At 58.2% G+C, this 44466-nt stretch carries 35 protein-coding genes and 1 pseudogene; 21 read left to right on the top strand and 15 right to left on the bottom strand.

Annotated features, from left to right (window positions below; genetic code table 11):
* Window positions 1–40 precede the first annotated feature (40 nt).
* The 4 genes from GC177_08190 to GC177_08175 are packed head-to-tail and all read left to right on the top strand — an operon-like array spanning window position 41 to window position 5470.
* On the top strand, window positions 41–898 hold the full coding sequence (locus GC177_08190) for a hypothetical protein (GenBank protein MBI1275936.1): 858 nt from the start codon (window positions 41–43) through the stop codon (window positions 896–898).
* Window positions 899–912: 14 nt separating this feature from the next.
* Window positions 913–2406 carry a UbiD family decarboxylase gene (locus GC177_08185; GenBank protein ID MBI1275935.1) on the top strand — a complete coding sequence of 498 codons (1494 nt, stop codon included), beginning with the start codon at window positions 913–915 and terminating at the stop codon, window positions 2404–2406.
* The gene (locus GC177_08180; GenBank protein ID MBI1275934.1) at window positions 2382–4382 is read left to right on the top strand and encodes a hypothetical protein; all 2001 of its coding nucleotides are present in this window, start codon (window positions 2382–2384) and stop codon (window positions 4380–4382) included. Before GC177_08185 ends, GC177_08180 begins: the two co-directional genes overlap by 25 nt.
* Window positions 4383–4384: 2 nt before the next feature.
* The gene (locus tag GC177_08175; GenBank protein MBI1275933.1) at window positions 4385–5470 is read left to right on the top strand and encodes a hypothetical protein; all 1086 of its coding nucleotides are present in this window, start codon (window positions 4385–4387) and stop codon (window positions 5468–5470) included.
* Here GC177_08175 and GC177_08170 read toward each other — a convergent pair.
* From GC177_08170 to GC177_08145, 6 genes are read right to left on the bottom strand one after another with little or no spacing between them, the layout of a single operon-like run.
* Window positions 5467–6372, bottom strand: coding sequence for a lauroyl acyltransferase (locus GC177_08170; protein MBI1275932.1), 906 nt, complete (start codon window positions 6370–6372; stop codon window positions 5467–5469). The two genes, GC177_08175 and GC177_08170, sit on opposite strands and share 4 nt — an antisense overlap.
* Window positions 6373–6419: 47 nt before the next feature.
* Entirely contained in the window at window positions 6420–7418 is a 999-nt protein-coding gene (gene lpxK, locus GC177_08165) for a tetraacyldisaccharide 4'-kinase (GenBank protein ID MBI1275931.1), read from the bottom strand.
* A gap of 10 nt (window positions 7419–7428) precedes the next feature.
* Entirely contained in the window at window positions 7429–8715 is a 1287-nt protein-coding gene (locus GC177_08160) for a 3-deoxy-D-manno-octulosonic acid transferase (protein ID MBI1275930.1), read from the bottom strand.
* Window positions 8712–9458 carry a DUF374 domain-containing protein gene (locus tag GC177_08155; GenBank protein ID MBI1275929.1) on the bottom strand — a complete coding sequence of 249 codons (747 nt, stop codon included), beginning with the start codon at window positions 9456–9458 and terminating at the stop codon, window positions 8712–8714. The genes GC177_08160 and GC177_08155 overlap by 4 nt, the downstream gene beginning before the upstream one ends.
* Window positions 9455–11203, bottom strand: a complete 1749-nt coding sequence (locus GC177_08150) for an ATP-binding cassette domain-containing protein (GenBank protein ID MBI1275928.1) — start codon at window positions 11201–11203, stop codon at window positions 9455–9457. Before GC177_08150 ends, GC177_08155 begins: the two co-directional genes overlap by 4 nt.
* Window positions 11200–12543, bottom strand: a complete 1344-nt coding sequence (locus GC177_08145; protein MBI1275927.1) for a TldD/PmbA family protein — start codon at window positions 12541–12543, stop codon at window positions 11200–11202. The genes GC177_08150 and GC177_08145 overlap by 4 nt, the downstream gene beginning before the upstream one ends.
* Window positions 12544–12748: 205 nt before the next feature.
* Here GC177_08145 and rpsD point away from each other — a divergent pair, with 205 nt between their 5' ends.
* Complete coding sequence (rpsD, locus tag GC177_08140) at window positions 12749–13363, top strand: 30S ribosomal protein S4 (GenBank protein ID MBI1275926.1); 615 nt, start codon at window positions 12749–12751, stop codon at window positions 13361–13363.
* A 163-nt stretch (window positions 13364–13526) separates the two neighbouring features.
* Here the strand turns inward: rpsD and GC177_08135 are convergent, their stop codons facing one another.
* The gene (locus GC177_08135; GenBank protein ID MBI1275925.1) at window positions 13527–13949 is read right to left on the bottom strand and encodes a hypothetical protein; all 423 of its coding nucleotides are present in this window, start codon (window positions 13947–13949) and stop codon (window positions 13527–13529) included.
* On the bottom strand, window positions 13946–17485 hold the full coding sequence (dnaE, locus tag GC177_08130; protein ID MBI1275924.1) for a DNA polymerase III subunit alpha: 3540 nt from the start codon (window positions 17483–17485) through the stop codon (window positions 13946–13948). Before dnaE ends, GC177_08135 begins: the two co-directional genes overlap by 4 nt.
* Window positions 17486–17521: 36 nt before the next feature.
* Between dnaE and GC177_08125 the strand changes: the two genes are divergently transcribed.
* The 3 genes from GC177_08125 (at window position 17522) to GC177_08115 (ending at window position 19627) form a co-directional block, all read left to right on the top strand.
* Entirely contained in the window at window positions 17522–17824 is a 303-nt protein-coding gene (locus GC177_08125) for a hypothetical protein (GenBank protein ID MBI1275923.1), read from the top strand.
* A 66-nt stretch (window positions 17825–17890) separates the two neighbouring features.
* Window positions 17891–18706: a hypothetical protein gene (locus GC177_08120; protein ID MBI1275922.1), complete on the top strand. Its 816-nt coding sequence runs from the start codon at window positions 17891–17893 to the stop codon at window positions 18704–18706.
* 6 nt (window positions 18707–18712) lie between these two features.
* A complete protein-coding gene (locus GC177_08115) occupies window positions 18713–19627 on the top strand; it encodes a hypothetical protein (protein ID MBI1275921.1) in 915 nt (304 codons plus the stop codon).
* Window positions 19628–19631: 4 nt separating this feature from the next.
* Here GC177_08115 and GC177_08110 read toward each other — a convergent pair whose 3' ends face one another.
* Window positions 19632–21773: a HAMP domain-containing protein gene (locus GC177_08110; GenBank protein ID MBI1275920.1), complete on the bottom strand. Its 2142-nt coding sequence runs from the start codon at window positions 21771–21773 to the stop codon at window positions 19632–19634.
* A 159-nt stretch (window positions 21774–21932) separates the two neighbouring features.
* Between GC177_08110 and GC177_08105 the strand changes: the two genes are divergently transcribed.
* Window positions 21933–23057: a hypothetical protein gene (locus tag GC177_08105; protein ID MBI1275919.1), complete on the top strand. Its 1125-nt coding sequence runs from the start codon at window positions 21933–21935 to the stop codon at window positions 23055–23057.
* 70 nt (window positions 23058–23127) lie between these two features.
* Window positions 23128–28065 (top strand): hypothetical protein, encoded by a 4938-nt coding sequence (locus GC177_08100; protein ID MBI1275918.1) that lies wholly within the window; start codon window positions 23128–23130, stop codon window positions 28063–28065.
* Between the two features lies 1 nt (window position 28066).
* On the opposite strand, the gene GC177_08095 is transcribed toward GC177_08100, so the two are convergent.
* A complete protein-coding gene (locus GC177_08095) occupies window positions 28067–28501 on the bottom strand; it encodes a DUF2170 family protein (GenBank protein MBI1275917.1) in 435 nt (144 codons plus the stop codon).
* 116 nt (window positions 28502–28617) lie between these two features.
* Between GC177_08095 and GC177_08090 the strand changes: the two genes are divergently transcribed.
* A complete protein-coding gene (locus GC177_08090) occupies window positions 28618–29022 on the top strand; it encodes a hypothetical protein (protein MBI1275916.1) in 405 nt (134 codons plus the stop codon).
* Here the strand turns inward: GC177_08090 and GC177_08085 are convergent, their stop codons facing one another.
* Entirely contained in the window at window positions 29023–29508 is a 486-nt protein-coding gene (locus GC177_08085) for a tRNA-specific adenosine deaminase (protein ID MBI1275915.1), read from the bottom strand.
* 61 nt (window positions 29509–29569) lie between these two features.
* On the opposite strand from GC177_08085, the gene GC177_08080 reads away from it, so the two are divergent.
* The 3 genes and pseudogenes from GC177_08080 (at window position 29570) to GC177_08070 (ending at window position 32457) form a co-directional block, all read left to right on the top strand.
* Window positions 29570–30262, top strand: a complete 693-nt coding sequence (locus GC177_08080) for a hypothetical protein (protein MBI1275914.1) — start codon at window positions 29570–29572, stop codon at window positions 30260–30262.
* 78 nt (window positions 30263–30340) lie between these two features.
* Window positions 30341–30589: pseudogene (locus GC177_08075) on the top strand (DUF2610 domain-containing protein).
* A gap of 467 nt (window positions 30590–31056) precedes the next feature.
* Window positions 31057–32457, top strand: coding sequence for a GNAT family N-acetyltransferase (locus GC177_08070; protein MBI1275913.1), 1401 nt, complete (start codon window positions 31057–31059; stop codon window positions 32455–32457).
* Here the strand turns inward: GC177_08070 and GC177_08065 are convergent.
* Both GC177_08065 and GC177_08060 read right to left on the bottom strand, forming a co-directional pair.
* Complete coding sequence (locus GC177_08065; protein ID MBI1275912.1) at window positions 32454–33575, bottom strand: hypothetical protein; 1122 nt, start codon at window positions 33573–33575, stop codon at window positions 32454–32456. The genes GC177_08070 and GC177_08065 overlap by 4 nt on opposite strands.
* Before the next feature lie 38 nt (window positions 33576–33613).
* Complete coding sequence (locus GC177_08060; protein ID MBI1275911.1) at window positions 33614–34270, bottom strand: hypothetical protein; 657 nt, start codon at window positions 34268–34270, stop codon at window positions 33614–33616.
* Window positions 34271–34421: 151 nt separating this feature from the next.
* Here GC177_08060 and GC177_08055 point away from each other — a divergent pair, with 151 nt between their 5' ends.
* Window positions 34422–34835: a hypothetical protein gene (locus GC177_08055; protein ID MBI1275910.1), complete on the top strand. Its 414-nt coding sequence runs from the start codon at window positions 34422–34424 to the stop codon at window positions 34833–34835.
* On the opposite strand, the gene rnd is transcribed toward GC177_08055, so the two are convergent.
* Window positions 34836–36083 carry a ribonuclease D gene (rnd, locus tag GC177_08050; protein MBI1275909.1) on the bottom strand — a complete coding sequence of 416 codons (1248 nt, stop codon included), beginning with the start codon at window positions 36081–36083 and terminating at the stop codon, window positions 34836–34838.
* Between the two features lie 207 nt (window positions 36084–36290).
* On the opposite strand from rnd, the gene aspS reads away from it, so the two are divergent.
* The 5 genes from aspS to GC177_08025 all read left to right on the top strand — a co-directional run bounded on the left by aspS (window position 36291) and on the right by GC177_08025 (window position 43220).
* A complete protein-coding gene (gene aspS, locus GC177_08045) occupies window positions 36291–38105 on the top strand; it encodes an aspartate--tRNA ligase (GenBank protein ID MBI1275908.1) in 1815 nt (604 codons plus the stop codon).
* Between the two features lie 81 nt (window positions 38106–38186).
* On the top strand, window positions 38187–38966 hold the full coding sequence (gene cmoA, locus GC177_08040) for a carboxy-S-adenosyl-L-methionine synthase CmoA (protein MBI1275907.1): 780 nt from the start codon (window positions 38187–38189) through the stop codon (window positions 38964–38966).
* A gap of 11 nt (window positions 38967–38977) precedes the next feature.
* Window positions 38978–39724 (top strand): phospholipid methyltransferase, encoded by a 747-nt coding sequence (locus tag GC177_08035; GenBank protein ID MBI1275906.1) that lies wholly within the window; start codon window positions 38978–38980, stop codon window positions 39722–39724.
* 66 nt (window positions 39725–39790) lie between these two features.
* Window positions 39791–41311 carry a hypothetical protein gene (locus GC177_08030; protein ID MBI1275905.1) on the top strand — a complete coding sequence of 507 codons (1521 nt, stop codon included), beginning with the start codon at window positions 39791–39793 and terminating at the stop codon, window positions 41309–41311.
* Window positions 41312–41369: 58 nt separating this feature from the next.
* Window positions 41370–43220 (top strand): hypothetical protein, encoded by a 1851-nt coding sequence (locus tag GC177_08025; protein MBI1275904.1) that lies wholly within the window; start codon window positions 41370–41372, stop codon window positions 43218–43220.
* Here GC177_08025 and GC177_08020 read toward each other — a convergent pair.
* The gene (locus GC177_08020) at window positions 43217–43981 is read right to left on the bottom strand and encodes a hypothetical protein (GenBank protein ID MBI1275903.1); all 765 of its coding nucleotides are present in this window, start codon (window positions 43979–43981) and stop codon (window positions 43217–43219) included. The two genes, GC177_08025 and GC177_08020, sit on opposite strands and share 4 nt — an antisense overlap.
* 173 nt (window positions 43982–44154) lie before the next feature.
* Between GC177_08020 and GC177_08015 the strand changes: the two genes are divergently transcribed.
* A complete protein-coding gene (locus tag GC177_08015) occupies window positions 44155–44409 on the top strand; it encodes a hypothetical protein (protein ID MBI1275902.1) in 255 nt (84 codons plus the stop codon).
* The last annotated feature ends 57 nt before the right edge of the window (window positions 44410–44466 follow it).

Here is a 44466-nt window from a genome sequence, read left to right as displayed (position 1 = left end):
CGATAACGGCATCAAGACCGTTCATGGCAGGCAGGAACGCATGACAGGGTTTAAAAGCGGCACGCGTATTTTCATTATTCGCCATGCGGAGTCGGAGGGAAATCTCGACTTGGGCATGTATACACGGCATTCCGACCCCAAAGTGCCGCTCAGCAAACTCGGCCATCAGCAGGCGCTGGCCGCAGGTGACTGGCTGGCGCAGTATTACAAGCAGGCGGGCGAGCCACGCCATGTGCGCATGTATGTGAGCCCCTTTTTGCGCACCGAGCAAACCGCCGCCGAAGTGGCCAAACTCATGGGCATGCGCGATGCGGGCGGCATTCTGGAAAGCATTCAGCAGCATCCATTGCTGAAGGAGCAGGCCTTCGGGCTGTTTGAAGGGCTCAGCGACCTTGAGCAGCAAGCGCGTTACCCCGATGCGTATGAGCGTATCGGAAATTATTACGCGAATGGCGCGAAATTCTATGCGCCGTTTGAGATTGTGGGCGGTGAGAGCCCTTTCAAGGTCTATGAACGCGCCAAACATTTCCTGGGCACGCTCATACGCGACCAGGAACATAACGGGCAGATGGATTTTGTTATCGTCACGCATGGGGTGACGGCCCGCGCGCTGGCCATGGCGCTTGATCGCGACAAGGATGACGACTGGTTTGCCAAGGAGCCAAACCCCGGTAATGCGGACATACGCCTGTTCGTACGCGAGAACGGCCATATGACCGATAAGGGCTATGTGTTTCGCGGCCAGGAGACGGGCAGGAAACCCGCCCAGCCGGAGAGCCCCGATAAACTGCTGCTGGCGGCTTATCAGAAAGTGAAGCCTGTGGCGGCGGATGTTCAGCTGGCGCTGCTGCCAAAAACGGAAGAAGAAACGCGAGCCTTGCCAGCGGCGGCGGCTTAGGCTTTAAGGATGGCATGAGTAAAAGCCATGCCTACGAATCCCTGCGCGATTTCATGGAGCTTCTTGAAAAAGAAGGTGAGCTGAAGCGTGTTTCCACGCCGGTGGATACCCAGCTTGAAATGACGGAAATCCATAAGCGGTTGCTGGAAAGCGGCGGGCCTGCCGTGCTGTTTGAGCATGCCACCCATTTCGGCCAGCCCGCTTCCATGCCGGTGCTGACGAATCTGTTCGGCACCGTGCGGCGGGTGGCGATGGGCATGGGGCGCGAGCCGCATGAGTTGCGCGCTTTAGGAGAAACGCTCGCCTTTCTTCGCCAGCCGGAACCGCCCGGCGGATGGCGCGAAGCCATGGAGATGCTGCCGCTGGCCAAGAGCATTCTGGCGATGAAGCCTAAAGTGGTGAAGAAGGCCGCCTGTCAGGAAGTGGTGCTGACGGGCGATGATATCGACCTCAACAAACTGCCCATCCAAGGCTGCTGGCCGGGTGAGCCCGCGCCGCTCATCACCTGGCCGCTGGTGGTGACCAAGGGGCCGGGCAAGGGCAGCACGGATGGCTATAACCTCGGCATTTACCGCATGCAGCTGGTGGATAAGAAAACCACGCTGATGCGCTGGCTGAAGCATCGCGGCGGGGCGCAGCACCATGCGCGCTGGGGTGAGCAGAAGCGCGAGCCCTTCCCCGCCGCCGTGGTGCTGGGAGCAGACCCCGGGACGATTCTGGCGGCTGTTACGCCGGTGCCGGATACGCTGAGCGAATATCAGTTTGCCGGGCTTTTGCGCGGCAAAAAGGTAGAGCTGGTGCCTTGTAAAACGGTGCCACTGGAAGTGCCCGCAACGGCGGAGATCATCCTGGAAGGCTATGTGAGCCTGGACGATTACCGCGAGGAAGGGCCTTATGGCGACCATACCGGCTATTACAACCAGGTGGAGCTATTCCCGACCTTCACGGTGACGGCGATTACCATGCGCGAAAAGCCGATTTACCTGACGACCTTCACGGGCCGCCCGCCGGATGAACCGAGCGTGCTGGGTGAGGCGCTAAATGAATTGTTCGTGCCGCTCATTACCCAGCAGTTTCCGGAGATTGTGGATTTCTGGCTGCCGCCGGAAGGATGCAGCTACCGGATTGCGGTGGTGAGCATGAAGAAGGCCTATCCCGGCCATGCGCGGCGGGTGATGATGGGCGTGTGGGGGTTTTTGCGGCAGTTCATGTATACGAAATTCGTCATCGTGGTGGATGACGACATCAATGTACGCGACTGGAAGGACGTGATGTGGGCGATCTCCACCCGCGTGGACCCGGCGCGGGACATGATGGTGATGGAGCATACGCCGATCGATTACCTGGATTTCGCCTCACCCGAGCCGAGCCTCGGCTCCAAACTGGGGCTGGATGCTACCAATAAGCTCTACCCCGAGACCAAACGCGAGTGGGGCGCCAAGCTGGCCATGAGCGAGGATGTGGTGAGCCGGGTGGATGCGATGTGGCAAAGCCTTGGGTTGGAATAGAATCGGCCCAGTTCAATCGCTTCCGAGCTGTAACATTTCTGTCATATGGCCCGCTTAATTGTATCGACAACGATATAAAGATAAACAGGGTGATTATGATGGATAATATTGACCAGCAGATTATTGAAATCTTCAGTCGGCATCCGCAAGCGGTTAGCCCGCATTATATTCATGCATCGGATGCCTATTCCAATGCACCCGGTCAAATTGGATCATTTGCCATTATCTGGCTTAAAGAGATGAGTGAGCCCGATAAATCGACCTTGTTGGATTTACTGGAACGCTATCAGCAACAACATGCTGATGAATTTCGTGATACCCATCGCGGAATCCGGAAGGATATTGATGTTTTGGGTCTCTGGTTACGTGCAGATAGAGGGCTGGGACGACAACTTTTATTGATGTCTCACACGCCTGAATTTACTACTGCTGAAAGCATTGAAAAAGACTGGGCAGGTTTTACCGCTAAGCTCACTCCTTATATGAGCCTCATTCCATCCGTTACATCCCATGACGATGGTATGCAGGATGTAAGGCCCATTCCGCATCATGCGAATGTTTCCATCAACATAAGCCACTGGCTGGGCGATGAACATGATATGCCAGATAATATCCTGGCATTTTTTGACTTTCTCAAAACACATCCCGGCACGCTTACCAAACCTGAAGAATTCTTCATGCAGCGGACGGAGGGGCACACACCGGTTCTCACTTATGCGGATGTATTCGGCATTGTACTGGACGGCACATCGCCGTTAGGGGCGGAACTGGTGCAGCGGCTGGATGAGCGCGACCAAGCCGCCCAACTCGCTTTGGCGGAAAGACCGGAATGGAAACTGGAAACACTGTGGGATAGCGGCTTTGATCAAGTGGAAGCACGCTTCGTACAAAAAAACCCGGAAACGGCACCGCTCATAGATGCTATTTTTGCCGGACGCAACAGCAGCTATTATCAGCACCTTGCCAATAATAGCGGGCGCGATTTGCCGCGCGAAAAAATTGAAGGATTTGGCGGCGGCCCTGATGGCTGGCAGGATATTCATGCGGAATTAGGCACCACCCTTGGCAAGACTGCCGCCGACCGGCTGATTCGTGAAGCCGAAACGCCTGCCGCGAAACTGGCCGATATTGTTGGATGGCAGATTACCGGCGGCACAGCGCTTGCCTTGCCTGCGGATGTCATTCAGCAGCATTTCGATGAAACGGAATTGCGGCAGCTGACGCATGCGCGCGTGGTGTACCCGATCATCATGCAGGACGGGCAACCGGGTTATGCCGTTAACGGCTACGGCCCTCAATATGCCGAAGCCCCTGAGGCGATTCAATTATTCGAGCGGCTTCATCCTTATTGTGAGGCGGTTTATAAGCGTGTCAGCCAGCAGCTGCATGATGATATTGACCTGGTGCGAAACATCCCCGAAATCATGGTCACGCGTGAAGCGCAGGAATGGACGGAAGGGTTGCCCACCGGCATGCCTTATGTGAGCCATGCGTTTGTTTCCCAGCTGGATGCCGCCTCTCAAGAAGCGTTCGAGCGGCTTCATGGCGTTCGGGCCGTCTTCTGGGAAGAAGAATTACCGGCGTTGAAGGATGCGCCTTTCGGGGTTACGCCCGAGCAGCTGTTCATCGCCAACCGCACTCACGGAATATTCTGCCACGGCTTGCCTAGCCAGGAGCAATGGGATGAACATCGGAGCGACCTTGGCTGGAGCGCACGTGATCTGGTCAAAAAATACATGGATGCCCCCGATACGCTCCATGTCAGCAGGGAAGCGCATATCGAGCACCTGCGGGAGCACATGCCCTGCCATGTGCTGGCGACCCTCGCCTTGCGGCGTATGGTATCGGAAGATATTGCCGCCATGGATACATTATTACCTGATCTTGCGGGCGCCTATAATGTTGAGATGCTGTTGAACTACCTCAGGGACAACCCTCCACCCGCTGAACCTTCGTTACCGGTTGTGGGGGGCTAGGCATGGCGACGCAGCCCTTACCGCTTGAGCAGGATGATGGGGCGCAGGGGCCGATTGTAACTGAAGATACGGCTTTATACGAACGCCTGAACGACTTGTGGAAGGGGTTTGTCGAATCCCTGTGGGTGTTGCGTGTTTATGGAATGCCGACGTTTTATCTTACGCTGCTGCTGACGGTGTTTATCATCACCGCTAAGCTCGGCGCAGGGGCGCTGGAAGGTTTCACGGATGATTTGATACATGACAGCACGGTGATTTTGGCGCAACAGGCCGAACGAAACCCTCGCCTTGCCCCTATGGCTTCGGACATGAGCGCACGGCAGGTCGTTGCCCTGGTGCAGGAGGCCATGCTGCGCGGGTATGATTTCAACAGCATGCCGTTCAACCATGATTATGACTTCAAGGTGGCGCGGCTTGGCACGCAATTGCGCAGCGACTGGTTCTTGAGCGCGGACCACCAGTTCGTTCGCGATGCATCCATGATGCCGGATCTGGACAATATCATGACAGGCGTGGAGCCTGGCGCGGGCTCATTCCGCAATCAGCAGGTGGAAATGGCCATCGACTATGATGGCGCAATGCAGAGCATACTGAATGACGTGGATTTCGCGGCGGCTCATCCAGACCTTCATGAGGAAGCGTTGCAGCTTGCACCCGGATGGAATGCGTTCATGGCGCGGGGCGAATTGACGGGCTGGGTGATGGTGGCGCGCGCCACGGCCAGATGGTTTGACTTGACGGGCAATTCTCAGGATGCCGAGCTTGCCGGCGCGCTTTCCCTTTCTGCCGATGTGATGGCCGATGCGATGCTGCAGGACGCCGCCGGCACCTGCATGGATGAGGCGTCGCGTTTTCAGCAGCTGCTTCTGACGGCGCTGCAGCGGGACGGGGCGGCCTCCATTCCCGGCAGCCGGGCCGGAGAGTTTGTGATGGGCGTTCCGCCGGAACTGATGCTGTTCACCAATATCGAACGCTATGCGGAAGCCATGGATACGCAAACAAACGCCGCCCGTGAACGGGCCAGTCACATTGTTGATCTGGCACAGGCATGGTGCGAGGGGGTGTATCGGGTCTATAAGCCCGCTTAAGCGGTTTTCCAGCGCTTGTGCAGCCAAAGCCACTGGCCGGGATGTTCGCGTATCCAGCCTTCCATGATGGAATGCAATTGCCCCATCGCATCGGCGGGTGAGGTGCCTTCGGGGAAGAAGATCGGATCGTGGAGTTCGGTGGTGAAATGTACGCCCTTATGCCGTACAGCGCGGAAGGGCACTACCGGCACGTTGTAACGCATGGCCAGCTCCACGGCGGTGGTGGCCGTCATGGCGGGGTGCCCCATGAAGGGGAGCTCCAGGCCGTCGTTAAATTTCTGATCGATCAGCATGCCGACAGACTGTCCGGCCTCCAGCGCCTGCACGATGCCGAGCAGAGCGCGACGGCCCTTTTTGAAGTATTTGTTGGCCGCGCCTTCGGGCGTGCCCGGCATGGGGGTGACTTTCATGTTGGCGCGGCAGGACTGGATGAGGTCATCGGCGGCCTTGTTGTTGGCCGCGCGGTAAATGAGGTTGAGCGCGATGCCATGCAGGTTGGCCACCCAGGTGGCGACTTCCCAGTTGCCGTAATGCCCGGCCACGAAGATGGCGGGCTTGCCGCTTTCACGGACATGATGCAGCACCTCGGGGTTTCTGACCGTGATGCGTTTTGCCAGAACATGACTACCGAGAAAAGGCATTTCCGCGCTCACGCGGCCCAGGTTATCCCATACTTGGGACAGGATGCGGCGGCGCTCTGCCCCGCTGAGCTCGGGCATGACCGTTTTCAGGTTGCGGTTCCCGTTTTTCTGCGCGCCGGTCATCGGCCCCAGCAGGCGCGCCAGAAAACCCATCAGCCAGGAGGCGGCATCCAGCGGAAGCAGGCGAAAGCCGTTCAGCATCAGGCGCAAAAGCCCTGCTTCAAGGACATGTTTTTTGGGGGCGTGTTTGCGTGGTTTCATCTGTTCGGTATCCCGTCCCCTTCTATCGCATGGAATGGGCCGATTGGCTATCTCGGCTTTTTCTGCGGCTGGACAAGCAAGGGAAGAATCAGTTTCTGCACGGCGGCTTCATCCTCGAATTTCAGGCGAATGGGAAGCGTCTGGATATGGCCGTGGAAGCGGGTGGGTATGTTCACCCAGTCCTTTTGCGTGGTGACCAGGTAGGCCGGGACGCTACGGGCGTGGTCGATCAGCTCCTGAATATCCTCGGACTGGTAGAGGTGATGGTCGGGGAAGGCGATGGTCTCGATCACATCGGCCCCGATGGTGCGCATGGTGTCGAAGAATTTTTCCGGGCGGGCAAGGCCGCAGAAGGCGATGACCTTGCAGCCGGTGAGCAGACGCGCGGCGTTGGCGTCCGGCTCGATATGGGCGCGCAGGACGGGGATGTAGGAAGGGACTTTCGCGGCCAGCCCGTGTTTGTCCTCGCCGATCAGGATGGCGGCATCCACCCGTTGCACGGCCTTTTTCAGGGGTTCACGCAGGGGGCCTGCGGGCATGACGTAGCCGTTGCCGAGGCCATAGACGCCGTCCAGCACCAGAAAGCTGAAATTAGGAGAAAGCGTGCTGTTTTGCAGCCCATCATCCATCAGCACCACCCGCGCGCCCGCTTTGGCGGCGGCTTTCACCCCCTGGTAGCGGTTGCGGCTGACGATGGTGGGGGCCACGCCCGCATGCATAAGCGGTTCATCGCCGACATCGGCGGGGCCGTGGGCGGCGATATCCACCCGTACGGGGCCCTTCAAGCGCCCGCCATAGCCGCGCGCCACGACGAAGGGGGAGACGCCCCAGTCCTGCAACAGGCGAAGGATGGCCTGGGTGGTAGGGGTTTTACCCGCGCCGCCCGCCACCACATTGCCGATGCAGATCACCGGAACGGCGCCGATGCGGCGGTGCGAGAGAGCCATGCGCAATTTGCCGATGCCGATATACAGCGCGGCCAGCGGCTGCATGAGCTGCGCCAGCCAGTTATTGGTCTGCCAGAAACGGGGTGTGTGCAAAGGCATAAGGCGCAACCTACGGAAGCGCGACCGGGCTGGCAAGCCATTGCTGCACGTGGCGCATGGTGCGCGCAATGGCGCCGGACTGGCTGCCGGCGCTTTCCAGCGCGGCCTTGCGGCGGGCGACTAGATAGGTTTTGTTCTGGAAGTGGTGAAGCACGGATTCGGCCACGGCGGCGGGCGTTGGCGTGCGTTCCAGCGCACCGCTTTGTTCCAGCGCCAGGGTGATGGAGGCGAAATTATGCATGTCCCACCCGGCGATGACGGGGCAGCCGAGGCGGGCGGGTTCCAGCGGGTTCTGCCCGCCATGCACCACGAGAGAGCCGCCGACAAACGCGAGCTGCGCCAGGCGGTACCACAGGCCGAGTTCGCCCATGGTGTCGGCCAGATAGATTTCCGTTTTGGCAGTGATGGGCTCGCTCTGGCTGCGCTGGGCGAGGTTGAAGCCTGCCTCGCGTAGATCGGCAACCAGCTGATTACCGCGATGGGGATGACGGGGGGCGAGGATCAGCAGGGCGTTTTTAACATGCTGACGGATGAGCGCGTGGGCCTCGGCCAGCTGGGACTCTTCCCCGGCATGGGTGCTGGCGGCCACCCAGACCGAGCGCCTGCCGATCGCGGCGCGGAGGCGCTCCAGCTCGCTTTCGCTGGCGGGCAAGGGCGGCGTGTCCCACTTGATGTTGCCGGTGACGTGAACATCCTCCGCACCCAGAGCGCGGAAGCGATCGCCATCCGGGCCGTCCTGCGCCAGTACCAGGGAGACGTAACGCATCATCGGTTTTGCCAGCGCATGCAGCCTGCCCCACATGGCGTAGGATTTCTCGGACATGCGGCCATTGACGACGGCAACGGGAACGTGCCGCCTGCCCAGCGCCCATAGCCATACCGGCCATAGTTCGGATTCCACCAGCAGGAGCCGCGACGGCTGCCAGTGATTGAGGAAACGGGTGACGGAAGGAAACGTGTCCAGCGGGGCCATGCGGTGCAGCACGCCTTCGGGCAGTTTGCCGGAGACGAACTGGGCGGAGGTTTTGGTGCCCGTGGTGAGCAGGATGGGCAGGCCCGGATGGGTGGCGCGGAGTTCTTTCAACAGGGGCAGCACGGCCTGCGATTCACCCACGCTGGCGGCATGGGCCCAGAGCAGATCGCCCGCCGGACGCGCCAGCCCGCGCGCGTGGCCGAGGCGCTCGGGCAGACGAGTACGGTCCTCCTTGCCGCGGGCCGTGCGCTGGCGAAGCCAGAGCGCCGCGAACGGGTGCAGCAGCGTGGATACCAGGCCATAGGCTGCAAGGGGCAGGCTCATGGGATGTAGTTCCTGCCGGTGGCCTCGTCAGCCATGCGGGTGGCCTCGTTCAAGGCGAGACGAAGTTTTTCGCTGGCGGCCTTATTGTCATCCTCACGCGAGAAACGAAGCGGGGCCGCGCAGGCGAAAACGCCGCGGCTAAAGGGAAAAGGTAATAAAAAGCGGTCCCAGCTCTTCAGCTGGATGCCACGCGAGGTCCCAAACGCAAAGGGCAGCACAGGCTTGCCGGTCAGGCGTGCCAGCACCATCGCGCCATCGGCCACGCTGCCGCGAGGGCCGCGGGGGCCGTCTGGCGTGATGGCCATGCTGTCGCCTTCGGCCAGCAGGCCGATGAGGCTGCGCACAGCCTTTGCGCCACCTTTGCTGGTGGAGCCTTCCACCACGTTCATGCCCAGCTTGTTGGTGACGTTGGCAATGAAAAGGCCATCGCGATGACCGGAAATCAGCACATGCATGGTGTCGTTGTTTCGCCGCCAAGCACAAAACATCATCAGCAACCGCCCGTGCCAGAAAGCACTGATGACGGATTCACCCGGTTTTTGCAGCAGGCGGATGGATTCGGCATCACCGATCCATTCCCAGCGGGAGGTGATGAACACCAAACGGACATAGAGCGCGGCGACCCATTCCAGCAACCACTTTACCGTGCTCCGCCTGAGCAGAAATTTAGGAACGGATTGCAGCAGGATGCGCGTGCGGCTGCGATGTTTGAATTTCTTCTCGCTGCGTGCAGCCGTGTTCATCGCGCGGCACCCTGGCTTTTGTAGAGGCGTGCATATTCGCCGCCCTGTTTCAGCAGCATGTCATGCGTGCCGTGTTCCAGCAGCTTGCCGTCCTTCATCACCATGATTTCGTCGGCATCGGCGATGGTCGAAAGCCGGTGGGCGATGACCAGGGTGGTGCGGCCTTTCATGAGCGTTTTCAACGCGTCCTGCACGGCGGCCTCGGTGGCGGGGTCCAGCGCGGAGGTGGCTTCGTCCAGCACCAGGATGGGGGCGTTTTTCAGCATGGCGCGGGCGATGGCAAGACGTTGACGCTGACCGCCGGAGAGCGTCATGCCGTGCGGGCCGATGCGCGTGGCATAGCCCTGCGCGAGCGCGGATATGAAGTGATGCGCATCGGCGGCTTTGGCGGCGGCCTCGATCTGTTCCGGCGTGGCATCGGGCAGACCATAGGCGATGTTGGCGGCGACCGTATCGTCGAATAAAAGATTTTCCTGCGTCACAAGGGCGATGTTGCCGCGGAGCGATTGAAGCGTGACGTCGCGTACGTCCTGCTTGTCGATGGTGATGGCGCCGCTGCTGACGTCGTAAAAACGCATGAGCAGGTTGGCGAGAGAGGATTTGCCCGCGCCGCTTGTGCCGACCAGTGCCACCGTCTTGCCGCCGGGGATGGTGAGGCTGACATTGTCCAGCGCGGCGGTGCCGTCGGCATAATGAAAGCAGACTCGGTCGAAGGCGATGTTGCCTTTGTTGATCTGCAATTCGCGGGCAGCGGGTTTGTCGGTTATAGAGGGCGGCGTATCCAGGATGAGGAAGACGCGCTCGGCGGCGGCCAGGCCTTCCTGCAGCAGGGTGGTGAAGCCGGTCAAGCTCTTCAGCGGCTTGTAAGCCATGATAAGGGCGGTGATGAAGGAGAAGAAGGCGCCCGGTGTGGTATGGCCTTCCAGCACCTGATGGCCGCCATAGAAAATCACCCCCGCAATCGCCAGACCGGCGAGCATTTCCATCATCGGAGCGGAGGCGCCCTTGACGCGGAAGGATTTGACGTATTGGCCAAACATGGTCTCGATCAGGCCGCCGATGCGATCGGCCTCGGCCGCTTCCTGATTATGCGCCTTGATGATGCGCACGGCCGAGAAGCTTTCCTCGAAACGTGCGGTGAGTTCGCCCTGTCCGCCCTGCATGCTGTGGGAGAGCTTGCGCATGCGCTTGCTCAAGCGGCGCATGGGGTAGAAGGCAAGCGGAAAGACCACCATCGCCACCAGCGAGAGCGTGACATGCTGGTGAAGCATGACGCCGAGGAGAAAGATGAGCGTGACGAATTCCTTGATCATCACGGTCATGATGCTGGCGGCGGATTCACGCAACAGCGTGGTGTCGTAGACCAGGCGGGAGAGAAGCTGGCCGGTGGATTCGCGTGTGAACATGGCCACATCCGCCCTGAGCAGATGGGCATAAAGCTGCTTTTGCATGTTGGAAATCAGGCGCTGCCCAACGGTGCGCAGGCGCGTGGCCTGGCCGTAGGTGGCGAAGGCTTTCACAATGGCAAGGAGGAAGACCGCGCCGGGGATGATCCAGAGCAGAGTCTCGTTCTTTTTGATGAAGACATCGTCCAGCACCGGCTGCATCAGCCAAGCATTGGCGGCGGTGGAGCCCGCCTCCAGCAGCATGCAAATGCCCGCCACCAGCATGATGCGCCATTGCGGCTTCAGGTAATCCCGCCAGATGCGCTTCAACAGCGCGATGGTGGTGTAGGCGGCCGTCATGCCCCGGCTACCATCATGGGAGGCAGGAGAAGCGTCGGGCTATTGGTGGCGTAGTCGAATTTCAGGTCGTTGGCGGCTTCGAGTTTGGCGAAGATGTCGCTCATGTGACCGGCGATGGTCATTTCATGCACGGCGTGGGTGAGCTCGCCATTCTCGATCCAAAAGCCTGCCGCGCCCTGGCTGTAATCCCCGGTGACGGTGTTGATGCCCATGCCGAAGGTTTCGGTGACGTAAAAGCCGGTGGAGATGGCTGCAAGCAGTTCTTTCGGGCTGCGCGTGCCGTTGGCAATGTAGAGGTTGCTGCTGCCGGGGCTGGGAGGTGATGAAAGCCCTCGCCCGGCATGGGCGGTGGAGGTGAGGTCCAGTTGGGCGGCGGTGGCGAGGTCCAGAAACCAGCTTTGCAGCACGCCGTTTTTCACCATCTCGCGTTTTTGGGTGGGCAGGCCTTCGGCATCCGCCATGCGAGAGGAAAGGCCGCGCAGCATGCGCGGGTCGTCGATGATGGTGATGGTATCAGCAAAGATGGCATCGCCCATCCGGTCGCGCAGGAAGCTGGATTTGCGGGCGACCGCCTGGCCGTTGATGGCGCTGGCAAAGGAGGAAAGAAGGCTGCGTGCCACGCGCGGGTCGAACACCACTGGCACGGAGCAGGTCGGCATTTTTTTGCCGCCCAGGCGCTTTAAGGTGCGTTCGGCGGCGGATTTGCCAATGTCGGAAGGTGAAGGAAGGTCGCTCGCCCAGCGGCGCAGGGCATAGTCGTAATCGCGCTGCATGCCGTTTTCATCTTCCGCCAGGACGGAGACGGAAATGCCGGTGCTGGAGCTTGCCACCCGGCTGCGGTAGCCTTCGCTGGTGAGGCGAAGCGTGTGGCTGCGGCTCTGGCTGCAACCGCCACCCTCCGAGTTACTGATACCCTTTATCGCCCGGGCGGCATCCTCGGCCTCGGCAGCCATGTCGCGCATGCGCTCGGGTGAAAGCTCCTCGGGGTCGTTGATCTCGAGGGAGGTGGGGTCGTTATCCTTGGTGAATTCACCCGGTTTGGCCAGACGGGCGTAGGGGTCCTCCGGCGCAAGCTTCGCCATCGTCACGACCTGGGCGGCCAGTTTTTCCAGGTTTTCCTTATCCAGCAGGTTGGTGGAGCTGCTGGCCTGACGCTTGCCGACCAATACACGGAGGCCGACAGCGGCGGATTCCGCCCGCTCCACGCCTTCGAGCTTGCCGAGGCGCCATTTCACCTCGGATTCCAGGCTTTCAGACCAGACAACCTCCACCGCATCCGCCCCATTGGCGCGTGCCTTGCTGATTAGCCATTCTGCTTGTGATTCGGCCTGTTGTTCCACCTGTTTTCCTTGTTTCGCCTTATATTAAGCGCTTGACATAGTGGAGCGCCACGTTAAAAGCAACCCTCCCACGGTGGTCGTGGTGTGGCCTGGCGTGCCGCACCTGCTGGAAAATCCAGATATTTCATCAAGGTTTCTCAGTAACCAGACGTGGCACCGGCAGGCACAAGCCTGTTGTAACATCAACATACCCAAGGAGCCACCCATGACGAAACGCGTCGAATCGAAATATAAAGTATCCCGCCGATATGGCGTCAGCCTTTGGGGCCGCGCCAAGGACCCCGTGAACAAGCGTGATTACGGCCCCGGCCAGCATGGCCCGCTGCGCCGCCGCAAAACGTCCGACTACGGTCTGCAGCTCAAAGAAAAGCAGAAGATGAAGCATTATTACGGCAACATTAGCGAGCGCCAGTTCCGTAACATCTACAAAGAAGCCATGAACCTGAAGGGCGATAACATCGAAAACCTGATCGGGTTGCTGGAAAGCCGCCTGGATGTGGTGGTTTACCGCATGAACCTGGTGCCGACCGTGTTCTCCGCCCGCCAGTTCGTCAACCACGGCCATATCCGCGTGAATGGTAAAAAAGTGAACATCCCGTCTTATCGCGTTCAAGATGGCGACGTGGTGGAGCTGAAAGACAAATCCCGCGAGATCGCCATGGTGATTTCCACCCAGCAAAACCCCGAGCGCAGCGTGCCGGAATACATCACGCTCGACGGTCCGTTCAAAGGTACCTATACCCGCCGCCCGAAACTGGCCGAAGTGCCATACCCGGTGGTGATGGAACCGAACCTGGTTATCGAATATTACAGCCGCTAAGCTTTAGTGCCCGGCCTAACGGCCGGGATCATGCGCCAATTATGGCGCGGGGCCATAGTCCATGCTTCGCGTTGTGGCCCAACTCGCCTCGCTCGTAACAGAGCAAAAGACAAGGGGCCGCCCTCCGTTTTTAGCATTGGGGGGCGGCCTTTTTGTTTTCAGTTTATTCCGGAATTTTCCAGGGCTTTGCCGGTTTTACCACTTCATCCGGCGGGCAATCGCGCGTGCGCGGGTTGTTGTCACAATGTTGCGAGGGTACGACGGCTGGCGGCTGGTTGGGCGAGCAGTCCCAGGCATCGGGGTGGGCATCGCAGAAGGCGGGTGATGGCGGTGTGGTGTAGGTATAGGTGCCGGTCATTGCGCCACGGTTGACGGCATCCAGGTCCGCCTTGGCCTTGGCGCAGGCTTTGGCGTTGATGGCGGCGCCTTCCCTGCCTTCGCAGACCTGCTGCATGCGGTAATAATAATGGCTGCGGGCGGCACGGCGGCTGATGGCGGCATCCTTGTCGAGCCACTGGGACTGGGCAAAGGCCGGGGCGGCGGTCAGCAGAACGGCGATGCAGGAAAGAAGCGGGCGTGTTTTCATAAGGACTCCAGCGAAAGAATATCCGCCGAGGCCTGTAAGTTTTCCATATCAGCCGGGGAGAAGCCATATTGGCCCGGCAGGCGCAGCGTAAGACCGGTGCCGTCCTTCAGCATGAATTTGACCGTGAGATTGCCTTTGCGGGCGGGTTTGGCCTCGGGCAGCATGGTTTTCAGCTCCGCCGCCTTCAGACGGGCGCTGACATCCATCCGCCATTGCATGATGCGGCCGGATTTGCCGTTCTTCTGCTGGTCGGTAATGACATCATCCAGCGGGCGAATGGCCTTGGCGATCAGGCGTGGGCCGTTTTCATCCATCTTGCCTTCGGCCTGGATCCACAGACGCGAACCTTCCTCCAGATCGTTCCAGTATTTGTTGAGGATGTCCTCGTCGAAAACAGAGACCTCGAAACTGCCCTGGGGGTCGGTAATGCCGATGAAGGCGAATTTGCCTTTGTTGGAAAGCTTTACTTTGCGCGACAGCACAATGCCAGCCAGTTGCACGCTCTGGTAAGAGCCATTGAGCAACTCGCCGAAACGGCCGGAGAAGACCACACCCATCTGGCGGCATGCGGGGCCGTAGGATTCCAGCGGGTGGGAGGAGAGATAAAAGCCGATGGCGGTGAATTCGTGCCCGAGTTTTTCGGTGTTGCCCCATTCGGGTACATTCTGCAGCGCCGGTTTGCTGGATACCGCGACATCCGAACTGCCGCCGAAAAGGCTTTGCTGCTGGCTGGTTTTTTCCTCCATCTGATGGCTATGCCAGGCGAGCAGGCCGTCGAGGCTTTCCACCAGCTGGCGGCGGTTGGGATGAAGCTTGTCAAAGGCTCCCGCCTTGATGAGGAATTCCAGGCTGCGTCGGTTGAGGGTTTCGTCATCCAGGCGGCTCAGGAAATCATACATATCCTTGAACGGCCCGCCGCGTTCGCGCTCCTCCACCAGTTTTTCCATGGCGGCCATGCCGACATTCTTGATGGCGCCAAGCGCATAGCGGATGGCATAGCGGTGGGGTTTCTTGCCCTCGCCCTTGTAAGGCTCCACGCTGAAATTGCCACGCGAGGCGTTGATGTCCGGCGGCAGCAGGGTGATGCCCATGCGGGCGGCATCCTGACGGAACACCTGGAGCTTATCGGTATTACCCGCATCGAGCGCCATGAGCGCGGTGAAGAACTGCACCGGATAATTGGCTTTTAAATAGGCTGTCTGGTAGGCGATCAGCGCATAGGCGGCGGCGTGGGATTTGTTGAAACCGTAGCTAGCGAATTTGGCCATGAGGTCGAACACTTCCTCGGCTTTTTCGCGGGGGACGGATTTTTCCAGCGCGCCTTTGACGAAGGTGTCTTTCTGCGCGTCCATCTCCGCCTTGATTTTTTTACCCATCGCGCGACGGAGCAAATCGGCCTGGCCGAGGGAGTAACCGCCCATCACGCGGGCCACTTCCATCACCTGTTCCTGATAGATGAAGACGCCGAATGTTTCCTTCAGGCAGGGCTCCAGCATGGGGTAGAGGTAGTCCGGCTTTTCCTTGCCGTGCTTGCGGTTGACATAGGTCGGGATGTTGTCCATCGGGCCGGGACGGTAGAGCGAGACAAGCGCGATGATGTCTTCCAGACAGTCGGCCTTCAGCTTGCGCAGCGTGTCGCGCATGCCGGCGGACTCGAGCTGGAACACGCCGACCGATTCGCCCTGCCCCAGCATGGAATAGGTTACCTTGTCGCCCTCGGGCAGTTTGAGCAGATCGAGCTCCAGCCCTTCGGTCTCCTTCACCAGGCGCACGGCCCATTGCAGCACGGTGAGGGTTTTCAAACCGAGGAAGTCGAACTTCACCAGGCCCGCCATCTCGGCATATTTCATGGAGAATTGCACCACCGGCATGTCGGAGCGCGGGTCCCGGTACATAGGCACCAGCTCGTGCAGCGGGCGGTCGCCGATCACCACGCCGGCGGCGTGGGTGGAGGCGTGGCGGTAAAGCCCTTCCAGCTTGAGCGCGATGGCCACCATATGCGCCACCTGGCCGTCCTCGCTCATGGCGGAACGGAGCAGCGGCTCCATGTCGATGGCTTCCTGCAGCGTGACGGGGTTGGCCGGGTTGTTGGGCACGAGTTTGCAGATCTTGTCCACCTGGCCGTAGGGCAGTTGCAGCACGCGCCCCACATCGCGCAGCACGGCGCGGGCCTGGAGTTTACCAAAGGTGATGATCTGCGCCACGCGATCGCGGCCATACATGCTTTGCACGTGGGTGATGACCTCGTCGCGGCGGTCCTGACAGAAGTCGACGTCGAAGTCGGGCATGGAGACGCGTTCGGGGTTCAGGAAGCGCTCGAACAGCAGGCCGTAGCGGATGGGATCAAGGTCGGTGATCTGCATGGCCCATGCCACGAGTGAGCCCGCGCCGGAGCCGCGCCCCGGCCCCACGGGAATCTCATGCTCTTTTGCCCAGCGGATGAACTCAGACACGATGAGGAAGTAGCCGGGGAACCGCATTTTCTCGATGGTGCTGAGCTCAAATTCCAGACGCTCGCGGTATTCATCGCCGATGCGTTTTTTCTCTTCCTCGCTCATCTCGGGTTTGAAGACATAGGTGTTCAAACGCCATTCCAGACCTTCACGCGAGACGCGGCGGAACTCTTCTTCCTCGGTGATTTCAGGCGCGCCCTCGGCCTTCTCCTGATATTCCATGAAGCGGGGCAAAATGGGCGCGCGGCTGGGAGACGCATAGCCGCAGCGCATGGCGATGCGCGCGCTGTTAGACAGGGCTTCGGGCATATCCGCAAACAGCTCGGCCATTTCGGCTTGCGACTTTAAGCGGTAATTGGGGTTGGATTTGCGGCGGTCCGCCTCGACAAGGTAGCGGCCTTCGGCGATGCAAAGGAGCGCGTCATGCGCCTCAAACATCGACTCCTCGTCAAAATAACAGAGGTTGGTGGCCACGATGGGGAGGTTATGTTTGGCCGCGAACTCTCGCAGTTTGGGTTCGGTGGCGCGCTCCTCCGGCAGGCCGTGGCGCTGGATCTCGACATAGAGCCGGTCCTTGAACAGGCGGTGAAGCTCAATCAGCGTGTCTTCGGCTTCCTGCTCGCGGCCTTCCAGCAGCAGACGGGCAACGGGGCCTTCCGCCCCGCCGGTGAGGGCGATGATGCCCTCGGCCCGGTGCAGCAGCATGCCAAGATCAATGCAGGGGGCGGGGTCGGCGGCGGGAGAGAGATAGGAATCGCTCACGATGGCCAGCAAGTGACGGTAGCCCTCCTCATTCTGCGCATAGAGCGGCAGCTGCGCATGGCGGCGCGTGGCCATGGCCATGCCGGCGCCCTGTGGCATCAGCACGTTCAACGTGGCGCCGACAATGGGCTGGATGCCGCTATCCTTGGCCAGCTTGCTCCATTCCAGCGCGCCGAAGAGGTTGTTTCGGTCCGCCACGCCGATGGCGGGCATGCGGTGTTTCCTGGCGAACGCGGCCAGCACCTCCGGGCGGAGGGCGCCTTCGGACAGGGAATAAGCCGTGTGGACTCGGAGATGGACAAACGGAAGCATAAACGCCAGAATAGCCATTATTCTGCGCAAGGCAATGGAGGGAGCATGTCAGATTCAACCTTGAGGGACAAGGAACCGGTTTCCCTCAAAAGCACGTTTCGCAATGTGGTGTTTCCCATGCTTCTGGGCGCCTGCATCACAGTGTTTTTCTTCCATTTCGTGCCGGACATGATCGCCGTGCTTTGGAAAGATGTGTCCTTCAAGGATGCATTTGAGAAGTGCTGGGACAAGACCTATACCGGCTACCGCGACCTGCTGAACGGCCGGAGCGATCATTACGGGCTGCTCGGCTGGCCGATTCTGGGCGCCATCATCATGCTTTATATCAATAAAATCTCCAAGCTTTAGTAAGGTCTGTAATCTGGCCGTAACCTTTTATGGGCATGATGTGCTCCTCAATTCAGGGAGCATCGCATGACCGACCAGACGCCCGATACCATGCTGGAAGCCGCCGCGCAGGCGGAGAAGCTCGGTAAAATACGCGAAGGCGTCACCGCCAAAGGCGTTAAATGGCAGGTAGGCGGCGAGGCACTGCCCCTGGCGCAGCTCACCATTCCCAAAGGAGTGACCATCCTGGCCGAACCGGGCCGCATGGTAGAAATGGACAATGATATCGACATGCATGCCAGCCTGGCAGGCAAAGGCCTGGGCGGCGCGTTTAAACGGATGATCGGCGGTGAAGGGCTGGCACTGGTGGCGTTCGACAGCCTGGCCGATGGCCAGGAAGTGGTTATTTCCGCCGCGATTCCCGGCGAAATCATCACACGGGAATTAAAAGCGGGTGAGACGATTCTCTGCCAGCCGGGCGCCTTTATCGCCTGCGAAGACAGCGTGGATGTGAGCTTTGATCGTAAGTTCCGGCCGTTTCGCACCTTAATAAGCGGCGAAGGCCTGCTGATGCAGAAAATCACCGGCCCGGGGCTGGTGATGATGGCCGCGGGTGGCGTGGCGCATGAGCGCGTGCTGCAGCCGGGTGAAAAAATTCGCGTGAGCAGCGGCAAAATCGCCTATTACGACGAGGGGGTTAACCTGTCGGTCGAGGTTGTGGGCAACCTGGCCACCATGGTGTTTGGCGGCGAAGGCTTTACCGTGGCCACCCTGACCAATAACACGGACAAGCCGCTGCATATCTGCACCCAAAGCACCACGGCGCGCGAACTGACGGCCGAGCTGCTGAAATCCGTCGGCGCGCAGATGCAGACATCCAACCTTCTGGAAGCTTTGCGCTAGGCGGCCATGGACCTGCCCTCGCGTTATTTTAACGAAGCCCAGCGCGCCGCAGCCCTGTATGGTATCGCACGGCATGTTCATGCCATCCTGAGCGACGAGATATGGCGGCTGGTGGAAGCGGTGCGAAGCGGCGAAATCGATGCATATCTCTATGATATTCTCTATCAATCCGGCGCGGATGCAGGGGTTAACCAGCCCTATTACCGTTACCTTTACAACAGCCTGCAGGCGCTTATGGGGATTTCGGTGCCCCCCGTGCATGATGAGGCAGGCGACATCATCCGCGCCCATTTCATTGAAGGGCTGGCGCGCCAGGTAACGCCTATCTGCCAGCGAAACCTTCTGGAGCATGTGGATTCAGCCGTTCATCGCATCGGGCAGCGTTTCGGCATGGGCGAGCCTGCCCATGGCAGTGCACGGTTTCGCCTTGAAGTAGGCGCGATACCCGACCCGCAAGGAGGCTTTGACGAAGGCACGATAGGTGTGGATTGCTCACGGGTGGATGCGCTCACCCTTCCTGGAAAGCTTTATGAGGAGCATGAACGCTACAGCGTGCTGGCGTTGCTGCTGCTCATGAGCCTGTGCCGCCAGCTTGGTCGTGATGGTATTTCTCTGGAACATGAGCACGGGGCTTTTGTGCATTTGCAGCCCGGCGATGCGCCACATGCTCTCCTTCATGCCGATCTGGACATGGATGCGCTGATTCAGCGGCTCGCGCTCGCACAGGATATGCAGATTGAAACATGGCTGGACAATCAGCTTCAAGAAGCCGTCGCGGCCTCGGTGCATTGCACCAACGCCTTTGGCATTCCCGACTGGCTGGAGCGGATAGATCGGGGGGATTGCATCGCCTCTTCCAGCATCATCGGCATGGCGGCGCAGACACAGGCGGATATCGCCGTTACGGACAGGACAGGCTAGGTCTTCAGCCTTCCATAATCTCCTTCAGAAAATGCTGCACTTCCTCACTGAGGCTTGAGGCCTGGCCAGAAAGCGTCTTGGCGGCGGCCAGCACCTGCCTGGTGGAACCATCGGCCTTGTTGCTGGCCTCGTTCACGCGGGTGATGTTGTCGGAAATTTCCTTCACACCCGTGGCAGCGGTCTGCATGTTGCGGGAGATTTCATTGGTGACGGCGGACTGCTCCTCAATGGCGCTGGCAATGCCGATGGAATATTGATTCACCTGCGCGATGGCATCCTTGATGCTGGCCAGAACCTTCACCACCTCGCCCGATACGCCTTGGATACGCTCGATCTGAGCGGCGACATCCTCGGTGGCTTTGGTGGTCTGCTGGGCCAGGTTCTTCACTTCCGATGCCACTACGGCAAAGCCCTTGCCATATTCGCCTGCACGGGCGGATTCGATGGTGGCATTCAGCGCCAGCAGGTTGATCTGGTTGGCGATGTCCTGAATCATCTGCACGATGTCGCCAATGGCCTGGCTGGCCTCGGCCAGCGTTTTGGCGGCGCTGTCGGCGGCGCCGGTGCTGGCAACCGCCTGTTCCACCGCCTGCATGGATTGCGTTACCTGCGAGGCAATCTCACGCACCGAGGCGCTCATTTCCTCTGCCGCGGCGGCTACGGCCTGCACGTTGTTGTTCGCTTCGTCGGAAAGATCGGCGGCGCGACCGCTGCGGCGGGTGGTGGCCTCCACACTGCCTGCCATTTCCTCCGCTGTGCCGCTCAACTGCTCAGCCGCGCTGGACACGGTGCCGATGGCCTCCTCCGCCTTGCGCTGGAAGTCCTGAATAGCTTCTTCCACACGACGCTGCCGTTTTTCCCTGCGGGTGGATTCATGGCGCTGCTCATCGGCGATCCTGTCGGCATTGATGGCCGTATTGCGGAAGGATTCCAGCGCGCGCGCAATGTCGCCAATTTCGTCCTGACGGTCGAGGTTGGGCACCTCAAAATCCTTTTCCCCCTGTTCCAGGCGACGCATGCAGCCGATCATGTTCACAATCGGCTTGGCAATAAGCCTGCGTGACCAGAAAAAGCCCATGCCGCCGACCAACAGAATGAGCGCGCCGGAGATGACAATCTGCACATCGCGCTGCTTGTTCACATTATGCATGAGCACAGAGGTAGGCAATTCGTATGCCAGCACCAGGTTTGTGCCGTTGAGCCTGATGGCTTTCATGCCACGCCCAACCTGTTTGTCACCGGTGTTGGAAGGCACATCATATTGCGCGACAGGTTCGTCGGATGATGAGGCCATTTCGTAAACGTCGTTATATTTACCTGTTATTTCAAATGGTGTTTTAGCATGGGCTTCGTCCGCATGGAGCACATAGTCGGAACCGAAAACGGTGAACTGACCCTCGTCATTTTTGCTTTTGGCGCCCACCATGCTCACAAAGCGAGCCTCCGGAAACTGAACGGCCACCATGCCGACTGGGTTGCCCGCCGCATCGACAATGGCGATGCCCGTAAAGCCGGAAATCTCCCCGCCGCTGGGAGCGTAGGGCGCAAAATCACTGTAAACTGGTTTTTCGCCGTTTTTTTGCGCCATCGCGTTTTTGTAGAGCCGGCCAAGTGGGGTATCCTTTAATTCGCCTTCGGCAAGGTTGCCGCCAAAATCCGGCTCTTTGTTGATGGAATAGAGGATGTTGCCTTTTGTATCGATCAGGAACAGATCATAATATCCCTTGATTTCGGCTATATGCTTCAAGGCTGCATGGTGCGTTGCATGGGCGGCGCTGTAAGTGCTGCCATCACCCGCATCTGCCAGTTTGCTGCGATCTTTTATCGGGTAGGGGTTATCGTCGCCATAGCGCTTTCTCGCCTCTGCCAGGCTGGATGTCGCCTCAGTGACCAAAAATGCATCCAGTGCCGCGCGAATCTGAGGGGATTCGCCCATGTAAATGACATCCTTGTCAACGCTTTCAAAAAAGCCTTGTACGGTTTCCGTTTTGCGTTCGGCGGTGAATTCCAGTGTTTTTATGGCTTCCTGGCGATAGTCATCCAGGCTTACATAGTATGTGATGACCGATCCCAGTACAGCCGTCATCATGGAGGCCAGGGTTACCATGGCTGGAATAGCGACAGACAGGCGCATGTTCATGGTCATTACCGAAGGCTAGGGTTTTCGAGGTATCTGGGCAGGGCTTAAGCGGCCTGAAACTACCCAGCGATACTTAACAAATGCTTGATTGGCAAAAGAGATTTTTAAGGCGAGTGGCAGCAATTGGCACGCGGCTTGCATTGGTTAGGTTGCAGGAGACGTGTTATGTCAGATTATAACTGGGTTCCAAGCTATAATAGCCGCAATATGAGCGACCGCTACCGGCAATATTCGGAGCGGGCGAATGAGCATGGCTCGGCAGATTCTTCCAGCAAAGCCGAAAAAAGCTCGGAATTGAGCTTTGGCGATGTGGTGGATGCCATCAATCCGTTGCAGCAATTGCCGATTGTCGGTTCCATTTACCGCGCCGTTACCGGCGACCAGATCAGCGATGCCGCCCGCGTAATGGGCGGAACGCTTTATGGCGGCCCAATCGGGGCGGCCGTGGCGGTGGCCACCGTCACGCTCAAAAATGAAGAAGGGCTGGACCTGGACAAACCGGTTATGGCCATGCTGGGTAAGGAACAGCAGCCGACCGACGAAAGCGCCACCATGCTGGCCGATGCCTCCGACGCGACTGATAGCGATGTAAAAGACACCACCGTGATGGCGGCGACAGAGGATCCCAACGTATTTGACGTGGCAGACAGTGCCGATGCCGCCCAGCAGGCCGCGCCCACCGTGCCCGTTGCCAGCTCGGCCCTGCCGAGTGTCGAAAACAATGCGGATGCATCCCTGGATGTGGCCGAGGCGCCCAAGGAAGCCCCGGTTAAACTGGCCAGCATTCCCACCCCGGCCGACAAGCCGGACGCACCCGTCCATGCAATGCATAAAACATCCGAACATCCGGTTACCTTCCGCCCGGCAGGCAGCCGCAGTTTCAGCCTGGATGCCTACCGCAACGGCACGGTAACCCATGAGGGCTTTACCCGACCTGAACCGGCCCGCGTTGGCGCACCCAGCCGTGCCAACCGCGATATCGAGGCAAGCCCCGCGCTAATCGCCTCGCTGATGGCGGATTCGGACAGCTCCACTGCCGCTGCAATGGCTCAGGGCGGCCCGGAATCCCCGCTGCCGCTGGATATGGGTGGAATGGTGCCCCCCATGCGCGAGGCCGGCAGCACCCTGACCAAGAAAGAAGCCATGCGCACAGTGCTGGAAACCATGCAGGACCTGAGCAGCATCAAAACCCTGCCGCCTGAACTGGCAAACGCCCCGGTACCGGTGGCAAAGCCGGTGAACCATGTCGCGAAAGAGGCCGCCAATCTGTCCGCCGCGGATAATACTTAATTAACCCACGGATTAATCGTTAATTAGTTAGTGTTTGTTAGGCTGACCCGCGTAATGAAGGGTCGGTTTTGTGTTTACAGGTGAAGATTTCATTCTGCCGGAGGCACTCATTGTAAGCGGGACGGATTTTCTGTCCCCTGAGGCATTTCGTGAGCAATTCAAGAAAGAATATGCGGCAGGCACCGTTGCTTCGAATACCACGGCCATTGCCCTAGAACGCAAGCAAGACAGCGATAACCGCATCAAAAACTATGATCGCATCGATAACCCCAAAACCCCAATATTGGGCATAAGCGGCGATAGGCTGGCTGACGGTAATCATTGCATGTTATATTGCCAGGAGAAGGGTATTTCTCCTGTTCCTGTACTCGTACCACGCAGACAGGTGGACTCGGTTCGGGGTATCATTCAGCAGCTTAACGATGACGCCTTGCTGGATCAGCTTTATGAGAAAAGCAAAGCATTCTACGAAGCCAAACTGGTGGAAAAGAAAAAGCTGAATACCAAGGGCAATCCCGATGGCAGCGCGTTGTTCAATCAATATACCAGCAGCAATTCCAGCCAGATGCCTGTTCAGGAACCTGCACAAGAAATACAAGTTTTCAATAATCTCATCCGGGTGCAGATCAGCGACGCTAAATTTGCTGTTTTTGACGGTGAATGGGACTTAGCCCGATCCGCTTATGCCGAAGCCTATATCAAACACCAGGTGGGTGGAAAGCATTGTAAAGTTGTGCGTTACAACGCTAACGCCAATAAGGAACAGATGCTGGCGGGGGATGATGTAAGGCGTAACAGCGGCCTGTATGATGTGGTTGTGGCGATTCACCAATCACCCCAGGGAAATAAGATTCCTGCTTATGCGGATAGCATTCAATCCCTGCAAAAGATGCTGGCCAACCAAGCCCGTATCTGGGTGGACGATAAACTTGAAGCCCTGATTCAGCAGCACCGCTCGCAAGGCGGAATACCGGACGGCATCACCAATCCCCAAATAAAAGCCAAAATCATTCCGGAATCCGATGACGCGCTGCTTAGAATTACGGCCGATCTATTGGAGCGCGGCAATATCCACGTACCGAACCCCTTTACATCCGTTAGGAAAGAAGACGATGTCATCAGCAATAAAGTGTGGGACGATCTAATTGCGGGCAATCATTATTCCCCCAATCAATTTTTGGGCCACCTTGAAAAGACGGTTAACAGCGTACTTGTTCCGGAAGAGATTTCCGTTGGCACGACGCAGAATATAGGCGGCAGAGCCCTCAGTCATTTGCTCGAGAATGGCTATACCGGTATGGTGGCGCGTGTTTTTAACCACGACATGAACCTCTTTCGTGAGACGCTTGGCCTTACCGACAGGAATGGGCAGACCATTGCTCTGGCTTATGTCTCTTACGGGCAGGATCTGAAGGCCCTGGTGTCGAACCTCAAATTCAGCAGTCATGCGGAATTCATCCGGGAATATGGCCTGAACAATATCGCCACCTTCACCAAGCACAGCTATGGCGCCGTGCTTAAGGAGCTGGGGTTCGACTGCTCTACGCTTGATGGAATTGAGCGTTATGTTCAGCAGGTGCATCGGGGTGATTATGTTGAATTCATGGACCGTAATTTTCATTCGCTGGAAACGGGCCGCCATATTGCAATCAATGAATTCAACCTGTCGCTGGATGATTTGGCGAAACTGACGGAACGCGCCATTGCCGGCCAGAGCCCCAACGTGGCGGGCAGGATCATTTTTGACCTTTGGGGCGAGGGGCTTGGGCTGTTTTTAGAAACGGCAAGGGTCGATTCCGTCATCGCGCTGGCAGAACTTGCCGGACAGCTGAATTTAAAAAATGGAAATGACCCACATCCGCTGGCCAGCTTCGCCAAAGGGATGTTTGGCAATGAAGTGCATCTGGTGGCACAGGCAACCAAGCATCTTCATTTGCGGCTGGCCAATGAAACGGATTTCACCCTTATGCTGGGGCTCTGCAACGGCAGCCCAACCGAACTGGTGACACGCAACGGCGCAACCAACCTGCAAGCATTTGCCAGGCTCCATGATATTTCGCCCCGAGTCTGTTTTGAACGACTTTTCGGCACAAGCAAAGGCCAGGATGCGCTGACAAAAATGGGGGAAAAGTTTCCGCAGGTGCTGGATGCAGGCTCGCCTTATAACCCAGCATGGCTTGCAGAGGCCATTGGCGTTCCTGAAACCGAGTTGAATGGACTGCAGGAAATTATACGTACGGAGCGTGCGCACGCGGCGGCAAAGATTGCGGCAGCCATTCAGGAGGCCGCTAATCTTCATGCCGGATCGGACAAGGATGCAAAAGCAGGCCTTGGTGCCGTCAAGGATATGCTCGGCCTTTTGGATATCGAGGCTACCGTCAGTATCTCGTCCCTCACGCCGGATGTGAATAATCTTGTTCCCGTCATCGATATTCAATTTGCGCCATCTGCCGATAAGGATGCCAGGGACATGGCGTGGGCCTATCTGCAACGGGGGCTTGAAAAGATCGGGAAGAAAGAACTGAGCGAGCGGTTTTTCGTTTCCGGCGCGCAGGATGGCTCGGACACGTTGAGATTATGCGTACGGGAAAAGAACATTCCCAATGCGCAGAACTTCACCCGCGCCGTCATACGGGCAGATGAGCTGGCGTTTCAGGACATGGCCTGCCATCAGATGACCGGTGTTTTTGAACAGCAGCAGGCCTCATTCAAAACTCCCTTTGAGCGATTCGACCTGCTGAATGTGGACCCGGCGGATGTGCACCATGCCCATCAAAACGGCCAATATTCTCCGCAGGTCAGTGGCGAACCGCCTAACCGCACCGTCAGGTTTTTCCAGATATGGGATGACCACGCCATCACCATGCTGGTGCCGAGCCCGGCCAATCGCGGCAATAACCAGAAACATGACACAGGCGAAGCAAACCTTACATTCGCGACGTTCTTTGGCCTGAAAGGCGAGCTGGCCGCAACACCGATTAAGGTGATTGCACATGGGCAGCAATGGCAGAGCGACCCACGTCTTGTCGAATTCTCCATTCCGGAACCGCTGCTTTCACAGGTCAAGCAGGCCATGGAAGCGCAGCGGCAGAGGGAGCAGGCCGCCAAAGAGGCCGAGCAGGTAACAGGATTCGATAATAGGATTCGCGCTATCCTGACGTTTGATGCCACCATTGCCGATTATGTGGATTACGTGGTCAGGCAGGATGATGGCAAGGTTGTCGCAGGTAATGGGTTTTCAGATGAGTTCAACGCCTCCGGCAATGCGCCCAGGCCATTTGCCCAACTGGCACAATTTGCGCCTGATGGCGTGCTGACGCGTGAACGGGTGGAGGCCACGACCGACCTGGCGGGCTGGGACGCGCTGATGGCGGATATGCAGAGCGCAACAGGCTTGCGCGATGAATGGATTGACCGGGCGGAGGATATTGCCGGGCGCCTCTACCAGATTTTCAAACATAAGGAAACCATTGTTGAGTTTAATAAAGAGCATGGCCGCTTTGAGGTGGCAAACACCCTCAAGCATGGCAATTATTGGAGAGATGTGGCGCCAGAGCATGTGGTGGCGCGCTTAAACGCGGCTATGAAACCGGATGCGCTGAAAGATGCGAAAGCTGCGATTGAAGATGAGTTTCGTCATATCATAGGCGATGCGGTAAAGCATTTTGAGGCGCAGCGAGATGTTCTCACCCAAAACCTTGTTACGGTGCAGGCATCGATAAAAACGCTGCAGGATTTCGGCGTGAAGCTTGTGGATAATAAGACATTGCAGGAGCATCTAGGCGGGTTTGAAACGGACAAGGCGCGCCATGAACTCACCTCCACTTCGCTAAATTTCCCGGCCCATATTCCCAGCGTTACACCCTTTGACACCCCAGATCCCAAGCCGGTTCCCATACATAAAGACCCTGGTAGTTTTAAGCCAACACCCGAGCAGACACTGGCCTGTTTTAAAAACGTGCTAAAAGCAGCAAAAATGAACCCCGACCATGCGTTTCTCTATCATGGAGAAATCATGATAGCCCATGTGCCCGGGCCGTTGGGACGGCTGCAAAACTCTGCCAACGCAGCTGAAAAAGCCCTTAAGAACGCTGGCCTTGTCGCCTCTGATAAGCCTGTGAGATATTCAGACGCCAACCCTGCCGGCAATCCGATCAAAGGAGCCGCTGGCTACGTGACGGTTTCGCTTAACAGCAATGAATATGGGCAAAAGGTGAAAGATGCCATCAGCCAATGGCAGAATGAACAGTCCAATACGGAACATCAAGCCGCTTTGGCGGAATATGAGAAAGAAGCACCTGCCCGCATACGCCAGGCCGCGCATATGAGAAATATCGAGATTGACCGGCAGAATGATGCGGCAATTGCGGCAACGCAAACGCATCGCGCCGCGCATGTGGAAGGCGCGCTTGGCTTTATGGTCGCCCATCTTGATACGCTTGAATCGAACCCCAATCACACATTCCCGCAAGATCAACTGGAAGCCTTGCGGCATCTTAAAAAGTTTTATGCAGAGTCCACGGTTAACAACAGCGGCACCTATAAGCGGGATGTGGCTTTAGTGCGGTTTGATACCAGTAAACCCGGCTATGATCCGGAACGTTTGACCGAATCACTAAAGGTATTGGGATTCACGCCCGGATATACCAAGACCCATAATGTGACGCGTGTGACAACCGGCATTTATATTTTGGATCAACACCCTGAAACGCTGGAGGATGTTCTTACCAAGCTGGATACGGTGGTGGGTAAGTTTGTAAGCGCGTGTGGCACCCCATCCGCACGTTTAAACGATGCAAAAATAGCCAAGGTAACGCTTGAAGGCCAGCGTAATGGCCAGCAAGAAACAGTGGTAAAAGAACGCGCGGAGCTGATTGATGAATTGAGGGGGCTGACCGGTTATAACCCCATCATCATGCAGCCGCTGGAGCTGCCGGATAAGAACCTGATCGAAAGCTCGTTTGAGCAGGCGATTTCTCAGCTGAAAAATTCGGATATACCGCGTTGATTCAACCCGCCTGGGACGGGCGGATGAGGAAGGACTCCATCGCATGGAGAGCTTCCAGGGCATTGTCGTTCAGGGTTTTTAGCTCGAGCAGAATGTCCTCGATGGAAGAATCAAGCGACATGGCGCCAAAGACGACATAGACGTCGCCCATTTTGCCGTAGGACGACAAAGGCATGGGGATGGAGAGCTCCAGCATGCGCTCCCACATCTCATGGCGTTTGGACAGGATGACGTCCTGATCGCGGAAGAGGTGGACGATAGACAGGAGCTGGGAGGCCGAGGCGGCGACGTACATGGGCAGGGAATCGCGGTCGCGGATGAGCAGTTCCAGCATCGGCACGGGGCCGTCCACCAGTTGGATGTCAAAGCGCAGGTCACTGTCCGGGCGGGCGCCTTCCACTTCGAGCCGGGCAGATAGGTCGTGCAAATAGGTCATGGATGCACCCTAGCAGGCTTCTGATTAAAAAAGGCTTGATGTTGGTTGTTCCGGGTGCGGTCATAAAAACGTCACGCGGCGGGTTTATCACAGGCCATCTTTAAATGGAGCGCCCTATGCCGAAAAGCCCTTTGCATGACTGGAACTATGGCTGGAATATCTGCTTTCCCGATGCGGAAGCGGCCCAGGCTTTTGCCGGTAAATTGCTTGATGCCCTTCAGGCGGCTAAGATTCCGACAGACAAGGTCGTTTATTACGGCAATGGGGCCGACGAGTTGACGGCGATAGAATGGCTTTTGCGGGAATCCGGTCTGTCCTATATGGCGGCAAAGGGCATTGATGGCTATGTCGCGGGCCTGGCAGGCGAAGAGGGGCGCAATGCCGCCAATGTTGTCAATGTGCTGGTGCCAACGGTGGCGCTTCCATCGGCACAATCGACCCAAACCACTCAGATTGTCCGTATGCTGGCCGAACAAGAGCAGGTGCAGGCATTTTTTGTGCCCGGATTTGTCGGCAAGTAATCAATAACGCCGCTTATCCCGCTTTTTGTCCCAGGCATCAAAGGGATCTTCCCCCTCCTCTTCCAGCATTTGCATGCTGGGAATGCTGCGCTGGGATGCTTCCTGCGCGAACTGATCGTAGATGAAGGCATCATCGAAGCCGCTGAGGGCGGCGCGTTCGCGGCTTGCCGCAAAGACGATGCGGTCCACATGCGCCCAATAGGCGGCAGCCAGGCACATGGGGCATGGTTCGCAGCTGGTATAAAGCACGGCCCCGTGCAGGTGAAACTGGCCCAGGGATTTGCAGGCCTCGCGGATGGCGACCACCTCGGCATGGGCGGTGGGGTCGCAATCGCCGGTAACGCGGTTCCAGCCCGTGCCGATGATCTCACCATCCATCACCAGGATGCAGGCGAAGGGTCCACCCTCGTTGCGGGCCTGCACCTCATGCGCCAGATGGATGACATGGCGCAGAAAGTGCTCGTCTTGTTGCTGGGATGATTGCATCGGTGGAAATCCACGTTATTTTGTCCACTATAGCGCTGAGTTGCACAATAAGAGGTTAATCATGTCTGAGGCTCCTGTTGCACGGATCTACCGCCCCGCTAAAACGGCCATGCAGTCCGGCAAGCGGAAAACCGGCGCGTGGGTGCTGGAATTCATCCCGCAGGAGCGCAAGCGCATCGAGCATATCATGGGCTGGACCGGATCAGGCGATATGCTGCAGCAGCTCAAGCTGGCATTCCCAACCAAGGAAGAGGCCGTCAGCTACGCCGAGGAACGGGGCATCCGCTTCGTGCTGGGCGTGCCGCACGACCCGGCGCTTCAGGTGAAGGCCTATGCCGATAACTTCTCCTTTAACCGGGTGCGCGCCTATGCCGGGCTAACCAACACACCCACGGCGGCCATACCACGCATGGCCACACCGGCCTCCCCCGCCAAGGCCAATGCCGCGCCCATGCAGCAGCAGGCGGCCGTGGCACAGGAAGCCGGCAATAAGGCCATTGAACCCTCCTCCGCCACGACCAAGAAAATGGTGGCCGAAGTCGGGCGCCCTATTGTTCCCGTGTTAAAACCCGCCGCCAAGAAAAAGCTTATCCAGGTGGCGCCAAGGCCAGTGGCTGGCCAAACGCCGCGCAAAGCGACCGCGCCTGCCGCACCCAAGATTACCAAACCCGTTGCATCCGGCGCTGCCAAACCGGCAAAACCTATTGTTGCGTTAAAAAAGCCGCTGCCGAAACAACCGGGCAAAAAGAAATAGGCCCCCGAGGGACTAACAAGCGGTTAATCGCTTCTTCACCTCGCCTTGGTATGGTTCCAACAGGAGGAAACCGCCGCCATGAAGAAATTTTCCATCCCGTGCGATTTCGGCGGCAAGAAATCCCCCTTCAGCGTCTATATCGGCGAACCGAACCCCAAGAACCATCCGTTGCAATTTCAGGCTGACTGGCTTTCTAAGGAGCGAGGCGGCACCATCCCGCCCGAGGTGATGGAAAGCTTTGAGAAGCTTCATAAAATATCCCAGGAGCAGGGCGTTTCCTTTGAGGAGTTATGCGTCTACGCACTTGGCGCGGCGCAGGAGGAAGAGAAGAAGCGCCAGACAACCGGCGGCGCGGCCGCAGCAAAACCCGGCGCGCCCGGCGCTAAAGCGGCACCCGTGCCCGGCCTGCCCAAACCCGGCGCGACAGCCGCAGCGGCGGCAAAACCCGCCCCCGCAGCAGGCGGCCTGACCAACCCATTCGCCAAGAATCAAGGCGCGGCGAAACCGCCAGCCGCGGCAGGCGCCGCCGCTCCGGCCAAACCGGCCACGCCCGCTGCACCGCCCGCTGCACCGGTTGCGCTGCCGCCAGTGGCCCAACCCGCCAAGCCGCCCGAGGCCGCAACCAAGGCACCCACCGTGCCCGGCCCACCCGCCAAGCCGCCGACCAACCCGTTCAAACCGGCGGCAACCGCCCCCACCACGGCAGACCCGAACAAGGCGCCCCCGGCCAACCCCTTCGCCGCGCAGGAAAGTGGCGGCGAGGAGCAAACAGACAGCCAGAACGGCGGCGCGGCATGAGTTCAAGCCTCCACCAGATCAGCGTGGAAGAGCTTGCCGAACGCCTCGGCAAAGATACCAAACTGGCGGTGCTGGACGCATCTTGGCACATGCCCGCCAGCGGTCGGGACGCATTGCAGGAGTTCAATGCCGCGCATATTCCCGGGGCGCAGTTTCTGGATATCGACGAACTGGCCGACCAAACGACTCCCCTGCCCCATATGCTGCCGTCACCCGGGGCCTTTGCCCAAGGGATGGCGGAGCTTGGCATTACGCCGGAACATGAAGTGGTGGTTTATGACAGCGCAGGGTTGTTTTCCGCCGCGCGCGCCTGGTGGATGCTAAAAGCCTTCGGCCACCGGCAGGTGCGGGTGCTGGCAGGCGGTCTGCCTGCCTGGAGGGCGGCGCGACAGATGGTGGCGGGGGATTATGTGAACCCTGCGAAGACGGATTACCCCGTTCCTTCGCCTGCCCGGCTTGTGTGCGACCTGCATGGGCTGCAACGGCAGATGCTGGACGGGCGGCAAGTGGTGGATGCGCGCTCCTCCGCACGGTTCGCCGGGCGCGAGGTGGAACCGCGCGAACATATGCGTCAGGGCCATATACCGGGCAGTTTCCATGTGCATTATGCCAGCCTGCTGGACCCCATCTGCAAGCAACTGCTGCCACCTGACAAGCTCAGGAGCCTGTTTGAGGCGGCGGGGGTAAACCTGGCCAAACCCATCGCCACCACCTGCGGCAGCGGCGTGACGGCAGCGGTGCTGTGCCTGGCGCTTGCCGAAATCGGGCACGAAGACTGGGTGTTGTATGACGGCTCCTGGGCGGAATGGGGCCAGGCGGAGATGCTGACGCCGGTGGAGCATGATATCGGCCGGATGACGGGTATCCATATTCCCACCCTGGTGACGGGGGAGGTAACCTACACCATTCTGGAAATGTCCATGCCGCCGGATAAGGCCATGCCCGTGGCCCCGACGGGCGATATGGAGCTGATGTATGCGGAGGATATACCCCTCAGCTATTATCGCTATCTCTACCATCGTATTGGCCGCCCCTGGCACTGGAGCAGCCGCCTGCGCATGGATGACACGGAGCTGACGGATTACCTGCACCACCCGATGCATGAGGCACATGTGCTTTACCATAAGGGCGCGCCTGCGGGTTATTTTGAACTTAACCTGCGAAACCCGGAAGAGGCCCGCATCCCCTATGTCGGCCTTTTGCCGGACCATATGGGCAGGGGGCTCGGCAAATACCTGATCTATACGGCCGTGAACCTCGCCTGGAAACATGCGCCGGAACGGGTGATGGTGAATGTGTCCTCGCTGGACCATCCGCGCGCATTGCTGTTGTTACAGCAGGCCGGGTTCACGGTCAGCAGGCAGGAACGCAAGCTGGCCACGCTCTATCGGGATTAGCGAACGGCTGCCTGGCCTTCCACGACGGATTCTCCACTCATGAGCGCGCGCCAGAGATCCAGGTCGGAGCTTGTGTCCCTGTCACCTATGATGTGCTGATCGGCCTGGGCCAGAATATCGCCCGGCTGCACGGAACTGAAGATCTGCCTGGTCTGGCCATCTTCCTGAATCATGGACAGGCCAACACAGGGCACTCCTTTGACAAAATCGCGCACGGCAGCGCCCGTAAAATGCATTCGCAGCGGATGCCCTGCCACTTCCAGCGGGATGTTCAGCAAGGGTTCGGGCCAATGAACGTGCCCGGCCAGCACATGATGAACCTCACCATTGCACAGGGCCCTGGCCAGTTGGGCCATTTCTTCGGCCAGCCGCTCAATCGCCTGACGGTCGAGTTCCGAAACTCCATGGGATTCGGGAATTTCCCTGAGGCTTTGCAGGAACACCTCCCTTGAGCCCATATCCAAAAGCCGCTCCATTCCGATGCCCGAGCCCGACGCCACGTCGTTCAAGGCATATTCCATGCGATTGATGAGGTATTCCTTGGGGAAGTTTTTTTCCGCCACAATGCCGGTGATCAGCATTTTCACGATGCCGTAAATGCCCGCCATAATGGGGTTCGGCTTGGGGATTTCCGCACTGTCGCTATCCGCCACCAGGGCGGGCACTTCCAGCTGCTCGCTTTTTTTCGCGCCGCCGAATACGTGCTGTCCGTGCAGCGCCAGGATATCGCCCCGATGATAGAAATATTTGCGGTATTCCAGACGGCCGGGAAATTCGCTCTCCAGCTCATGCAGGAGCTTTATGTATTCGGGATGATTATCGTGATTGCCCTCCACATAAACGACGTGGAGATGCGGGAAATCCTGTAGAATGCGGCGCACCACCGACAGGCCCGCCTTGACCGGATCATACCCGGGCATGGGCTCGTCCAAATCGGGCAAATCTCCGTTTATCAGGCACAGGCCCTGGTCAAGCGCGCCGAGGGCGACCTTGTCTTCCAGCTCCTGCAAACGCGCATAAATGCGCTCGAGCTCTTTCTTGCCTGTGCCGTAAAGCGTTGTCAGATGAAGATCTGAAAAGACTTCTATGCCCGTCAGGCCTGTATTGATTTCCGTCATGCGTATCTCCAGTTGCGGGAGACCATAACCGAAAGCTGTTACGGTTTTTTAACAGTATTTTCCTGCGTGGATTGGCTTAGCTGGTCGATCTGGGACTGCATCTGGGTGGCCGCGGCTTCGTATTGCGCAGCTTTGTCTGGGTTGCCATGCTCCTTCAGCGCGGCGGCGGCCTGGGTATAGATGGTGGCGATGCCCCGAAGCGCCACCACACGATATCCCCTGATCACGTGAACGGCGGCATCATCCTCCGGCAAGGCGGTGCCGGTCAATTTAAGCAGGCGCTGGTAGAGTTCCTCGGCGGTGCGCAAATCGTTACCGCCCTGGATGGCAGCTTCCGCGCCGGAAGCCAGGAAGGCGGCCTTGCCCAGCATGTCCTTATTCTGGTCGCACATGGCCTCGCCCTGGCCGATGAGGTTCTGCACTTCGGCGGCATTGCCCATTTCCTCGGCATTACGGATGCGGGTGACCAGGCCATCGGTGTAGCAAAGGCCTAGCGAATTTCCTGCATCGAACAGAGCGGCTTCCTTGGCCAGGTCCACTCCTTTGAGCAACGGGTCGGTTTCAGGCGGTTTTTGAGAGGCCAGCCGCGCACCGTAAACCGCCGCACAGACCACCACCAGGATGGCAAGCGCCACCCAGCTGAAGCGGTCGAAATGCATGAAGCTTGCGATGTTCGGTCTTTTGAATCTCAGCATGAGGCACCCTGTGTAGCCTTAAGCTAGCCTTGCGGCGGGCTTGGCGCAAGATGCCGTATTTACCGTATGGAATATTCACGCTTCCGTCACATTAGCGTCATCGGAGCCGTATTATACAGGCAGCATAACGATTAAAATAATGGAGTCATGCATGGCACTTTCCCTTCAATCCGCCGATGATAACCTGCTGATCCTTAATGGCCTGGAAGTTTCGTTACTGCAGGCCCTGGGCGCGAGACTAAATAGATCGGAAGCTATTACCGGCCCGGAAATACTGGACATGCTGTTCGAACTTGAACAGCAGGGCGGGTTGAAGCGCTTGCCCGGCTTGACCGATGAAAGCCTGCCCCAGACAATGCGCGTTATGAGGCTGCAAGCCGAGATGCGGGCTGTATTCACCGAAGCCGGAGAGAAAACCGTGCTTGAGATGGCCAAAGGGGACCTGGAAAAGGACGTTCCGGCAGCCATTCGCGCGCTTGACGGGGCCGACCGCAACGCCGTGCTGCACGTCCTCAACGAAGCGCTGAGGACGTGGGAAGCCGAATATAGCAACGGCGTGGTTTAGTTATTTGCCCGTGTGACGCAGCAGGCGCAGCTTGCCGCCATCGTGGATGGTGAGGCTGACCTTGCCCTGGCAGAGTTCCAGCGCGTATTGGCCGAACACTTCCTTGCGCCAGCCGTTCATGGCATCCACCTCGGCCTTTTCGCCATAGAGGGCGATTTCTTCCAGTTCCCAGGTGTTGGCGAGCATGCGCGGGGCGACACGGGCGACCTCGGCGCAATGCCATAACAGCACGCGGAGCAGCTCCACCGTAGAATCCGGAATGGTCGGGCGGATGGCCGGGCGCGGCAGCTTGGGCAGGTCCTCGGCCGGTTTGGCGAGCACTTCCAGCACTACGCCGACAATGGCCTCGGCGGTGGAATCGCTCATATGGCCGCGCACGCCGCGCAAGCGGCGCAGGGCTTCCACGCTTTGGGGGGTGGTGGCGGCGATTTCCATCAGCCCGTCATCCTTCACCACCCATTGGCGCGGATGGTTGCGGCGCTGGGCTTCGCGCTCGCGCCAGCCAGCCAGGCCCTGCACCATCGCCACGAACAGCGGGTTGCGGGAGCGGAGGCGCATTTTCTCCCAGGCCTTTTCGGGGGCCGGGTTGTAGGTTTCGGGGTCGATGAGGGTTTTCATTTCCTCTTCGATCCAGCCCTGACGCTCCACCTGGGTAAGGATGTCGTTCAGGTGATGATAAAGTTCCGGCAGGTAGGTGACGTCGCCCAGGGCGTATTCCACCTGTTCCGGACGCAGCGGGCGCTGGGCCCAATCGGTGAATTGCTGGGCTTTTTCCAGGTTCACGCCGAGCACGTCCTTGACCAGGCGGGCGTAGGAGGCATTCTCGCCAAAGCCGCAAACCATGGCCGCCACCTGGGTGTCGAACAGGTTCTGGGGGACCTTGCCGCCGAGGAGGTTGTAGAAAATCTCCATATCCTGCTTGCAGGCGTGGAAGATCTTTACCAGCTCATCGTTCATGATCAGCTCGAGCAGGGGCTGAAGGTCGATGCCTTCGGCCAGCGGGTCGATGGCGCCGATATATTCGTCGTTGCCGGCCTGGATGAGGCAAAGTGTGGGGTAATAGGTCTTTTCGCGCATGAATTCGGTATCGAGCGCGATATAAGGACCGGCAGCCAGAAGTTCGCAGAATGCCTTAAGTTCTTCGTTGGTGGTGATCACCCCTTTGGAGCTGCGTGCGTGGTACGGACGAGCGGGAGCATTGCGACGGTTGTTGGCGTGGCGGCTGGAAGTTTTGCGACGTGGGCGCATGCAGGGTTGTTTCCTTAAGTCATTTAACTTTTGTTTTTCATAAAACGATGCTCTATAGCACAGCTAATTCCTTAATAAAGCAAGAAACCATATGGTGGCTCGCTACGCTCGCTTCACGCGCCTATTAAGGCGCGGGACCTCAATGGTCCAACTCGCTGCGCTCGTAACGGTGCCCTGTATCATCGTTTTAGATTTAGAGAAGTCATTATGCATCGCTACCGCACCCACCACTGTAACGAATTGAAAACCAGCCATGTCGGGCAGGAAGTCAAGCTTTCCGGCTGGGTTCACCGTGTGCGGGACCATGGCAACCTGCTGTTCATCGACCTGCGGGACCATTTCGGCATCACCCAATGCGTGACCGAAGCAGGCGAAAAACCCTTCGAGACCGCCAGCGCCGTGCGTCTGGAAAGCGTGGTGACCATCACCGGTGCTGTGACCAAACGCGATGCCGAGGCCATCAACGCCAACATCCCGACCGGTGAGATTGAGGTGCGGTTGAGCAGCTTCGCCCTGGAATCCGCCGCCGAGGTGCTGCCGATGCAGGTGAATGCCGAGCGCGAATTGCCGGAGGAAACCCGCCTGAAATACCGCTTCCTCGATTTGCGCCGTGAGAAGCTGCACAAAAATATCATCCTCCGTTCGGCGGTGATTGCATCGCTGCGCCGCCGCATGATTGAGCAGGGGTTTATGGAATTCCAGACACCGATCCTGACGGCCAGCTCGCCGGAAGGCGCGCGCGACTTTCTGGTGCCGAGCCGCATGCACCCGGGCAAGTTCTACGCGTTGCCGCAGGCGCCGCAGCAGTTCAAGCAGCTGCTGATGGTGAGCGGGTTTGACCGTTATTTCCAGATCGCCCCGTGCTTCCGCGATGAGGATGCGCGCGCCGACCGCAGCCCGGGCGAGTTCTACCAGCTTGATATCGAGATGAGCTTCGTGACGCAGGAAGATGTGTTTGCTGCCATTGAGCCCGTGCTGGAAGGCGTGTTCAAGGAATTCGGCGATAAGGTGGTGACGCCCGCGCCCTTCCCCCACATCACCTATCGCGATGCGATGCTCTATTATGGGTCCGACAAGCCGGACCTGCGCAACCCGCTGAAGCTGGCGGATGTGACAGAGGTATTCCGCGATTCCGATTTCGGCATTTTTGCTAAAGCCATTGCCAATGGGCAGGTGGTGCGCGCTGTGCCTGCGCCGAAAACATCCGAAAAGCCGCGCAGCTTCTTTGACAGCATGAATGACTGGGCGCGTGAACAGGGCGCGCCGGGCATGGGCTATATCATTTTCGGCACGGACGGCGCGGCCAAGGGGCCGATTGCCAAGTTCCTGAACGAAGAGCGCCTGGCCAAACTGAAGGAACTGACCGGCATGGGCGCGGGCGATGCCGTGTTCTTCGCCGCGGGCAAGGTGCTGGAAGCCGCCAAGCTGGCAGGTAAGGCGCGCGACATTGTGTGCGACCAGCTGGAGCTGCGCGAACAGGGCATCTTCAAATTCTGCTGGGTGGTGGATTTCCCCTTCTACGAGGAAAACGAGGATACGGGGCAGATCGAGTTCAGCCACAACCCCTTCTCCATGCCTCAGGGCGGGATGGATGCGCTGCTGAAGCAGAACCCGCTGGATATCGTCGCGCATCAGTATGACATTGTGTGCAACGGCGTGGAGCTTTCCTCCGGCGCGATCCGTAACCACAAGCCGGACATCATGCTGAAGGCATTCGAGATCGCCGGTTACAGCGCCGATGTGGTGGAAGAGAAATTCGGCGGCATGCTGCGCGCCTTCCGTTTTGGCGCACCGCCGCATGGCGGGCTGGCCCCGGGCGTGGACCGCATGGTGATGCTGATCGCCGATGAGCCCAACATCCGCGAGATCATCGCATTCCCGATGAACCAGCAGGCCGAGGATATCCTGATGGGCGCGCCGTGCGAAGCGACTGAGAAGCAGTTGCGGGAGCTCAATATTCAGCTTTCCCCCAAGGCAAAACAAGTGCTGGCCGAGGAAAAAGAGAAAGCTCAGGCAGCTTAATGAGGAATATTGCGGATTAAGCGGCGCGGAGTATGATGCGCCTGCTTAATCACGCTGCAACACCGTATCGGGGGCGCAAACATGTCTACCGGCAAGAACCCGGGCAATAACAGCAACATCAAGTCGCTGTTAAAGCTTGAGCAAAAAGACCAGGTATTTGAGACGGAAAAACCGGTGGCGGATTTCAGCTTTAACGACAAGGTGGCCCATGTATTCGACGACATGGTGAGCCGCAGCGTTCCCTATTATGAGGAAATGCAGCGCATGACCTGCGAGCTGGCGCGCGACTTCGCCGTGCCGCAGACCAGGCTTTACGATATCGGCTGTTCTACGGCCACGACCATGCTGGCCATGGATGCATGGGTGGATTCGACCGTGCAGTTCGTGGGCATGGATAATTCCGCCGAGATGCTGGCCAAGGCCCAGCAGAAAATCGACGCATCCGGCACCAAACGGCAGATTGAGCTTCAGGAAGTGGACATCCACAAAGGCCTGCAGATCGAGAATGCCAGCGTTATCACCATGCTGCTGACGCTGCAGTTCGCCCGCCCGCTTTACCGCGAGCGCATCATGAAAAATCTCTATAACGGCATGAACGAGCAGGGCTGCTTGATCCTGATCGAAAAGCTGACCAGCGAGAACACGGTGTTCAACCGGCTTTTCATCAACCATTACTACGATTACAAACGCCGGATGGGCTATACGGACACGGAAATATCCAAAAAGCGCGAAGCGCTTGAGAATGTGCTGATCCCTTACCGTCTGGAAGAAAATATCGATTTGCTGAAGGAAGCCGGTTTCCGACAGACGGAGATCTTCTTCCGCTGGTATAATTTCTGCGGCATTATCGCCATCAAGTAACAAGAGGATTTATGAGCGAGCAATACGGGCTACATTCCATCATGGTGCGTATCGGCAATAGTTTTTTCCGTCATCGCAACCGCTCGTTTCCGGCCATTATCTTCATCCTTTATGTTCTCGCCGTGCCGGTGGACACGGTGTTCGGCAGCGAGATGCTTGAGCATATCAAGGATGGTTTTGCCATATTGCTCGCCCTGCTGGGGCTGATGATCCGAGGCACCGTTATCGGGTTTGCCTATATCAAGCGCGGCGGGCTGAATAAAAAGGTTTATGCCGAAAACCTAGTGACGGAAGGTATGTTCGCGCTTTGCCGTAACCCGCTTTATGTGGGCAATATGCTGCTTTATGCAGGCGTGTTCCTGATGCATGGCAACCTTGCCGTGATGCTGGCGGGCATCGGCTTTTTTGCCTTTATCTATCAATGCATCATTTATGCCGAGGAAGCCTACCTGCTGGAAAAGTTCGGCGATGCCTACCGCGCCTATTGCAAGGATGTGCCGCGCTGGTGGATCACGTTCAGCCGGTTCGGCATGGCGACGTCCGACATGGAATTCAACCTGGGACGTGTGATTGAGAAAGATTACCCGACCATCACCACCACCATCGCCATCATCGCCATGACCGAGTTCTACGAAGAAATCGGCGAGGCAAGCCTGGCGCAGCATTTTGGCATGGAAGCAACCCTTCTGGCCATTACGGTGGGCATTGCGCTGTGGGCCGGTTGCGTGCATTGGCTGAAAAAACACAAAACCTCCTAGCCGCTTAACATAGATCATGTGCAAGTGCGTTGGCTTGCGCTAGAGATACCCAAAAGGGAGGGGTGCATGATCGCATTATGGAAGCGTGGCACACCGCTGCTGCAGCGGCTTTTCGGCATTGATGTGAGAGCACTCGCTCTGTTGCGGGTAATGCTGGGTTTCACCACGGTGCTCGGCACCCTCTTTCTCTGGACGCAGCTTGGCACATTTTTTACCGATGACGGGTTATTGCCGCGCCGGCTGGCGGTGGATTATGGCAGCTATGAGATGTTTCCCGCCTGGTTCTCCTTGTTTTTTGTGACGGGCGAGGCCTGGTTTTTGCATATCATGTTTGCTTTCACCTGCCTGTGCGGCGTGGCGCTGATGCTGGGTTATCGCTCGCGGCTGGCGTGTTTTTTGTGCTGGCTGCTGACCACTTCGATGATCAGCCGCATTTCCCCTTACGTGGTTGGCTGCGACATGCAGCTGAAAGTGCTGTTTTTCTGGAGCATGTTTCTGCCGCTTGGGAAATGGGCATCCATTGACCGGTTGAGGGAGGGCGGCAAGGACGCCCCTTCCGTGTATCTCTCTTTCGCATCGGCGGGGCTGCTGCTGCAGGTGCTGTATCTTTATGTTTTCGGCGGGCTGTTCAAAACCACGGGGACGGACTGGGACGAATCCGGCCTTGGGCTTTATTACGCACTCAATATCGTGCAGCATAATTCCATTTTTGCCCAGACGCTGGCCAGCATTGGGCTGCCTTACATCAAGTGGCTGAATTTCTATGTGCTGTATCTGGAAATATTCGCGTTTGCCCTTTTGTTCCTGCCGGTATTCACATACCCCGCGCGGCTGATTGGCCAGGTGCTCCTGATTTTGCTGCATCTGGGATTTGTGGCGTTTCTTTCTATCGGAATTTTTCCGCTGGTGAGCATTACCGGACTGACCGCGTTTACCTCGCCGATGGTGTGGAAGTGGTTAGGCCGCTCCCGTTTTCTGAATGCACTCTCAAGCCGTATGGGGCAATGGCTGAAACGGCTCGACCCACGCCTGCCCGCCACGCCCGCCCCCCCGGCATTTCCGCGGCACATGGCCGACGCGAGAGAAGCCGCGCTGGCGCTGCTGGCACTGCTGGTCCTGTGGCAGAACATGGCGATTCTTCCCTTTTTGAATGTTTCCTTTCCTGCGCCGTTCAAGCAAATTCTCTCCCATATCGGGCTGTATCAGCATTGGGGGGTTTATGCGCCCAACGTGCCACACCGGAGCGACTGGTTCGTGGTGGAAGGGGAACTGCGTGACGGCAAAAAAGTGGATGCGTACCGCCTTCTGGCCGAGCCGCCACGTAACTCCCGCCCTCATAGCGGCTATGACGCGCACCCCTATCCACGCTGGCTTTATTACATGATGCGCGTTAACTGGGCTTATCAGGGCGGTTATTTTGGCCAGTATATCTGCCGCCGCTGGAACAGCGGCGCCATGCGCGAGGAATATGGCCCGATCAAGCATGTGCGCGTGTATCAATACTGGCAGGATACTCCCTTGCCGGGCGGGGTGTTTTCCGAGCCAACCCGCCAGCTGGATTACGAGCAGGATTGCCCGTCGCTCTAGCCGCCATGCAAAATTGTCATATACACACGCTACATAAGCCCCCTGAAAGGATTGGCTTATGCGCCTGGATAGCCGACATACCGTTTCGGTGGATGCGATTGATGAGCTCGAGATGCCCCTTCGCAAGCAATTGCTGCTGACAGGGTTCAATACGCTGCGTCTGGCCATTGACCCCGAAGCGCACCTGAACGACCAGATGCTGCGGGCACGCGCTGAGCTGGAAGCCAAAATCAATTTCTACATGGTCCCGGACATCAATGAGGATTTTTCGGCGGATGAAAAGCGCCGCTGGTTCGGCACAGAGCGCGTCACGCGCCAGGATGTGACCTGGGAACGGCTGGAGGCCATACTCCGTCCAGCGGGTTTCAGAGGCTCTGTTTTCCGGGTGAATGACGCACTGGGCGGTTCCAAGCTCAATCACCTGTTTGCGCGGGATATGCCCCAGCATGAAAACCCTTATATCAATAACCGGACGCTGCCGGTTTATTTGCCGCGCACCGTAACGGCCTATCCTTCCCAGGAGCAGGCGCGCGCAGCAGCCAAGCTGCTGCGTATCATGACGCGCCACCCCGACCAGCCCTCCGGCTCAGTAGCGGAAATTCAGGCTGAGCATATTGAAAACGGCCTTCCGGAAGGGCTGTGGGTGGTGTCGGACACGATGAACCTTGCCACCCATAATGAATTGCGGCTGCTGATCCGCCATTTCGCCGGCGAAATGACGCCTGAGCATGTGATGCGCCAGACGCAGGAAATCCAGTCCCACGTGAATTCACGGCTGCTTGAGGGCGAGGCATGGGACGCGGAGCCAGGGGTCAACACCCTGCTCACGCTTCAGGGAAGACCGGGTGTCAAAATGTATCGCACCGTGCAGGACAGGCATGGCGCGATACAGGATGACCCGGAGGATGTAAAGCGGCTGGACAGCCTGCCCTACCAGGTTAAGCCACGCCTGACCAACAGCATTCCGCCCACGGTTGGTTTTGGCGAGGATGGAAAACTGCTGCCAGTCAACAGCCGGTTTGAGCAGCTTGGCAATCTGCTGATCGGGCCGGCGCGCTATCAGACACTGGTGCAAGGGCGCACCCATATGGGTAAAACCATTCGCACCGAAATGGGGCGCATGCTGCATGGGCAGACCGAGGCCGAATCGGTCTATGACCTGGTGAGCAGTAACGCGCGCTGGTACAACCCGGTCAATTTCATCACCGACGAGGCGGTGGGGCTGGTGGCAGGCAGTTTGGCCGTTGGCGCCACCCTGCTGCTGGCGGGCACATCCTATCCCCTTTACGCGCTGGTGTGGAAAAGCCGCGGCAAGGACCCGCTGAACCATGAGTGGAAGGCCGCCGTGGAGCGCGCCACGGGGATGAGTTTTACGCAATCCAATTTCAGCAAGGGGTGGACGTTTCGCGATACGGGCGGCGAATCCCTGCGTCAGGCCATTGAAACGGCAATTCCCGATACAACCGAGTTCATGGAAGCAAATCCGCTTCTGGGGGCGCCTGGCAACCTGCTGCCTGCGGACATGGCGCTCGACCATTTGGCGCATGAGGAGGATTTTGCCGCCGATTTCGTGGCGTATCTTCAGGCATCGGATAACTGGCCGCGCAACCTGCCGGGCTGGGCTCATGTGGACAAGGCCGCTGACGGCAATGCCGCGATTGCCGGGAAGGTGCAACAGGCCGCGTGGGATTATGCCAGCCATTATGCCCGTTATGTGCTGCATTGCATGGGCGGCCAGCCGGAAACCGGGGCATTCGCCGATGCGGTGTTCGCCCTATATGAAAGCCTGCACCGGGACGTGCCGAACCTGAACGCAAGCCGTGCGCGCGAACTGAATCACACGATTGCCGAAAGCGCGCGGGAGGAGCTGAAGACCTACCTCAGCTCGCTTCCGGCACACGGTCATTAGAAGCTTTTGGCTACGCTGAAGATAACCGTCGCATCGCAATTGTCCGAGCAGACGCTCTTGTCGATGTCGGTATCGGTATATTCCGCCATGAAATCCAGCCCCATGAAATTGTAGCTGAGGGAGGCGGCCCAGTCATTGTAATCAGGCAGGCCGAAATTGGCTTCGTTCTGGATTTCCTGATGGCCGACGCGGCCAGCGAGCTTCAGGTCATACGGCAGGGGGACTTCCACCGCGAGCTTGGTGTAGGTGGCATCGCCGGAATCGGCGAAGTTGTCAGGCGTGTAATTGACCGAGCCGCGCAACAGCATAAAGCCAAAATTATAGCCGAGCGTCAGCTGGTATTCGTAGTAATCGTAGTTCAGGTTCTCATTCGCACCGGGATAGTAGTAACCCAGAATGCCCAGATCGGCCGAGAAGTCGCCAATGGTGCCGGAAAGACCGGTGAAGGCATCCAGCTCCATATTGGCCTCATCGCCATCGTTGAAATCCACGTTGGAGCCCCAGGCGCCCATGTAAAAGCTGAGATTATCCATCAGCGGGACGGTGTAATTCAAACCGCCCTGAACTACGGGGTTCTCATCGTTTTGCGTGACGCCGCGAAAACGATAATCGGACGCAAAGGTTACGTTTCCGGTGATGGAACCCGGCAGTTTCCAACCGCCCTCCGCCTGTTCATCTGCGGCCGACGCGGCTTGCGTCGCCAGCATTGCGGCCAGGGTTACTGCGGCGAAAAGGATGGATTTGGTCATGAAAGCCCCCAAGGAATGCGAATGGCATTAACGTAACATTTACTATATTTAGTGTCTACTGCTTCGTTTTACCCTAAGTATGGCTTTTTTTGCCCAACCAAAAGATGAGTTAACAAAAGTTTAACTTGTTATTAACCATTGGCCGCGCTAGATTCCGTCCATCATTTTTGGAAAGGACCCCATCCATGCGTTCCGTTGTTGCCGCTTTTGCCATTCTGGCCGTTGCTTCCAGCCCGGCCCTGGCCGTTGACCTGAAAAAAGTCGACCAGACGAATGACCCGAAAGAACTCAAAAAAATCATCCGCGCCCAGCAGGAAGAAATTCAGGACCTCAAAGGCGACCTGAATAATGTCGCCCCCGCAGCAGGCCCCGTTGCCGAGCCCAAAACCACCAGCGATAACCCGCTGATGGAAAATAAGCTGAATTACCTGAAGCGCTAAGCCAGCATCCTAACGATGCGCAATGAGCCGGCCTGGGCAACCAGGCCGGTTTTTTCG

This window comes from bacterium (assembly GCA_016124905.1).
GTDB lineage: Bacteria > Pseudomonadota > Alphaproteobacteria > Rickettsiales > RI-342 > RI-342.
The sequence above is the reverse complement of the archived record's forward strand: the minus strand, read 5'-3'. Positions and strand labels throughout refer to the sequence as shown.

Coding starts and splice junctions, on each gene's coding strand:
- GC177_08190 (MBI1275936.1), top strand. CDS start 41: ATGACAGGGTTTAAAAGCGGCACGCGTATTTTCATTATTCGCCATGCG.
- GC177_08185 (MBI1275935.1), top strand. CDS start 913: ATGAGTAAAAGCCATGCCTACGAATCCCTGCGCGATTTCATGGAGCTT.
- GC177_08175 (MBI1275933.1), top strand. CDS start 4,385: ATGGCGACGCAGCCCTTACCGCTTGAGCAGGATGATGGGGCGCAGGGG.
- GC177_08170 (MBI1275932.1), bottom strand. CDS start 6,372: ATGAAACCACGCAAACACGCCCCCAAAAAACATGTCCTTGAAGCAGGG.
- lpxK (MBI1275931.1), bottom strand. CDS start 7,418: ATGCCTTTGCACACACCCCGTTTCTGGCAGACCAATAACTGGCTGGCG.
- GC177_08160 (MBI1275930.1), bottom strand. CDS start 8,715: ATGAGCCTGCCCCTTGCAGCCTATGGCCTGGTATCCACGCTGCTGCAC.
- GC177_08155 (MBI1275929.1), bottom strand. CDS start 9,458: ATGAACACGGCTGCACGCAGCGAGAAGAAATTCAAACATCGCAGCCGC.
- GC177_08150 (MBI1275928.1), bottom strand. CDS start 11,203: ATGACGGCCGCCTACACCACCATCGCGCTGTTGAAGCGCATCTGGCGG.
- rpsD (MBI1275926.1), top strand. CDS start 12,749: ATGACGAAACGCGTCGAATCGAAATATAAAGTATCCCGCCGATATGGC.
- GC177_08135 (MBI1275925.1), bottom strand. CDS start 13,949: ATGAAAACACGCCCGCTTCTTTCCTGCATCGCCGTTCTGCTGACCGCC.
- GC177_08125 (MBI1275923.1), top strand. CDS start 17,522: ATGTCAGATTCAACCTTGAGGGACAAGGAACCGGTTTCCCTCAAAAGC.
- GC177_08120 (MBI1275922.1), top strand. CDS start 17,891: ATGACCGACCAGACGCCCGATACCATGCTGGAAGCCGCCGCGCAGGCG.
- GC177_08115 (MBI1275921.1), top strand. CDS start 18,713: ATGGACCTGCCCTCGCGTTATTTTAACGAAGCCCAGCGCGCCGCAGCC.
- GC177_08110 (MBI1275920.1), bottom strand. CDS start 21,773: ATGACCATGAACATGCGCCTGTCTGTCGCTATTCCAGCCATGGTAACC.
- GC177_08105 (MBI1275919.1), top strand. CDS start 21,933: ATGTCAGATTATAACTGGGTTCCAAGCTATAATAGCCGCAATATGAGC.
- GC177_08095 (MBI1275917.1), bottom strand. CDS start 28,501: ATGACCTATTTGCACGACCTATCTGCCCGGCTCGAAGTGGAAGGCGCC.
- GC177_08090 (MBI1275916.1), top strand. CDS start 28,618: ATGCCGAAAAGCCCTTTGCATGACTGGAACTATGGCTGGAATATCTGC.
- GC177_08085 (MBI1275915.1), bottom strand. CDS start 29,508: ATGCAATCATCCCAGCAACAAGACGAGCACTTTCTGCGCCATGTCATC.
- GC177_08080 (MBI1275914.1), top strand. CDS start 29,570: ATGTCTGAGGCTCCTGTTGCACGGATCTACCGCCCCGCTAAAACGGCC.
- GC177_08070 (MBI1275913.1), top strand. CDS start 31,057: ATGAGTTCAAGCCTCCACCAGATCAGCGTGGAAGAGCTTGCCGAACGC.
- GC177_08065 (MBI1275912.1), bottom strand. CDS start 33,575: ATGACGGAAATCAATACAGGCCTGACGGGCATAGAAGTCTTTTCAGAT.
- GC177_08060 (MBI1275911.1), bottom strand. CDS start 34,270: ATGCTGAGATTCAAAAGACCGAACATCGCAAGCTTCATGCATTTCGAC.
- GC177_08055 (MBI1275910.1), top strand. CDS start 34,422: ATGGCACTTTCCCTTCAATCCGCCGATGATAACCTGCTGATCCTTAAT.
- rnd (MBI1275909.1), bottom strand. CDS start 36,083: ATGCGCCCACGTCGCAAAACTTCCAGCCGCCACGCCAACAACCGTCGC.
- aspS (MBI1275908.1), top strand. CDS start 36,291: ATGCATCGCTACCGCACCCACCACTGTAACGAATTGAAAACCAGCCAT.
- cmoA (MBI1275907.1), top strand. CDS start 38,187: ATGTCTACCGGCAAGAACCCGGGCAATAACAGCAACATCAAGTCGCTG.
- GC177_08035 (MBI1275906.1), top strand. CDS start 38,978: ATGAGCGAGCAATACGGGCTACATTCCATCATGGTGCGTATCGGCAAT.
- GC177_08030 (MBI1275905.1), top strand. CDS start 39,791: ATGATCGCATTATGGAAGCGTGGCACACCGCTGCTGCAGCGGCTTTTC.
- GC177_08025 (MBI1275904.1), top strand. CDS start 41,370: ATGCGCCTGGATAGCCGACATACCGTTTCGGTGGATGCGATTGATGAG.
- GC177_08015 (MBI1275902.1), top strand. CDS start 44,155: ATGCGTTCCGTTGTTGCCGCTTTTGCCATTCTGGCCGTTGCTTCCAGC.